Here is a 57,671-nt window from a genome sequence, read left to right on the forward strand (position 1 = left end):
CTTTTTCTAAAGGTCGATCGGTTTTAACAGTAAACGTACCATCTTCCGCTACGGTTCCTTTTCCAATCACCTTATTATCTTTATCCTTGATTGTGAGCTCATCGCCACCAACCCCTTTGCCGGATACCTTTTGATCTCCTTCTGTTGGTTGGTTGACGGTTGGTTTATGGGCGTCTTTATCGAATGGTTTTTCTGCCACCGTTGTGGTCCCTGGGGTCCCTTCTTTGCCATCGGTCGTTGGGGTCACCGTTAATTCTTCCCCTTTTTCTAAAGGTCGATCGGTTTTAACAGTAAACGTACCATCTTCCGCTACGGTTCCTTTTCCAATCACCTTATTATCTTTATCCTTGATTGTGAGCTCATCGCCACCAACCCCTTTGCCGGATACTACTTGCTCTCCTTCTGTTGGTTGGTTGACGGTTGGTTTATGGGCGTCTTTATCGAATGGTTTTTCTGCCACCGTTGTGGTCCCTGGGGTCCCTTCTTTGCCATCGGTCGTTGGAGTCACCGTTAATTCTTCCCCTTTTTCTAAAGGTCGATCGGTTTTAACAGTAAACGTACCATCTTCCGCTACGGTTCCTTTTCCAATCACCTTATTATCTTTATCCTTGATTGTGAGCTCATCGCCACCAACCCCTTTGCCGGATACTACTTGCTCTCCTTCTGTTGGTTGGTTGACGGTTGGTTTATGGGCATCTTTATCGAATGGTTTTTCTGCCACCGTTGTGGTCCCTGGGGTCCCTTCTTTGCCATCGGTCGTTGGGGTCACCGTTAATTCTTCCCCTTTTTCTAAAGGTCGATCGGTTTTAACAGTAAACGTGCCATCTTCCGCTACGGTTCCTTTTCCAATCACTTTATTGTCTTTATCCTTGATCGTGATCTTATCGCCACCAACCCCTTTGCCGGATACCTTTTGCTCTCCTTCTGTTGGTTGGTTGACCGTTGGTTTATGGGCGTCTTTATCGAATGGTTTTTCTGCCACCGTTGTAGTCCCCGGGGTCCCTTCTTTGCCATCGGTCGTTGGGATAACGGTTAATTCTTCCCCTTTTTCTAACGGTCGATCGGTTTTAACAGTAAACGTGCCATCTTCCGCTACGGTTCCTTTTCCAATCACCTTATTGTCTTTATCCTTGATTGTTAGCTCATCGCCACCAACCCCTTTGCCGGATACTACTTGCTCTCCTTCTGTTGGTTGGTTGACGGTCGGTTTATGGGCGTCTTTATCGAATGGTTTTTCTCTCTCTACTGAAACTGCTTTAATTTTAGCGACACCTTCCGTAATTTGGCTCAGAACGTCTTTTCCAGTAGCATCAAAAGTACTCTTTCTATATTGTGACAATAAACTATCAACTTCTTTTAAAGCTTTTTCTTTTGCACCTTTTTTAGCATCGGTAACTGCATTTATTTCTGCCTTTTTAGATTTGGCCTCATCTTCAAATTGTTTAAACCCTGAATCTTGATTTTTAAAATCTTCGCTAGCTTGCTCTAATTTTGCTCCTATTGTACTATTATATAAACTAGTTACATCAGACAAGCTATCAAAGTCAGTTACTTCACTTAAAGATTTCATATCGTCTATATAAGCTTTGTCTACAATAGATATAGACTTTTCAAAAGTTTTATTTTTTTCTTCTTCCGTAAAGTTACTTAACATCATTATGCCTTTTCTATTGCTCTCAACATCCTGCTTAGAAAAAAGAAAAATAATATTTCTATTTGGATTAATGACTAGGGAAGTTCCATCAATAAAATGGATAACCGTATTACCGTCTGCAAAAGCTCTTTCATTGCCAAATGCCTCATTCCCTGAGAAATCAACTCTTAACATAACAGTAGGTTGCCCTAAAATATTAGTTTCGCCTATTATTTTTGCCTTAGAATTGGTCTTAGTACTATTTTTTCCATTATTTAATTGGAACTCGATATAATCTACATCAGAAGCTTCTTTACCCTTAATTTCATAGAGTAGGTTTAAATAAGAATTACTACCATCTGTCTGTGCTGTAGATCCTGATTCAACTCTCAATATTGGTGGATAATATTGTTGTTTATAGTTTACTACAGTATCTGCATGAACAGTAATAGAAGATAATCCTGACAGAGTGTTTACATTACTAGAAATTGACTCTAAACCAATCATCGTCGTGATAATTGCTGCATAAACCCATACTTTTTTTACTTTCCTCCTTTTATATCTATGTATTTTATCTTGAGGTTTAGCATTTAAAAAGTTCACTATCTTCTTCTTTTGTTTATCATTCATAAATTAACACTCCCTATTTATATATTTTTTCACTGTGCTGATTAGTTTAATATTAATACAAAAAAGCAGCAGTTTTTTATCTATATTTGCTTTTTTATAACTTAAACAACACAATATGAAGCGCAATACATACTTTTTAACAATAAATAACCTTATAGCCATCATATTGTAGATATATATATATTTATGCCATTCGTTTTATATAAATGATACAATTTAAGTTCTAAAAAGTAAAGAATAAAGACCTAATTCCAAAAATGCACTTTTTTATTATTTTACGTCTGATAAATATACAAAATTTGATTATACATTATATGGGTTTTACGGACTTCGTTTATTATAAGAAAATAGAGTTAAGTAGCGTACCCACAAAAGTTAAGCTGTATATTTTTGACATGGATAAAAAACTCACCTACCTTTATTTTTTTACATTTCCATTTGTCAAATTAATCTAGGCAAAATATCATTGTCTACATAACTTAAAAATACTTCCAATGGTGTTTATAGTTTAATAATTTTCTAGGAATATTATTTCTTTTAGATGCGATAGATTGGATAAAAGATTCCTCAACTTCGTTGAAATCAATTTGATTAAGTAATCTATCTTTGCGTAATAACCTATTATATTGTTCATTTAAACCTCCTTGTTAGGATGTTCTTGGATCAGCAAAATAACTATCAATATCATTTCGATTGCTGATTGATTTCCAATTAGAAAATTCTTTACCACAATCGAATGTGATTGATTGAAATAGATGGCATGGTGGCTGTTTAAGCCAATTATTTAAACTATTTTCGATATCTATTTCTCGTATAATTATTGGTTTTAACGTAATAATCACTTTTGATAGTCTTTCAACGAGTGTGATAACATCAGTTTTATGGGCTTTCAAAAAAAGAGGTTGACTCAAAAGTCACTTTTTTATGAAAATTACTAAACTAAGGAAACAGAAATACCATGAAGTCATCGTTCTAACAAACTTATTTCATGGAATTTTTCTATTTTAAGACTTTTGGGTCCAGCCACTTTATTATTAGAGAGTTGATAGTCCTTATTACGTTGATAGATAGTTATTTAAAGGCTTGTTTGCCTCTTTTTTCTTTATAACCATTCGCTTTCCTTTTACCTTTCATAGGTAATGCAGTCAACTCAAACAGACCTTGCTTAAATAATCTATAAAGAGTACTGATAGAACATGAATTAGAAAACTCAGCACGACCAATAATGACATCTGGAGTCCATCCTTGAACAACCTTCTTTTGTTAGACGGTCTTAACAATAAAATTAAAGTCATTAAACGTGTGATCTATGGCTATCGAAACTTTCTACTATTCAAACGACCTATCTTTTTGATTCAAGATCAAGTTTTTCAGGTTAAATAAAAAAGCGAGAGAATTTCTTCCCTCACTTCAATTAATTCTATTTCATTTTTAAGACTTTTTTATCAACATTATTGTCCATCAACACGATTTGACATAGAGCCTATTTTCTTTGGTTGGAAATACAATTTAAGTATATCACAAACGTTTTTTTAGTTGTCTATCTTAATTTTTAAATCGACGTTTTAAAAAGTAAAGCAGTATAATTATCAAAATAGTTACTAACCCTATTATAGAGAATATATAATTATACGATTCACCAGTTTTTGGTAATATTTTACTAAGAAGGCTTTTATCTGAATGGTTTGTTGATGATCGTGTAATATTATGAGAATTAGTAATAATAATATTACCTTTGTTAGTATCATCTATGGTCATTGTATAACCATCTATTTTATCAATTTCTTTTACTGTATAAATAACATCAGTACCATTTTGCTTTAACGCTAAATCGTTCCATGTTGTTGTCCACTTGTTGGAATCATTTAATTCTACTGGTTTTCCTGACTTAATGCCATTTGCGTACAATTGAACAGAAATTTTATTCGGTCTTAATCCATCTTGGTTATTGCCATCATTCCATGCCTTTGTTACAGATACGCTAGTTTTTCCAGGAGTATAAGTATTGATAATATCCGTACCAGAAATTTCAGTTGAATAATCAGGAATAGTATTTTCTGTAATAGAATACACAATTTCTTTACCATCATTGAATTTATCTAAATCGGTAAAATTATAACTCCAATTATCTTTCTTTGATACTTCTTTGGAATCAACGATTTTGCCATCCGCTAAGAGGTTAACGGTAATAGAGTCTGGGCGTTTTCCTTCTCGATTATTGTCATCGTTCCATATCTTCCTGCCGCTAATAGCTGTTTTTTCAGGTGAATAAGTATTAGTTATATTATAACCATCAATAGATGTTGTATATCCATTAACGGGTTCTTCAATAACTGTATAAGTAATCTTTTTCCCATCTTTATATACAGGTAATCCGGTAAAACGATACTCCCAATTAGTCGTTTCATCGACTATTTTTTTAGCTTCAGGTTCTTTTTCATTTCCATTAGCAATTAAATAAACAGTAATAGATTTAGGTCGCTTTCCATCTTTATTGTTAGCATCATTCCACGTTTTGATACCTTTAATATCAGTCACTTCTGAAGTATAATGGTTAACTAAATTTGTTCCATTAATAGTAGTTTCATAATGAGGGATTGGTTCTTCTTGAATAGTATATTTTATTTCTTGTCCGTTTTTATATTTATCTAAATTATCAAATTCGTATGACCAAACACCAGACTTATCAGGTGTTACCTCTTGTTGCTTTATACGCTCACCATCTGCATAAAGATACACAATAATTGATTTAGGACGTTTCCCATCGTTATTGTTATCATCATCCCACGTTTTAGTTCCTGATATTTTTGTTTTATCTACAGCATGAGTATTTAATAAATTTATGTCATTTACTGTTAGATTGTATCCAGGTACAGGAATTTCCTTAATAGTATACTCTATTTCTTTCCCATTACTATTTTTAGGTAGATCTGTAAATGTGTATACCCAATTGGTTTCTTCTGTAACTATTTGACGATCAACTTCAACGCCATTTGCATATAAAATAGCTGTAATTTTATTTGGCCGAATGCCGTCTTGATTATCTTGGTCATGCCATAATTTTGATCCAGTAACTGTTGTTGTTTCTGGAGTATGTGTGTTTGTTATATTCACTCCATCAATCTTTGTTTCATATCCCTCTACTGGTATTTCCTGTACAGTATAGTTAATTTTTTTCCCTTGTGAATAGACAGGCAGATCATTAAATTCATATAACCAATTATCTGATGCCGTCACAATTTTTCGAGCTGTTTCAACGCCATTTGCGTATAAAATGATTGTAATTTTATCCGGTCGAATACCATCTTGATCATTGCCATCATTCCAAGTCTTTTCACCTTGAATCTTTGTTAATTCAACATCATGCTTATTTGTAATAATAATATTTCCATGATCAGCATCATCAACAGTTGTTGTATAACCTGGTATATTTTTGGAACCATTCACTTCTTCAACTGTATATTTAATTTTTTCTCCACTATCCATTAAAGGTAAATCCGGCCATGTTGTTGACCAGTTATTCTTTTCATCTAACAATACAACAGAACCTACCTCTACCTTACCTTTTTCAGTTTGTTTATAAAGTTGAACTTCAATACTACTTGGTCGAATGTTATCTTGATTATTATTGTCATCCCACATCTTAGCGACTGAAACGCTCGTTTTTCCTGGAGTATAAGAATTTGTAATCGTTGTGCCATTCACTTCAGTTGAATAGTCAGGAACGGTATCTTCTGCAATGCTATAAACTATTTTCTTTCCATTCGCATATACAGGTAAATTTGTAAATTCATAAGTCCAATGACCTTCTGAATTAGGTGTTACAATTTTTTCATCTATTTCCTCACCATCTGCTAATAAATTAACAGTCACTGAATTAGGGCGCTTATTATCCTGATTATTCTGATCATCCCAAACTTTTTCACCGGATATTTCAGTCACTTCTGGACTATAAGAATTCGTAATGGTAGTAGATAATTGATCTCTATCTGTTGTGATAGATGAACTATAAGGATCTATTTCTCCTAACTCTTTCACACTATACTCGATTTTTTTCCCATTCGTAATAGCATCTAATTCATTCCATGTATATTGCCAATTATTATTAGTATTTAATGTTATGGGATCTCCTAATTTTTGATTATTAGCATATAACTGGACAGTTATCTCTTTTGGTCTTTTACCATCTTGATTATTCTGATCATCCCATTTTTTGTAGACAGAATAATGTGTTTGATCGACGATGTCAATTGATTTTTCAGTCGATAGTACTTTACTAAATTTATACCCACCCAATACTGGTTGTTTATTATTTCTATTGTCATAATGAGTAGTAAATGCTTTATCTGAAGTAACTGTTGCACTTGCTGATACTATAAGTTTTGATTGTGATTCTTGCAAAAGATTTTTAGGTACTTGTATATATATTTTATTATTTGATTGCGGTGTTATAGTAACGTCCTTAGTCACATCACGTTTTTGACTCTTATCTTCGATTGACACTGTATACTTGATATCTTTAACATCGAACGATTCAGTTGATCCTGACTTTACAATAGTAGTTGAAAAAATATATGTATCATCATCTTCACTTTCTTTAGATAATTCTGTTGCTTCATATTGAATATTATTAATAACATTTAACGAATCGGTATACGTTGGATTATAAAAATTTTTATTTTTATTTGCTTCGTTAATTAATGCAATAACCTCAGGATTATTTTTAATTACATTACGACTCATCGGAAATTGTGTAGGATTAGTAAAATGCCAAATTGCTAATTGTGTATAGACATACTTATTGTAAAAATTAGCCTTATTAAAGCTATCTATAGGACTTTTTCCACCACTTTTATTTGGTGTGTTTTTATTCCATTTAAGGTTTTCAATATTATTATAAAAATTTGACGATAACCAATTAATTTCTGGTATTAATTGTTTACTAGGTTCTAACGTATTTAATTCTCCATCAGTTGGATTATATTTGCGTTCGTCTAAACAAAAGTACATATTATTTTCCTTATCTCCAATAATAGAAATATTAAAAACATCATTAGCACTGTTCAATTTAACAATATCTTCCTTAATTTGATATCCATAGACTAGGTAAACACGATCATCAATATGTTTATTTTGATTAGGTAATATCCCCGTGATTTCTGAATTCGATGATGCCCATACCAAATCAGTTTTAATAACTAGGCAAATAGAAAAACAAATTAGCATCATAATAAAATATAGTTTTTTCAATTTTTTCTCCTTTAACATATTTATTTAAATTTTCATTTTAGTTTAAATTATACCGTAAAAAATACTTTGTAACAATATTTTTAAGATAGTGTCAATAACTTTATTGCTAGGCAGTGATAGTGTTCTAAGTAACCCGAAAAACAAAAATCATTTATGATGTACTCAAATTGTCTTTCTAACAAAAGAAAACAAGGAGAGTAATCACAAATGATTTTTTTTAGTTATTTTGCTTAATTTTACAATCAACATAATTTGTTTACATTTAATTCAAATTTTTTTCAATAGTATTTTTTGCCTCTAACATGTTATCAATCACATAATTTCTAAATTCTTCATTTACTCTAAATTTCGGCATACTAACACTAAATGCTCCTTCAATCCGTCCTTGTTTAGTCATTATAGGCATAGCAATACAATAACAATCTTCTTCCATTTCCTCATCATCATAGGCAATATTCGTTTCTTTTATTTTCTGTAATTCTTTCTTCATCAAAAATTTATTAGTAATAGTATTTTCTGTATAAGCCTGTAGCGGAACTGTTTTAAAGTAGTGATCTAATTCTTCATCATTATATGCCGATAAAAATACTTTTCCCATTCCTGTCGAATAAAGAGGTTTTCTTGCTCCAACCTTAGATGACATATAAATCGACTTTTCCTTAGGTTCTAGTTTATCGATATAGATCAATTCATTATTATTTGACATCCCTAAATGAATTGTTTCATCTACTTCTAACTGAAGTTTTTCTAAACTGGGCTCAGCTATGTTTTTTAACATCGAATTACTTGAATATACTTGACTATATTTTACTATGCTAGGACCTAAATAATATGTTTTACTTTTTTCATTTCGTGTTACATATCCAATCAGTATTAATGTATCTAATATTTTTAACGCGGTAGATGTTGTCAGCCCTGATAATTCTGCAACCTCTTTCAGTGTAACATCGCCTGTTGTTTCTGCTAAGCAATCTAATATTTTAGCCGCTTTAATCAATACTGTTCCATATGGTTTCAATTGATTGTCTTTCACGCTTTCACCTCATTATTTCCTAATAAGAAACGGAATGTTCTTATTAGGAAATTGTACCATAGATTAGTAAAAATAGGTAGTATCCTCTTAACCTGCTCACTTTTCAAGCCAACTAGCTAGTAGGTTAATGTATTTATCTCGTTCTTCTACAAACGGCATATGTCGACTGTGTTGAAATAACTCCCAGGTTGCGTTTGGAATTTCATCATACATTGTTTTGGCAAGTACAGGGGTACACAAGTCATTCGCCCCACTAATAATTAAGGCAGGCACCTTAATCTGATGCAATTGAGCGGTATAATCAAATGTTTTTAATGTTCCCATAGGAAAGAATTCATTTGGTCCCCACGCATACAGATAAGCTTGCTCTCCTCTGGTTTTTTGACGTCTAAGAGGTTCCGGAGATGTTTTAGTTGGCATATCACCTGCATGTCGTTGCATAAATAGGTCATTTGCTTTTAAATACTCTGGTTTTGAGAAATCATTGTTTGCTTCAGCATATGCTATAGCCTCTTGCTCTTTTTCATCCATTAATTTGATTAAACGATGTTGCTCTTGTTTCCATAATTCCGCAGACGATAAGGTACTCGATAAAATAATACTGTCTACACCACTAGGTTTTTTGTCACACATATATTTAAGAAGCAACATCCCTCCCCATGACTGCCCAAGGATATGTACTCTCTCTAGACCTAAATATTCTCTTAATGTAATCAACTCATCTAGCCATGTTTTAGCTGTCCATAGCTCTGGTTTATTAGGAATAGATGACAAACCACACCCTAATTGATCATACATGATTAGTTGCCGCCCATCCTCTGCCAGTTCATCCAATAATTCAAAATAATTGTGTGTCGACCCTGGTCCTCCATGTAACAACAATAAAGGGGTTTTTTCAGATACTTCTCCGACAATGCGATAATATGTTTGATAATGTAAAAATGGCATGTATCCTTCGGTAACCTTCATTTTCTCTCCTACTTTCTCATGACTATTTATAAAGTATCATATCATTTACACACAATGAAACCTACCTCTTCATGTTAAAAGGTAGGTTCATATTTATTTTCTGATGAAAATTATTCTAGATAAGTGATTAAAAAATACAACATCTTTTTTATTAATCCAATCTCTTACAATAATAAATAAAAAACTCGCCCACACAAAATATACGATAAGTGAATACAATAGTTGGAATAGAATCATATAGATATTCTCTGAATAAAAATCATAAATACTTTGCCCCAAACGACTGACAAGTGACGGAGTAAAAATAAGAATAAAACGATAGATAAGCGACGTGATGGGTTTCTTTTCTGGCAAGCGTATTGTGAGTTTGATTATTTTCCCTCCTACAGTTGTCCCTTTCATCATAAAAGGCAGAACTACCATGAAAAGAAAACTTATCACTAATTTTATTGAATACATATCACTTTCTCGAAAAATAAACGTTGATAACAGCGAGCCAATCATTTGAGAAACAGCCAATGTTAGTAGGACTTCAACTAGTTGAGACCCATAGGATGCAATATGATCGGATGTGTAACTATCATCTTGTTTATGTAGTTGATCTCGACTCGGAACAAAGAATAATAATATTGGCGCAACAAAAAAGCCAATCATTCCTCCTAAAGTATTCATCATCAAATCATCCACATCAAATAAACGATATGGGTACTCATAGTATCCAAATAAAGCCGTTAACTGTGATACCTCAAAAAATAATGTCGTACTAAATATAATCGGTAATGCGACGCACCATTTGTTCGCTTTCTTAAAAAAGAAACGTAAATACACCCCTAAAGGCAATAGTAACATGATATTAAAAATAACTTGTAAAAACGTAAAAGACTTCACTAACTTGATATATGTCCTAGGATTGCCTGCTTCAAATCCTGGTATGGTTGTAAAATCCTTTAAAAAATTAAAAGGTTTTAACTGAGTATACACATGATGCTTAAATTCTATATCGTGTCGATTTTTAGGTAGTGGCAAGCTCACTAGAAAAAAAGCGGTCAAACAATAATAGATAAAACTAAAAAATACTAAGTTACGCCAAAAGTTAAAATAACCATATTTTCGGTATTGATAAATCGTCCACGGAGCAGTCCCAATAAATGATATTACAGCAAAACAAATAATTGCCGTTGATAAGGGGACAGCGTATGATGGCATAATATTCCCTTCTTTCTAAAATTATAAATTTTTCTTTTACCTTCCATTAATCACTTTATATAAATCAACCATTTCTTTGGCTAAATCAGTAAAGGATATACTCGTCATCAAATGGTCTTGACTATGTACAGTAAGAAGTGTTACCTCTATTGGATCTCCTTGAGCTTCTTTAGTTAGCATCTCCGTTTGAGATTGATGCGCCCTTATCAAAGATTCTTTCGCCTCATTTAAACTTACTTCTGCTGCTGAAAAATCGTTTGCCTTTGCTGCCTGAATTGCTTCCATCGCATGACTTTTAGCATCTCCACTATGCATAATGAGTCCCATAACCATTTGCATATTTTTCTCATCCATCACACATCACCCATCCTTATGTCTATAGTCATTCATCGCTCAAAAAAGGTATACATAACGCTGACCTAATTTTAGTTCACTTTCTTAGGATTTGTCAATAAAATAAAAGGTTCATAAATGGGCTGGCTTAACCTCTTAGACAGTCATTATACTGTTATTTTTTAGTTGTATCATTTGGTGTTGTAGATGAACTTGATCCGGTTGTTGTATCAAGACTTTCGTTGATTACTGCCGTGGTTTGAGTGATGACTTTACTTCCTAATTGTTTATTAAATTCATTCATGGTTTCATTTGAAACAAACGTCTGTTTAATTGGCATGCCCATTTGATATAAAATGTCTGTTGGAATATTGGATAATGCGTTTTTGGGGTTAGTCAAAGTCGTCAATTTCTCATGTAAATGGGGCCTTTATCTACCTAATCATAACGTTTAGAAGCTTGATAAATACCAAACGCAAGTAGTAATACAATCATGAGTTTCCTAATTCATGTTCTATCCGTACTCATTCTAGATTCTTTAAGTAAGGCCTGTTTGACTTGATCGCATTTCCTATGAAAGTTAAAAGGAAAGCGAATGGTTATAAAGTAAAAAGAGGCAAACAAGCCTTTAAAAGAACTATCCATCAACGTCATAAGGATTATCGACTCTTTAATAATAAACTTGGCCACCCTCAAGGTGACACAATTGTTGGAAAAGACCATAAAAGTACTGCTGTCATACTCGTTGAAAGACGATCAAAAGTGATTATTACGTTAAAATCAATAGGTAGAAGAGCAATAGATATCGAAAATAGTTTAAATAATTGGTTTAAACAGCTTCCGCGCCATCTATTTAAATCAATCACATTTGATTTTGGTAAAGAATTTTCTAATTGGAATTCAATTAGTAATTCGAATGATATTGGTATTTATTTTGCTGATCCTGAAATGTCATAGAAAAATAGATAATTTTGTGATAATTCAAAGTTTTCAATGTTGTATTGTTTTTCTATTGGTAATCGGATCACATTCACACATGAAAATATTCAGCAGAGTCCACTATGACGCTGATTCGTTACTTGGTGAGTATCCACCTCAATTGAAAAGTTAAAATTATTAACGTCAATTGATTGGATATTTTCTGCTGCTTTAAACAAGCCACTAGTTGTCGCAGCTGTTTGGGCAACTTGATTTCCTCAGTTTGAATTGAAAGCTTTCTTCATTTCATTGAGTCGTTCACTAGTAAGTGGTCTAGACATATAAAACATTCCATTCCTAAATTTATCATTTTATTGATACACTTATATATCACTCCGTTTGTATGTATATCTCTCGTTGTTTTTGGGAATCTCACACAACTTTTTATGGTGTGTTAACTAAATTTTTGTACAAAATAATAACTGCTTACCTAAAAAGATAAACAGTTATTTCGTTATTATTTATTTGTTATTTGGGTACTATCTTTTGCCATCTCTTTTTGTACATCAGTTAACCAGCTAGCTTTTTTCTTGTTATAGATGATTAAAGGGATACTAAATAGAATACCGACAAAGATTAAAACAAAGATTAAGTTTTCAATCGTATTACTCATAAAGGTTAACGTTAAAGCAAACACGATAGTTACCATCAGTAAACCAGCAAAGAAGAATCCAAGACCATTTCCTTTTTTACCTACACGGAAAGGGTGTTCTGTATCAGGTGATTTTCTTCTCATCGCAATAAATCCTAAAGCCATTAATGTATAAGCTAGACAATAGATCATTGTGCCACTATTTGTGATAATAACGAATACTTTGTTAATTCCAGGGATGACAACGTATGCTCCTGACAAAATAGTAATCGCAATCGCTTGAACAAATAGTAAGGTATTTGATGAGTTAAATTTATTTGTTTTCCAGAATTTGAATTTTTCTGGGAAGTCTCCTTCTCTTGCACTTGCAGTGATTGTTTTTTGAGCACTGATAAACCATGTGGACATATTAGTCAACACACTCACAATAGAAAGTAAGCAGAAGATTTGGACAACAAAATATGGTAATCCTAAACGATCAGCAAACAATTGTAATGGCTGAGCACCATTGTTTAATTGGATTTTACCTGCTGGGATAACATTTGCTACTAAAAATGAGTTAACCAATGAGAACAACGCTAATAAAATAAGGGATGTAATAACACCTTTAGCATATTGTTGAGATGGTTTTTTCAGACGAGTAATAAACACAGAAGACATCTCTATTCCTAAGAAAATAAAGATAATCCCACTAAAGTACATTCCAGAACCACTTGTGAACGATTTAGGAACTAATTTTGACCATGAAAAGGTTCCTAATATACTATCTGGGTTTAAACCAATTTTTACAAAGGTAAACACACCAAGTATAAATAGCATCACAACAGGAATATACAAACCTAACCAAATACCAAATTTACCATTTACTTTTGCCATGTCGAATTTTAAATTCAACAGTGTCATACACCAAACTAATCCTAAAATAACCGCCAATGTAAACATCGAATTCTCGATTAAACTTTCTTTCTTCAGTAACAACGCAACCATTGGTGCAAACCCAGTTCCTACTACAACCATAGAAGGAAACATCGCTGCCCAAATGAGCCAAGAGGTCACAAATCCCCACTTAGGTCCCAGGGTGTTTTTAACCCACAACTCTGGACCACCTTGACCAGGAAATGTTGTCCCAAACTCTCCAGACATTAAAGCAATTGGTAAAGCAAACCCAATCACGGCAATACCCATGAATAAAAACATGTTCCATCCTGTTGCCGTCAATGTTGAATAATACGGACCTGCTACAAGAGAGAATGTTAACCCAATAAATGTTGCTAATGTTATTTTTGATAAAGCACCTTTTTTACTTGCAGTGTTATTTCCTTGTGCATTAGTTGCTACCGGTTTAACACTTGAAGCAGCAGATGCCTTACTACCACTTTTGTTTTCCATAATACGTTCTCCTCACTTATTTTTATACGTCTTTGGTTATATCAAAGGTGAGTTTAGATAGGCCTAACCCTTTCTTAACCAATTCACCGATATGAGTCATGGTTAAATGATTCATTTCTTCTATATTTTGTTTGTTTTGTTTTGTTAAAAAGTCTGTTACATCTCCAGATTGCATGGCTTTGTACGCACGATCTGTTTCCAATACCATGTGATTTGCCAGTTGTCTAGCGGCACTTAGGTAATCAAAATTAACTGTTTTTAATACGTCATAATCACGCTCTACTAAAACAGCGAGTGTACGGTGCATCCAGTAAGCTTGAGTGATATCATAAGTCATACTTGTATTGTTGTATGATGGTGCTGTGTCGTTACTATTTGCGTAGAAAGGCACATACGGATTGAAGGCGGTTGGACCACTATTAATCCAAGTAATCGCTGCAATCTCTTCTGGTACATCATTTCTGATTTCTAAAATATGCGACTGTGATGTACGATTCATTGAAATCGGTCTAAATAATTTTCTAGATGCATCATCTGACGCGTTAAATGGATCATAAATTGTTTCATCATAGTGTGAACTTAATACAGCCCCTACATCTTCATAACTCAATTTACGATTTGGTTTAAACACAAATGGCATGTCACTACTTCTTGGGTCTTCTACTTTATGCCCCAAATAATTTTGTCCGTACCATACACGTGGTGTGTTGTATTCTCTATCTTCTTTTGAACTTGTACCAAAAATATGACGGAAGTTAAATCCTTCATAATCTGGGTTCAAATGATAGGTTTCGACAAATTCTCGTAATCCTTCTGAATACATAAAGTTTTCTGGGTCATTGAAATCAACTTCTTCAATGATTGATTGATTGGCAATCACCGCACAACAGTCATCTGGTACGCGTTGTGCGATCCAATGATGGCCACATGGTATTTCCATGTACCATATTTCGTCTTTATCACTAAAGATAACGCCGTTTCCTTCATGAGAACCATATTCTTCAATGAGTTTTCCTAAATAAGTCACTCCTTCTCTAGCAGAAGAAATATAAGGTAATACCACACTAACTAAAGAATCTTCACCAAGTCCATCTGTTAAAGGATCAATAGCCAAAACTTTTGTGTTGCTGAAAATACTTTCAGTTGCACTCATTGCCACATTTTTTGAGTTGATACCAGACTCACCAAAAATACCGTATTTTTTATATTGAATGTAAGGCACCATCTGGTATCTAAGTGATTTCTTAGGGTAGTTTTCTTTAAAATGTGTTAAGTATGATTTGTAAACACCTTCAGTCACATCATTTTCAGGAACCACAATAAACTTTACTGGTTCAATAACGATTTCTGCGTCACAGTTTCTAGCGATGAGCGTTGCTCCATTCATCGTTGCCTTTTTTCCTACTACGACAGTTGTACACATAAATATTCCCTCTTCCTTCATTTCCATAGTTTTAATGAGAAAAGGATAATCGCTGGGATTATCCTTTCAACGGCTTACTAAACGTCTTTAGTAATATCAAAAGTCAGTTTAGATAATCCCAAACCTCTTTGAACTAAATCACCAATATGTTTCATAGCTAAAGCATTCATTTTGTCAATATTTTTATTGTTTTGTTCTGTTAGGAATTCTTCAACGTTTGATACGTTTCCTTCTTTAAAAGCCTTGTCTGTTTCCAACACAAGATGTTTGGCTAGCGTTTTTGCAGATGTTAAGTAGTCAAAGTTCACTGAAGATAATTTATTGTAATCACGTTCTACCAACACAGCTAATGTGCGATACATCCAGTATGCTTGGTTAATATCATAGCTATCTGTTGTATCACGGTAGCTTTTTGGTGTATCTAAACTATTAGCGAAGAATGGTACATATGGGTTAAAGGCTGTCGGAGCACTATTTAACCAAATAATTGCAGCGATTTCTTCAGGTACGTTGTTTCTGATTTCTAAAATATGAGATTCAGCCGTACGGTTCATAGAGATTGGTCTAAATACATTGCGATCGACATCACTCTCAGAATTAAATGGATCATAGATTGTTTCATCAAAGTGTGAACTTAGTACAGCAGCCACATCATTAACTGTCAGTAAACGATTTGGTTTAAAGACAAACGGCATATCGCTACTTCTAGGATCTTCTACTTTATGACCTAAATAGTTTTGACCATACCACACACGGGCAGTATTATATTGTCTGTCTTCTTTTGTACTTGTTCCAAAAATATGGCGGAAATTAAATCCTTCATAATCTGGGTTTAATTGATACTCATCAACAAATTCACGAATTCCTTCAGAATACATAAAGTTTTCTGGGTCGTTAAAATTAATTTCTTCAATGATTGATTGGTTGGCAATCACAGCGCAGCAATCATCTGGCACGCGTTGAGCAACCCAATGATGACCACATGGGATTTCCATATACCACACTTCATCTTTATCACTAAAAATGACACCATTTCCTTCATGGGAACCATGTTCTTTAATCAGTTGACCTAAATAAGTCACACCATCTCTTGCTGATTCAATATATGGTAAGACCATATTAAGTAATGAATCTTCACCTAAACCAGCTGGAGTTAATGGGTCAATGGCTAAAACATCTGTATTTGAGAAAATACTTTCTGTTGAGCTCATGGCCACATTTTTTGAGTTAATTCCAGCTTCACCAAAAATACCAAGTTTACTTTCATCCAAAAATGGCACCATTGTATATTTCAATGATTTGTTTGGGTATTTCTCAGTAAATTTCGTCATATTACTTTTATAGATACCACTCACATGAGCATCTTCAGCAACGGTAATAAAACGAACGGGTTGGATAGGTTCTTCAGAGTCACAGTTTCTAGCAATCAATGTTGATCCTGTTCTAGAGGCTTTTTTTCCCACAACAACGGTTGTACACATACTATTTCCTTCTTTCTATTAATAAACGCTTAGGCAATTGGATTCATAGGATTCCAAAATGGTAATTCGACAGGTTCTGTTACTAAGGCTTGTTTTAAATTTTCTGTTAGATAGTCTTTTTTCACAACGACTTCAAAGACAAATTCATCCATCCATTTGTCATCCATCACACAGTAACCTTGGTCACCGATTTTTTCTCCCCAACTATTTTCTACTTTCCATTTAGTTGGCATATCATCCACAAGGTTTACACCACCAATTACCATAGCATGTGTTGGTAAGCTTTCTTTGTAGTTAAAACGATCGCCTTTTGTCATTGAAAAATCCATGTTGAATAATTCTTCAAATTTATATAAATCATGAGACATGATCCCTTTTTGACGATCAAAATGTTTTAACACATCACAACCAAACCAAACTGGTTCACCAGCTTTTAGTTGTTTGATTGTGGCTTGTTTTAGCTCATCCATTTCAATGTTTAAATAACGGTTTGGTGTGCCACCTACCATGTTTCCTGATAAAGCCACTTCGTAAACTTTACCAAAAGGCATGTTTTCAGCTGGAACGTTGATTAATCCAACATAGTCCGTTACATCAATATCAATGTAGTCAGTGTAAAGTTGTTGAGGTGTTAACCCATGGTAAGAAGTGTATTTTTTGTCTTTATCTCTGAATGTAAAGTCAATTGTTTTTGGTGGTGTCCCTAAAGCAATTGATAATAGTCGGTAAACTTCAGATAAACTTTTTTCAATGTAATCATTGATGGTGGATTCTGTCGCATTATCTTTGACAAGTTGTCTTAACTCAACAGCGTCACGTCGTAATTTGCGATTTAACATCGTATTTAATTCAGCTGATGTAACACTACAGCTAGAGTCGTTCATTTCATAAATTGGTACGACACCATATTTTTCTACTAATGAGATGATTAAGTTCCAATCGCCACCATCTTGTTGCGGTGAGTTGATTAAAAATTGAACGTCGCGACTAGAAATAGGTTCATTCGCTGTATTAAGAATATTTTGATAGAAGTAATTCGCTTTTTCTAATTTGTCATAGAAGAATAAGTAGTTTTGTGATAATTCAAAGTTTTCAATGTTGTATTGTTTTTCTAATTGGAAACGAATGACATTTAAACAAGCAAACATCCAACAGCGGCCACTTTGATTTTGATTAGTCACTTTATGTGAGTCAATATCAATCGAAAAGTTAAAATTCGCATCATCAATTGCACGAATATTTTCAGATGCTTTAAAAATACCGTTTGTTGTAGCTGCTGTTTGGGCGATTTCATTTGCTCTGTCACCTGTAAAAAGTTCTTGCATATGATTAATTTGATCAAAAGTTAATTCGTTTGTCATAATAAAACACTCCATTCAGTTAATTTATTTTGTTGATGCATGAGTTGGTGCACTTTGAGTAGTGGTTGCTACTTTGTCAGCCAATTTAGTTGTTGCTTGAGCGACTTTACCTTTTGGTGCTTGTGGTGCAGATGGTGAGTCTGGTTTATTTTTGATACTTGTGTAATACATGATCAACCCAACGACAAATACACCGATGATTAGTAATAAAACATCTAATCTAAAATTAGTTAATAAATACATTGAGATAACCAACGCAATAATTGGAATGGTATCTCCTCCCTTTAAAGAGAACCCATTATTTGGAAATTGTTTTGTATGTTTAAATTTAATCACGGCTAAAATTGATGGAACATATTGGATAAATGATGCTAACACAATGGCCGCTACTAAGAAAATATAACTAAATGATACTAAGAAAATACTGATAATCATCGTAATAATGACCGCAATATAAGGTGCATCATTTTTATTTCTTTTACCAAAAGCTGAAGGTAAAAGGTTATGTTCTGTTGATAAAGATGCAGCTAAAACTGGTGTGTTAAATGATACGGCAAAAGCCACGCCAAAAATGGAAATAATCATACCAATGACAATCAGTACATATGCCCAATGACCAATAGAAGCGTTTAGTGCTTGAGCAATAGGAATATCAAATTTTGCAATATTTGGTCCTAAGATACCAATCGCTATTGCTTGTACTAACACATAAATAATAGTCACACTAGACATAACGGCGATTAATGCTTTTGGAATATTTTTTTCTGGGTTGTTCATTTGTCCAGCTGCTACTGGGATAAATGAAAATCCAGTGAACATGTAAAATACGACACTAAAGGCTTGACCAAAGTGACCAAAGAAGCTACCTGTTGTTTTAACACTTTCAGGAACAATAGGGGTAAAATGTGCTGTTTTAATAAAGAACACACCGACAACAAGGAAAAATACCAAAGTAGCAATTTTAATAATTGAAGACACGCTGTTGATTTTTTTAACAATACTTGTACCAAAAAGATTGATAATACTTAATAGAACTATCATACCAATTGGAAAAGCATATTTTGCAATTGGATTATCTAACACGGGATACATGCTTTTTAATGTTCGATGTAAGGCAACAGATTCTGCTGTAAATGTCAGACATCCTAAAAACCACGAAAATAAGCCAATTTGAAACCCAGTAAATTTACCAAATGCGTTATACGAATAAAGCCATGCTGCTCCTGATCCAGAAAATCGACTTGATAAATCCGCATAACATAATGCAACCATACTCACTGTTAATGCTGCAGTAAGAAGAACCAGAATACTCATTACCCCAATATTTTTATAAATTTGTTGCGGTAATAAGAACGCTCCTGACCCGACAATTGCATTGATACCTAAAAAATAAATTGATGTAAACGTCAACTTTTTATTAGGCGTTGCTGTTTTCGCACTCATGACATATCATCTCTCCTCTTCATCCATTTCTCATGAATTCGTTTTTAATATTGCTTGTGAGTAAATCATAACTCTTTTTTTTTTTTAAAACAATCTTTGATACATTAACAACAAAATAATCATATTAAATATTATTTTTAGATAAATTCAATACCTTTATGAATTAAAAGTAAATTATTTATGGATTATCTTTTATTTATTTGTAATCAGTTAGTGAATGTTACGTTCTAAATAAGAATAGAATGCTTATTTTTTTTGCCTTACTCATTCTTTATTCATCATTTCATCATATATATTTTTTTCGTCAAAAAAATAACTAACTTATTTCAATGTTTTGTATAAAAAGGCTTTTTATATACTAATCTCAGTATCATTAGATAATTAATTCATCATAACTTTATAAACTACTCATTTTATTGCAAATAAATAGAAAAAAATGAGGCTGGCCCAAAAGTAATTTATTAAGTAAAAATCACCAAACTAATAAAACAGAAATCCCATGAAATCAATATTTTAATAAATTGATTTCACGGGATTTTTTCTATTTTAAGACTTCTGGGTCAGCCTCATACCTATAATTTTATCACTTCATTAGTTTTAGCCAATGAGGTTGTATCTATGCGATACCATCATAATTAGTCGATTATATCGTTCTTTCTTTATAGATTATAAAATAACCGAAATAGGGTGTTGATTATAATTAAAAAATATTCTCACCTTTAATGAACTGTCTTATGTCCTACTATTTCTCAGATGTCAATCTTTCAATAAACTTTACTTTCACATTTGCAGGTTTAAGTGTATGATATGTACAGAAAAAACTAAAGGAGGGGTAAAATGAGTGAACCTCATAATAATCATGAACCTCACAAACTAATGGCCCATACAAATGGACGCTCTTTAGAAGAAATAAATGGATCAGTTGAGGTGCCTGTAGGAAAAGGATTTTGGCGAACATTACTCGCCTATTCAGGACCTGGAGCGTTAGTTGCTGTTGGGTATATGGATCCAGGTAATTGGTCAACATCCATTACAGGTGGACAAAATTTTCAGTATCTATTGATGTCTGTCATTTTGATGTCTAGTTTAGTTGCTATGCTCTTGCAATACATGGCTGCTAAGTTAGGGATTGTCACCCAAATGGATTTAGCCCAAGCGATTCGTGCTAGAACAAGTAAAAGACTGGGAATTGTCTTATGGATTTTAACTGAGTTAGCTATTATGGCCACTGATATTGCTGAAGTTATTGGAGCCGCAATTGCCTTGTATTTACTGTTTGGTATTCCACTGCTCTATGCCGTACTTATTACTGTATTTGATGTTTTGCTATTATTGCTTTTAACAAAAATAGGGTTTAGAAAAATTGAAGCGTTAGTTGTCTGCCTAATTTTTGTCATTCTTTTTGTTTTTATTTATCAAATTGCCTTATCAAACCCATCATGGGGAGCTGTTTTTGAAGGCTTAATTCCTACTAAGGACACCTTTGCTGACTCACCAAGAATCGGAGGACAAACACCTTTAACTGGTGCACTAGGAATTATTGGGGCAACGGTTATGCCACATAATTTATATCTGCATTCAGCGGTATCTCAAACAAGAAAAATTGACCATTCTGATGAAAATCATGTCGCTGAAGCCGTTCGTTTTTCGACTTGGGATTCAAATATTCAATTGACTATGGCATTTTTTGTCAATGCCTTACTGTTAATTATGGGGGTTGCGGTATTCAAATCAGGAACGGTTAAAGACCCGTCATTCTTTGGTTTATATGAAGCGTTGTCAGACCCTAATACTTTAAGTAACGGACTTCTTGTCTCTGTTGCCAAATCTGGTGTCTTATCCACTCTTTTTGCTGTCGCACTTTTAGCATCAGGACAAAACTCTACAATTACAGGAACGTTGACTGGACAAGTCATCATGGAAGGATTTATTCATATGAAGCTTCCAACTTGGTTAAGACGTCTAGTGACACGTTTAATTTCAGTCATTCCCGTTATTATCTGTGTCATGATGACAAGCAAAAAAGGGACATTAGAAGAACACGAAGCACTTAATAATTTAATGAATAATTCTCAAGTCTTTTTAGCATTTGCTTTGCCTTTTTCAATGATTCCATTACTCATGATGACTAACAGTGAAGCTGAAATGGGACATCGCTTTAAAAATAATTGGCTCGTCAAATTTTTTGGTTGGATTTCAGTTATTGCATTAACCTATCTAAATTTAACTGGACTGCCAGGACAAATGGAAGCTTTCTTTGGAGATGAACCATCAGCTAATGAATTAACCTTCGCTCATGGTATTGCTTATACACTTATTATTGGTGTCTTACTGCTTCTTGCATGGACCATATGGGATTTATATAAAGGAAATAAACGAATTATCGAACAATCCCAAAAAAAGATTTAATAAATACCAATTAATTTAAAAGAGATCTCTTCCAAGTCATAAATAAAAACCCCTCAGAATGTATTTTCCACACATTCTGAGGGGTACTTTTTTAACCGTTTAATACTGCTCCACCATTAACATGTAAACATTGACCACTCATGTAACTACTATCTTGGTTTGAAGCTAAAAAGACAAAACTAGGTGCTACCTCATAAGCTTCACCACAACGTTTCATCGGTGTATCTAACCCAAATTTTTCATGAGTCATGCCCTTCATTGTAGCGGGGATAAGTGGTGTCCAAATTGGACCTGGCGCTACGCAATTTACACGGATTTTTTTCTTAATAAACTCTTCACGCACTGATAATGAACGAGTATATCCTACAACAGCACTTTTAGTTGTTGAATAAGTCAATAAATAAGGATGTCCACGATAAGCATTGACAGACGCGTTATTTATAATAGCTGCTCCTTCATTGAAATATGGGAAAAGGTATTTTGTAAAATACATAAAACTATAAATATTTGTCGCAAATTCACGTTGAACTTCGGCTTCCGTAATATCAACGATACTATCACGTTCATGCTGTTCAGCAACATTATTAACTAGTATATCAATTGATTTAAACTTATCGATAAAGTAATCAACGGCTTCTTTTACAACATGTTCATACCCAACGTCTCCCTTGTAAAGATAAACAGTTGCACCTAATTCTTCTGCACGTTGTTTTACTTGTAACGCATCAGCATCATTTTCATGATAGACAATTCCAATATCTGCCCCTTCATGTGCATACGCTATAACAACAGCTGCTCCGATTCCACTATCTCCACCTGTGACAATCGCTTTTTTTCCTTTTAACTTATTCGCTGACAAGTAATTAGGATTTTCAACCAACACTTCTGTTGACATGAATTCATTACTGTCTTTTTGATGATAATCTTCTTTAGGTGTTCTTAATTTATGTTCCAATGATATCTCTCCTTTTCTAAACTAACGTTAGTAAAAAATACACTCATTGTTTTAATATAACTACAATTTGAATACTATCATAAAAAAAGTATTTTTGTTAAATGATAAATATCAAAAAAACAAATAATATATAAATATTACACTTAAAAACTGATTAACTGGCAATAATTTCGTGTAAGACATATAATTCCCAATCAGAAATACTAATGCGATAAAAATCTTCAATAGAGGATAGTAAGTCTTTTATATTCCCATAAAAATAGTTATCATTTATTTTTAACTGCGATAAATCTGTTGGCACAGGATAATCAACTGACCCTAAAATCGTACGTTCAATCATCAATGCTAAATGCATCGTCAAATTAAATTTAATTTTGACGTTAAATTTAATGCCAAAACGTCGCTCACATTTTTCGATGATTAGCTCTACTTGTTTAATAATGATTTCCGGATTTAAGAAATTTAATTTTTCAGATAGACCTTCTTTTGAGAAGAAATAAATACATTTATTCGTCAAATCGGTCATGTATTTTTCGTGAATGGTATTACGAAACGTATATTTCATGGCTTGATGTTCAGTATCTTCATCTAAAATATCCAATAAATTAACGGAAGACACAGCTGTTTTATTATCTAGATAAGACGTTGTAATAATGAGTTCTGTTGTATCAAGATAACCTTTATCTGAGTTTTCACGATCTAAAATATCGAGTAATTCATTAAAATGCATCACAATGATTTTTATTTCTGGATTAATAAACGGTTCGAATAATTTCTTCAGTTTTTTGGCAATATCATAACCCAAAATACTTGAAATAATAACATTGCGGTCATTTGAAAATCCCTCAAAATACTGAATATCTGTGATAAATTTTTGTTTAATATTTTTTGTGATGTCATAAAAGGTATGATGATTCAGTAGTTGTTGACCAATTTCCAGTGCAAATGACGTCGTAAGATTATTAACAACCAATAATTCTCCCATAATCTCTGGTTTTAAACTCTTATAAAAATGAACCAATGAGCCCATATCTACCAACATAATGACCCCTTCAGAAGTATCTCGCTCAGAAAGCCACGACTTCACTTCTAATACAATGTCTTTAATGGAGGCATCAAGTGGCATGTTAATTGCGTCAAACACATAATTGCCACATAATTGATTGGACACCGCTTGTATACTACTTGCTGTCGTATCACCATGAGCAACAAGTAAGGCATGATAAGCAATTTCTTCTTTTATAGACCCTATTAAAAATAAACTCAACAAAAAACGTGCTTCTTTTTTATATTCAACGGGTAGTTTAGACGTAATTTTTTTAGCAAAAAGTGCCGTACGTGGATAGTCCATACTAATCATTTGTTTTATTGGTTGATGATCAAACTTGATACAATCTTTTAGTAATAGGTATGTAGTTAGTTTTTCAAGATAAGGTGTCACACTATCTACTTTACCCATTATTTGTTTAGTATTAGCAAGTATTTTTTCTCTAATTTGTTTTAAAACATAGGTTTCTCCACCAAAATCATCTTTGAATAGCGGAAAACCCAGTAGCGTTTCTCGTAACTCTAATACATCACTCGTGGAATGTAGTAGCACATTTAGTTTTTCTACCCTCTCTGTTGACACATCCACTAGTTGATTAAGTGGTTCATCATAAATCACTTTCACCACATCATCATGATTATCCCCTATGTAAAGTACGTCTTGATCCTCTTGATAATGAAGTGCATCAGCACAATATAACTTGACCTTATTGGCTAATTGTCCAATATTCCCTGACATTTTTTCATGTAAAAAGTGATCAAAAATCAAACGATCAATCACCATGTCCTTTTTCAACAATTTGGCTTCTTTTAAAAATAAAACTCTTAAAATCGTCTCTCGCTCTTGTAATGGCCGTAGATGATAGTCTGCTAACTCCAATACAGCTGAGATACGACGTAAGAAAGTTGGTAATAATACCTCTTTAGGATCTTCTGTTGTCGCAAAAATCAAGCGAACGTTAGCTGTTTCTATTTTATCTTCCTCCCCAATTAAGCGAAACTGACCTGAATCCATAAACTGAAATAATTTTTCTTGATTTTCATATGACAAACGATGGACTTCATCTAAAAATAAAATACCGTTGTCTGCTTTACTAAGTAACCCTTTTTTATCTTTGTCAGCACCTGTATAAGCCCCTTTTTTATGACCAAATAAGGTGGAAGACAACAATTCAGGATTATTCGCGTAATCCGCACAGTTAAATACCACGATATTATCTGAGCAATTCGCCTGTTGTTGATTAAGGTAATCAAAAATCAAGTGTGCTAAATAAGTTTTCCCTACCCCACTATTTCCATGAATTAAAACAGGTAGCCCTTTTGGTGGATAAGACATCGCAGCTTTACAGATTTTTATCATAGATTTGGCACTACCTTTACTGCCAATAAATTGTTCGAACACATCTTGTGACGTATGGTACTCGTGACTAGTTAGTCGCCAAACGATTGGATATGTTTCACTTTTAATAACCTCTTTATCTTTGGCCAACTCATTTAAATATAAACTCGTGACTGAGCGACTTAACCCAATTTTTTTAGCTAATTCAGTTGTCGTAATCCCACCTTGTTCTTCTCCTATACCTTGAAGCAAATGTCTTCTAGTCGACTCCTTCATTCTACCAATCCTCCTACATACTAAAAAACGCATGGCACGTATTGCCCATGCGTTTCACTCTTACATACCGATAACATAACGACACACAACTACTTTGCTTGTTAAATTTTAGCATAGTTTACCTGATTAATGTGTCATGATTTATTACCAAAACCCTATGTATTGTGTAATAAATTGATTAACAAATACCAAGTAACCCTAAAATAATTCCAAGAATCATAATGCCAAACATCACAACATTGATATTTACTTTTTTACGTAATAACCAGAACGTAATCAATGTCACAGTTAATGGCACAATCCCTACAAATAGTTGATCTAAGTAATCTTGAATTTTAATTGGATCAGAACCACTGACTGTTACTTCTAAAATCGTTTTGAATTTTACAGTTGAAGCAGTCATACTTCCCATCATCAGTAACCCAACCATACTAGATGCTTTAGTTAGTATTTTCATACCGCCACTTTCATATAGTTTTTGAATGAAGTTGGCCCCAACAGAATAACCTGTATAAAGAGCATAATAATGAATAATAAAAGCCGGAATATTGTAAAGGGCTAAGAAAACGATGGCTCCCATAACTGATCCAGTACTGGCAATTGAAATCCCAATACTTGCAGCAATGACACGTAAAATACCCCAAAAGAATGAATCTCCGATACCTGATAAAGGTCCCATCAATGATGCTTTAACAGCAGTGATTGAGCTTGCATCAAAATTCTCATCTTCACTATTTTGTTTTTCCATTGAAGTCACAAGACCCATAATAAAGTTATTAATATGCATGGTAGCATTAAACCACGTTGTATGACGGACAATCGCGTCTGCTCGTTCTTCCTCTGTTTTGTAGTAACGATTGATGACTGGAAGTAAAGTATAGATAACGCCTAACGCATGGTATTGTGTCGCTCCTGTACGACTGGCATTCATTGTCCATGAACGCCAAAAGACTGAGCGCATCATTTTTTTATCTTCAACTGACATATCTTGTTTTAGTTTCATGCGAAAAAGTCCTCCTCTTCTTCTTCTTTACTCATTTCACCACTGGCAACTTTTCCTTGTGTAGTTGGTAAATTCATCATTTGTACATCACGTTGAACCATCATCACACAAATCACAATTCCAACAGCCGCCACCGCAACAGCTGGTAATTTCAAGTAAGCTGTTAAAATAAACCCTAATAAGTAAAAGACAGATAATTTATTGTCCCAAAGCAATTTCATCAACATCGCAAACCCAACAGCTGGTAATAAGCCACCTGCCGCACTCAAACCATTCATCACATTTTGAGGAATGTTGTTTACCATAACGGCAACAGGTTCACTTCCAAGTAGGACCCCAACAAATGAAATCGCGGCAATAATAAAGTAATAGAAAATCCATGTCCCATAATGTAGTGCCACAATTTTTCGTTGATTATTTTCACGTGCAACACGATCCAGCATTGGGGCAAAAATATTCATCAAAACATTTTTCAAGAACATCACCACAAACGCTGCTAACATCCCAATTGGAATGGCTAGTGTAATTGCCGCTTTTTGTTCAACGTTTGCAATAATCGCGAATGTTGTCGCAAGGGTTGTTGCTGTCACTGGTTCGGCAGAAATCACGCCACCAATATTCACATTTCCCATAAACACGGCTTCAAGTGCTGCTCCCATCAAAACACCTGTTTTTAAATCTCCCATCAATAGCCCTGTTACCAGTCCAACAACTAACGGACGTTCCAACATACTTTGACCTGTTAAATAGTTACCAGCAAAACAGATAAACACACTAAGTCCTGCCATAAGTGCATGCATTAACATTTTTTATCCCCCTTAGACATTTTTCAATGCTTTTTTCAATTCTAATTTTGGATTAGTCGGTAAAACTTGATTGTAGCTATCCACCTGTTCTAACTCTGATAATTCTTTGGCAGCCGTTAATTCATCTGGATTAAGTAACACGCTTGGAAAAATCGTTGTTTTGTCTTTTGGATCTGATTTATCAAAACGACCCGCATTTGCTACGTTCACTGTTTCTACAGCATCGACGTGTTGTGCAATTTTATTCGCATCAGACACACAGTTCACAATCACAAACATGCGTTTATCTTTCCCGCGAGGGTCATTAAATAATTCAATCGCATCATCTACTGAACGAACTAACAACTTCATCCCATTTGGTACAGCCATTTTTAATGTCATTTGCATCACTTGATTTTTTGCCGCCTCATCATTTGCTACTACTAAAAGTGGGGCATTTAATTCTTTTGTCCATACAACTGCTACCTGTCCATGGATTAATCGGTCATCTACTCTAATTTGTGTAATCATCTTTTCTCCTCCTAAAAAATATCGTCCTCTTCTTCTATTGTGGTTGAAACCAGTTGAACCTGTGATTCTTGAATTGCAGCTAATACCTCTTCTTTTGACAACATGCCAGTATTTTCATGGAACATAATGGATAAAATAATAGCTAAATTTGAATTTGATACCAACATGATATTGTCTTTCCCTGACGTCATAATTTCTGCTGCGATTTTTTGATTCACACTTCCACCATATAAATCTGTGAATACAATTCCCTGACTATCTTCACTAACCTCTTGAATAAATTGTTGAACTTCCGGTGTGTAATCATCATCCGTGACATAAGCATCTATTACTTGGACGTTGTCTCCACTACCTGTTAAGATGTTCAACGAGTTTTGTAACCCACTAGCAAATTTGCCATGTGTGGCAATTAAATAACTTCTCTCCATTCTTTTCACCTCTTCACTTTTATATAAGCAAGTATGATGCCAACTTTCAAAACAATAGAATGCGGTTACAAAAGGCTTTTAGGTAAATTATACTGTTTAAACACTTTTCTTTTTTCCTAAACAACCTAAACACTTAAAAAAGACACTGTTTCTTAAAGTTAAGAAACACTGTCTTTTAATGATTATTTAATTATCTTTTTGAAAAAAGGTATCCAATAAGGCACGTACTTCATCTGTTGATTTGGTATTCATCAAACTAACACGTAAATCACTGGCTCCTGGAAAGCCTTTAACATAAATTTTAAAGAATCGATGCAAACCAACAATGGAACGTGGCACTTGTTTAGCATACTCATCTTGTAAGTCTAATTGAAGTCTCAATAGCCCTAATAAGTCTTCTGTTGAATGATTTTTAGGTTCTTTCTCAAAGGCATAGGGATTTTTGAATATCCCTCTTCCTATCATGACACCATCCACACCATATTTTTCGACTAACTCAAGCCCCATCTGTCGATCAAGCACATCACCATTAATGGTAATGAGTGTATCAGGAGCAATCTCATCTCTTAATGCTAATATTTCTGGAATTAATTCCCACTTAGCAGGTACTTTACTCATTTCATCCCGTGTTCTTAAATGAATCGACAAGTTAGCGATGTCTTGTTTTAAAATATGTGCCAACCAATCAATCATCTCATCTTGCGAATGATACCCTATACGTGTTTTCACACTAACTGGTAGTCCACCTTCTTTTGCTGCGGCGATTAATTCAGCTGCTACATCTGGACGTAAAATTAATCCACTGCCTTTCCCTCGTGTGGCCACATTAGGAACCGGACATCCCATATTAATATCAATGCCTTTAAATCCCATCTCTTTTAATTCTTTACTCATCTGTCTAAAATATTCTGGATTATCTCCCCAGATATGTGCCACAATAGGTTGCTCGTCTTCTTCAAAGACTAATCTCCCTTGAACACTTTCTTTACCATCCGGATGACAAAAACTATCCGAGTTAGTAAATTCGGTAAAAAATACATCTGGTGCTCCTGCCTTTTTCACCACATGACGAAATACCACATCCGTCACATCTTCCATCGGAGCTAAAATAAAAAATGGCTTTGGTAAATCTTGCCAAAAATTGGTTGTCATATCAGTTTCTCCGTTCTAAATCCTTTTACTAAGTCACTTGGTATTATACTAATAATGATAGAAAGACGCAAAGCAGAAAACTCCCTTCCGAATTTACACTAGATAAATACACCATAAGTCTGATATATATATTTCAACCTATCATCTATCATAAAATTAATAAAACAACAACATTAATTTAGTTAACGTATATTCCTGATTTAAAAAAATGAAAGTAATAGCTCTTATCATTATACTGAAACACACCTACCTAAATAAAATTTTAATAATAAAAAACCATCTACCTAATATAACTTAGTTAGATGGTTTAAAGTGCGTATACTATTTTTTCATATCATATAATCGTGCATGTTTGACATCTTCAATTGTTTGTGTTCCTGCTAATTGCATCACACGTTTTAAGTCTGTTTCAAAGTATTCTAAAACAGATTTAACACCTTTCCATCCACCTAAAGCCAAACCAAATAATACTGGACGACCTAGAGCAATGATATCTGCTCCACTTGCTAGTGCTTTAAAGATATGCTCTCCACGACGAACACCACTATCAAATACGATTGGCACACGTCCTGCTACAGCTTCTGAAATGTCAGCTAACACTTCAAACGAGCCTGGCGCATTATCTAATTGACGTCCACCGTGATTTGATACCCAAATACCTGCTGCTCCAGCACCAATTGCTAATACAGCATCTTCTGGTGTTTGCACTCCTTTAACAAATACTGGTAAACCAGAGTACTCCGCAATAAACTTCACATCGGCTGGTTCAATTTTTTGTTTTGATTGAGCGTAAATGTTATTTAGTGACATGTTTTCTCCAGAACCTGTTAAGTAACGAGAAACAATTGGCATACCAAATGGGTAAACAAATTTATTTTCTAAGTCACGTTCACGGTTACCACTCAATGTTGCATCTGCTGTTAAAATAATGGCTGTTGCACCATCTGCTTTTGCTTCATCTAGGATGTTTTTATTCATCTCTTCGTCTTTACTCATATAGATTTGGAACCAACGTGTATTACCATTTAAACCAGCATCAATTTCTTCAAACGTCGCACCAGAATAAGCGCTAATTGACATAATGGTTCCACCGAATTCTGAAATTCCTTTAGCTGTTCCTGCTTCTTTTGTTGCATGAGCTAATCCGTGAGCTGCAATCGGAGCCATAATAAATGGTACTTTCAAGTCATGTTCGAAAATTTTTGTTGAGGTATCTGGGTGTTCGACGCCAGCTAATACACGAGGTAAAATCCCTTTACTTAACCATGCTTCGTCATTACGTTGTAGCGTAAATTCTTTTCCTGAACCACCTGAAATATAGTCAAATCCACCTTTAGGAACGACTTTACTTGCTGCTTCTTCTAATCTATATGTACTAATTACGTCGATTTCTTGCTCAATTGTTGGTGCGTTATATGTTTGTTGTTCTGTCATGTTTTTTCATCCTTTTTAAACGTTTTTTTAAGTGTTGTTTTCTAATTAAAATAAAATATTGGTGACTGGTACAGTAAATGGTGCTAATGCTACGACCGTTAACCCTGTTACCACGATTGAAAGGCCAGACATTGCGCCTTGAACCTCTCCCAGTTCAATTGCTTTTGCTGTTCCCATAGCATGAGATGAGCTACCTAGTGCGACGCCTTGAGCCACTGGATCTGTGATGTTAAACCATTTAAAAATCGTTGGTCCCATCATGGCTCCAATAACCCCTGTAAATACTACTACCGCAACCGTTAATGAGACAATACCTCCTAATGAATCCGATACACCCACAGCAATCGCTGTCGTAATAGATTTTGGTATCAATGTTGCGCCCATCTCTCGTTCAAATCCAAATAACAAACTAAACGCATAAATCATCATAGTGTGAAAAATAACACCGCTAAAAATCCCGGTTAAAATCGCTGGATAATATTTTTTCAAATACACGAAATTTTGTTCTAACTTAATGGCTAACGCCACTGTTGCTGGTGTGACAAAGAGGCTTAAAAACTGTCCACCTTTTTTATAAGTATCTAGTGGAATATCCATAAAAACGAGTATTAAAATAAGCGTGACAATCGCAAATACTAATGGTGTAAATAAGGGATTCTTTGGCCATTTCTCTTTTAATTGTCCTGCTAATAAATACAAGCCTACTGTCAAGCTAATCCATAAAAACGGACTTTCTAACACATTAGATAACATCAACTTCCACCTCAATTTCTTCAAGAGAATCTGTTGTATTTGTTTGCGCTTTCAATTCTTTGGACTTAATAGCTTGGACAATGCGTCCAACAACCCCCATCATTAACATGGTGGTAATCGCCATAATAACAAGTAATTGCCACCATGTATTGGCTAGCACGCCAAAGTTTGACATCAACCCAACACCGGCAGGGACAAAAAAGATTCCCATATTATTTGTTAACCATGTTCCCACTTCATTGACTTGATCCATCTTAATCCATTTGAAATGAAGAGCACAGAATAATAGCACCATACCAATCACACTTCCGGGAATTGCGATTAATTGGGATAGTAAAGCAGATATCACTTCACCTATTAATGAAAATAAAAAAATCCAAAAAAGTTGTTTAATTTGCTTCATAAAAATCAACTCTCTTTCGTTTTGTAAACGTTTTATTAAGACTAATATAGCATGAGAACCATTCTTTGGATAATATTTTTTGCTTATGGTATTATAACTATTACTTATGTAAATAGCGTTTATATACATTTTACTTATGAGTGTTTTTTCACAATGTTTGAAAGGGGTTTCTCATGAATTTAAAAGATTTATTATACTTTAATCACTTAGCTCATACACTTAGCTTCACAGCAACAGCCGAACACTTTTACGTTTCTCAGCCATCTATTTCAATGGCTATAAAACGATTAGAAAACGAACTAGATACCGTTCTAATTGATAGAAAAAGAATTCACAAGAAGCTTAGTTTGACTGAAACCGGTGACATTTTATATCGTTATTCTCATCAAATTTTAAAGTCAGTTGAACAAGCTGAAGAAGAGATTCATGATTTTAAACATCAAATCGTCTATTTTGGTTTCTTACCAACAATCGGTGGATATTTTATGTCCCACCTTTTACCTCATTTAGAGAAATTTTCTTCCTCAATGAAATTTATTGAAGAAGAAAGTTCCGACACGATGTTAGAACTAGTTAAAACTGGTAAGGTTCCTATTGCGATTATTGGGAGTGACGAACCAACATTCAACGATAACTCACTCATCCAAATTCCTTTAAAACAAGAAGACATGGCTTTATGGGTTTCAAAAAGTAACCCTCTTTCTACCAAAAAAAAAATCTCCCCTACAAGTTGTAAGGAAGATGTGTTTATTTCACTTGAGAAAGGCTACATGCATCACCGTATTTTTGATGACTGGGTTCGCTCTCACCATTTAAATTCTATTCAGACGATTTACACAAAAGAAATTCAAACAGCACTTTCTATAACTAGCTCTACAAACATGATAGCCTTTTTAAGTGATATTTTAGTACGAGATCACTCAGGATTAGTTAAAGTTGAAATTGATCAACCCCCACAAATCTACATAAGTCTTATAGTAAATAAACACATTCATCAATCTAATACATTTCAGACAACATTCAATCAAAAAATTATTGATTTAACACAAGAATTTGGAAAGCCTTTTAAAGTGGAGTAACTACTATTCTTAAATAAACCGTATTCTTACAAGTATAATAACACTCACAATAGGGCTCATACCATCAATGACAACCCAATTCATAAAAATCGTATGGTGGATCAAACCCATGCGATTTTTATTATTTATCAATGACTAAATATTCGCCCTAATATATCCAAACTATACAATTCATCATCCATATTGGCTATACTAGGTAAATGTGCCCAACGTTCAAACCCATTTTTAAAAAATAATTTTTGACTGGCTTCATTATGATGAAATACATATGCCATGACAGTTGTGACTTCACAGTTCTCTAATTGTGAAAATACCCAATCTAATGCTTGCTGTCCTAATCCTTGTCCTTGATAGTTTTCATCTATATACAAGCTAATTTCAGCCGTCGATTTAAATGCCGGCCTTCCATAAAAATCTTCCAAGGCTACCCAACCTACGATATTATTTTCTATTTTCATCACCCATATTGGACGTGTCGTCTGATTATATGACTCAAACCAAATGATTTTCGATTCCACAGTTACAGGAGATGTATCAGCTGTTGAAATACGTGTTGATACAGCTTGATTGTATATATCTATAATTTTTGGTAACTCTTCGTGTACGGCATATGAAAATGTTACACCCATAAATAACCTCCTTCTATTACTTGTTTATTATGTCTTTAACAACTTCCGCAAAAGCCATATCAGCATTAAACGGTGGTAGATAAATAAACTCCTTACCACCATTTTCTAAAAAGTATCCTTTATTTTCTTCTTCTAATTCTTCTATCGTTTCCAAACAATCTACCACAAACCCTGGTGCGACAACTAGTACATTTTCTATCCCTTGATTTGGTAAATCTTTTAACGTCACATCTGTTGCTGGTGTTAGCCATTCATTTGGTCCAAATTTTGATTGATAAGTCTGAATAAACGACACATCACCCCCAACTTTTTCTTTGATTTTTTGCGTCGTTATCTCACACTCTTTGGGATAAGTATCCCCATCTGATACATATGAAACTGGAATACCATGATAAGATAACACGACTGCATCAACCTTATGATGCAACAAGCTTTCTTTGATTTTTTCAGCATAATAGGAAATATATAACTCATTATCAAAATAAGAGCGAATAAATCGCATCGTGATAATCTTGTCCGTCCCAATAAAATATCGCATTACATTATCAAAAACGGATCCCACTGTTGTACCAGAATATTGTGGATACATTGGTATAATCGTTAAATCTTCTACTCCTTTTTGAAGCAAACTATCTAATGCTTGCTCGATTGTTGGCTCACTATAAGACATCCCTATCTCTACTTCCCAATCAGGAAATAACTTAGACACATTATCCCGTTGAGCCAATGTATAATTTAATAACGGAAATCCTTCGTTCGTCCAGATGGATTGATATAACTCAGCCGATTTTTTAGGTCGCGTATTTAAAATAATTCCTTGTAAAACAGGTTGCCATATTAGTGGATGCGTCTTAATAACTCGTTTATCCGATAAAAATACCCGTAAGTATTTTTTTACTTCCTGTGGTGTTGCTTCTTTTGGTGTCCCCAAATTAATTAACAAAATCCCTCTCTTTTTCATTCTCATTCCTCCTAATTAATGGTTAATAGTCTAACATACCTTCGTTTTATTCACACAATTTTTATCATTATTCATACACATCGAAACCAAAATGTCTTATGTGTTGTTTTAACAACTCAATATATGTTTGCGCCACTTGACTTAACTCAATTTTTTTATGGCGTAAATACCCTAACGTCATCGTTTCATCCACATCAAGTGGAATCGCTACTATCTTTTCATCATTTAGCTCACTACTGATGATTCCGGAACTAATCGTATATCCATTCAACCCAATCATTAGATTAAAAATCGTTGCCCGGTCACTAATTTGAATATGCTTTTTATGTGGGAGTGTACTAAGTATCTCTTCAGAAAAATAAAATGAGTTTGTTTCTCCTTGTTCATAGGATAAATAGGGATATTCTTCCAAATCTTCTAAAGATAATCGCGATTTTTTAGTTAATGGATTATCACGTCCAACAAACACATGGGGTTTGGCATCAAAAAGTGGCACAAACATCAAATCTTTTTCTGAAATCAATCGCTTTAACACTGTCTTATTAAAGTCATTCAAATAAATCACACCTAGCTCACTACGAAATGTCTGAACATCATTTAGTGCATTTTCCGTAATGGTCTCTCGTAAAGTAAAGTGATATTCATCTTTACCGACTTCTTTTACCAATTCGACAAACGCGTGTACAACAAACGCATAGTGTTGTGCAGATACACTAAATGTTCTCTTACGGGCTGTATCTTGTTTAAACCGTCCATTCAACAAATTCACTTGGTCAAGCACCATACGAGAATAATTCATAAACTCTCGCCCTTCACTCGTTAAGGTAATCCCCAGCTTACTACGGTAAAACAATTGAATATTATACTCTTTTTCTAGTTCTTTCATCGCTTGTGATAAGCTTGGTTGACTGATAAACAACTGCTTAGCAGCTTCATTAATAGAACCTGTTTCCGCTATTTTTTCTAAGTATTCTAACTGTTGGATGCGCATAGCGACCTCCTTATGTTATAGTTTTTACCTATTATATCACTAAATTATTCTATATTATCTATTTTTCTTTAATCTTGCTACAATACTTTCAACACTTAAAAAACGGAGGGATTATTTATGACACGATCAAAATTTCAATTAGTTGGATCATTACTAAGACCAAAAGAATTATTAGCATACAAAGAACAAATCGAGGCGCGTGACGATATTACCTATCCTTTTTATGAAGACTTTGCTGGTTATCAAGAAGTTGAAACAAAAGCCATTAAAGAAGTCGTAAAAGAGCAGATTGAACATGGGATTGATATTGTGACTGATGGAGAGTTTTCAAAAGCATTATGGCATCTTGATTTCTTATGGGGATTAGGTGGTGTCGAACGTTTTATCACTGATCACGGTTATGCGTTTAAAGACCATGACGGCGCTCATTTTGAAACACGTAAAGATATCGGAATTCGTATCACTGCTCCTTTAAGCGGTAAAAACCACAACTTCCTTAAAATTTTTAAAGAAGTAAAAGAAGACGCTAGTAATACTCAAGCAAAATTAACTGTATGGGGAGCGGCTCATGCCTTTACAGAATTAACAGTATTTAATGGATTATATGGTGATGGACAAGTTTATAAAACACAAGACGATTTGAAAACAGGTTTGATTAATGCTTACAAAGAATTTCTAACAGAGTTTAAAGAAATTGGTGGTGAAATTGTCCAATTTGATGATTGTTTATGGACACTATTCTCGTCAGATAACCAAGATAGTTTCTTCGCTGAAGGAAATGAAAGTTTAGAAGATTTAGCTGATACGTTTATTGCCATTAACAATGAAGTGGCTGATTTTGGTCATTCATTAGGACTGAAAGTTTGGACACATAACTGTCGTGGAAATTATCAAAGTCGTCATGCTGCAGGTGGTAGTTACCAAACGATTGCGAAAAAATTCTTAGGTGAACAACATTATGACCGTTTCTTCTTAGAGTGGGATGATGAACGTGCAGGAGATATTTCAGCATTGGAAGTATTAAAAGACAAACAAGATGTAGAGGTTGTACTAGGTTTGCTATCAAGTAAAACAGCTACGTTAGATGATGAAACAAGAACCTATCAATTACTCGAAAAAGCGAGTCAAATTTTACCAAAAGAAAGATTACTATTATCACATCAATGTGGATTTGCGTCATGTGATTGCGGAAATGAATTAACCCAAGACCAACAATGGGCAAAAATCGACCAAGGACAAAAAATCGCGAAATACTTTTGGTCAGATAGCTATGTGAATCAGTATAATTAATCAGAAAAACTCCATGAAACAGTAATATAGGTTTCATGGAGTTATTTTTTTATAAATCTTTCTTATGCTCAACTTTTGTTTTTTCGGTACTCTTAATGATTAACTCTTGATTTAACTGTTTGTATCGATTTAGAGTATAATCAGAAAAACCTTTTGTTTGTTCGTTTAAGTAGTCTGGTAACTTTTCAGGATTTTCTTTGATGATTTTTTCAGCTTCTTTATCTGTCTTTTTCATCTCTTGTGTCAAATGGTTTCTAACTTCTTTTCTCACAGGTAACACTTGATCATTTTTAAATTCTGCATAATAAGGAACTGTCAAAACATTCGTCATACGATAATTCCAGTAAGCTGATTCTGTATCTGGCTTATCGGTTCCCATTTGATATTCTTTAGGTGTTTGCGTGATTCCTGAATAAAACGGTACATAAGAACTCGTATCAGGCACACCCATTGCTAACCAGTGAATCCCGCTAATTTCCTCTGGCACATCGTTTCTAACTTGTAAGATATGCGACTCCATTGTTCTCGGTACGTTGATTGGTCGAAACTCTTCTGGTTTGCTTCCTGTATAGGTATCATTCTTAGTATTATTAAAATGATTTCTTAAAACAAATCCTACTTTTGCCACAGAAACTTTGTCATCTGGCTTTTTGAATAAATCAAAACTATCATTTTTCAAATCTAATTTTTTTGATTCAGATGGCGTTAAAATTTGCTGTCCTATTAATGTACGTGGAATATTGTATTGAGCATCAGACTCTTTGTCTGCAAACACATCACGAATCGACACATCTTCTACTTTATCCGCTAGTTTATTCTTTTTAATAAAGTCTTTCAACCCTTCTGAATACATCACATTATCTTTGTCATCCCAATCAATTTTTTGAATGGACAATGTATTGGCTATCACTGCATATTGATCATCTGGAACACGTACTGCCACCCACTCATGACCAGTCAATAATTCCATATACCAAATATCGTTTTTATCTGAGAAAATAATTCCATTTGTCTCGGCAGAACCTTTCTCTTTTACAATATTCCCCAAGTATTCAACACCATGCTTAGCCGATGTTATATAAGGTAATACAACAGTCACAAGAGAATCTTCCGCTATACCGTCTTTTACATGAGGATCAATTTTTAAAACTTTTTCTTTTGTTGTTGCTGATTCAGTAGCACTCATTGTAATATTTTTACTATTGATACCTGCTGACTCATACAATCCTTCAGAATCATCCCACTCCGGCGTTGCTGTGTACTTCATTTGCTCTTTAGGTAATGTCATTTTAAAGCCATTGCCTTTAGAAACGTACTCTCTTTCATTTGAATTTTCAGGACGAACGTAAAAATGTTTAGCCCAAGCAGTCCCCATGTCTTCATTTCTTGCTATCAATGTCGATCCATCAACTGATGCATCTTTACCAACTAACACCGTTGTACACGCTTGCACAGAGGTTGGTATACTTAACGCTAGTGCCACAAAACCTATAACTCCTGTTGCCTTTTTTATCATTTTCATTCTCCTCTCAGTTGCCATCATAGTAGCACCTAAAGAAAGCGTATACAACGAAATAAAGATGAGTTTAATTATACTTTCACAATATTAACTATAAATTTCATGTTCTTTTAATAGTAAAAAGAATTACCGAATAAACGCTGGTAAAGTCGCATTTATAATGACTATAAGCATTGGATTTTATAGTAAAAAAGACATCGTTTCAAATGGCGATGTCTTTTGGCTATTTACCTTTGAGTATTAAGTTTATACTTATAATTTATATTATTAAATTAATAGTAAAAAAATTTTCTAAATTCATACTTTAATTCTAAAACACTTCATAATCATAATATATTCATCTCTAGTCAGATGAACGCTAACTGTCTTAATCAAACCCAAGATAAATTTTCTTAGCTACATTCTTTTCTTTTTTAAACTCGTTAACAAGTTCTAAACAAAAAATATTTTCAAAATCATCTGTAAAAATGACTACTTTATTTAAAAATAACTTTTTCAAATTTACCAAATGGAATCTATAGAAAATAGACAGATACTTTTTTTAATCTTGCATATATCCCATTATGCTTGAATCTCATTACCACCACCAAATGGATTCCATTTATTGATAATAAGCTAGTCCGAATCTATAACTTTGTATTATACTATTCAAAGCAAACAAAACCATGTTCAACAAAAAAACACCCTCCAAAAACGGAGAGTGTTTTGATATTCTGTATAAAAACGAATTAACGTTTTGAAAAATATAGTTTTACTTTTCATCCATTTCAAACATCAATAAATCCCTTTGTATCAATATTCTTAAAATATTAAAAATGATAGAAATGGACCAAAAAGGACTGAAATGGATATCACTTGAACCGATTTGAACCAAAAAATGATAGATGTTAGTTGAATACAAAATTATTTACATCCCACTCATTTCAAACAAATCCAGTCTCTATCAATTGGCTCTTTTGATATTTGCCATGGATTGTCTATCTTTATAAAGGCAATTTGATGGTACTTACCTTTAGAGTCATAGTATGATAGCTTCACTTCATCAAAGTTTCCTTCAACATCTTCTTTTTTTATCATGAAATGTAAGTCATACTTACTAATCGAAGTAGGTTCTAATATAAATGAGTATGCACCATTATTGCCGTATTTAACCTCTTTTCCATCATCTTGATTATATCCTGACATTTGGATCATATTTGTAATCTTTTTACCTTTCAAGAACAATTGTAAGTTCAAATTTCTTATTATTTCTCGTTTTTCTTTTGTATTATGAAATTCAATCCATAACGGAACTGAGAATACTCCTTCTTTTCTAAACCCCCAAGAATGACTGTCAAATTTACTATATACCTTTTTATAATAAATTTTTACCTTTCCTTTATTCTTTAGTAGCGCTTGTAAAACAGTTTGAGAAAATAGACCTATTATAGTTGAAACTAAAGAGATTATCGCTCCTACAATTAAAGTTTTTATTTCTTGACTCATATTATTTCATCCGTATTATCATAATAAATTCTATTAACAGTCTTTTTTATTTTTTGAGACTGTTCATCTGTTATTATACCTAAATCTATATCCATATTATCTAAATTACCAAATTCTTTTTCTAAATCTATCAGAAACAACAACAACTTATTTTTCACATTACTAACTACTTCTTCAATAGAAATTCTACTATACTCTTTAAAAATTTTATAACAGCCAATCCCTGTATTTTTGTATATATCTCCTGCTAGATCCATTAAATCCATTCCTAGTTTACCGTCTAGTTCCAACATCTTTTCAATTCCTCTTATACTTGTCCTTAAAGGCGTCTGTTTTACAATTTCTCTAATATCTTCTGATAAAAAATTCAGTGGAAGTGCAACATTTGTCACTTTATAAGGCCCATTTATACCCGAATAAACAAGATGACTCGCAATATTTTTACGATAAGAAGGCAATTCTGTTTCAATAGAATAACCATTCAATTCCCCTAATATCCATTTGTTTAATTCTTCATTATTTAACTCACTGGTTATTACTAATAATCTTTGAAGAGCTTCCTCTAAACTAATTTTATTTGTTGCTAAATCTTTTATTAATTGACTTTTCGCCATAAATAAATACTCCTTTTTGATTATATAAAGCTATCATTATTCACCAGTATTATATCTCTTTAATTCTCATTTCAATAAACGCTACTTCATCATCATCTAAATGATATTTTTTATATAGTTGTAAATCTATTTCATGAGAAGATTTAGACCAGTCTATATCTTCATTTGAATCAAAATCTTGTAAAGGAATAAATCGATAAGTATTTTTGGTTGCATCATGACTTGCTTTGGCTAAGCTATGTAAATACCTTGAGAATTTTGTTTGTAAGTATTTAGAAAGGTTAGTTGCTGAATTTTCATTTAATTCTAAATCTGCTCCAATTACTAAATAGGTTTCCGTACATACAGTATTAGGTTCACCTATAATTGTGTTAAAATTATCATCATTTAATTCCGTACCAACATTGTTTGACCGTGCAGTAAACACCTTCCACTTATCAATCCATTCGCTCTTAGAAACCACATCTTCTCTTTCTAAATACCCCACTACCCCTTTCCCATAACATTTAATTGAATTCTTTAAATTATTAATTTTCAAGTGAAACTTCTTATCTTTAACAAAAGTTCCTCCTAATCCAAATGGTTTACGAGAAGAAACTACCGACATTAACGAATTAAAATCCGTTAACTGTTCATCCAGAGATACTTTCTTTAAAATATTTACAGATTTTTCTTCACGTATCAAAATATCCAAATCTCCTGTTTTAATAGGTCTAACTGATGCATTCAACTTCTTGTTATTCTCATAAGTCACTACTCTAACATTATTTGTCTTATTATCATAGTTAGCATCCCACAAGAAATAGCATACACCTCCCCTAATATTTGTATTAGGAAATACCTCTGATGGATTTAGCCAATCATGTAATTCTCTTATATGGGTATCTGAAAGCATTTCATCCCTAAATGAATCAAGCCCCTTCCCTCCAACATACCATCTAGTTGGAATAATGAACGACATATATTTAGGTTTAAGTTTTTTTGAAGTTTCTACGAAATAATTATATAGTGGCGTTGAACTTGAACCTGCACCACCATCTTTTTCACTATAAGGAGGATTTCCTATTATCACATCAAATTTCATATTATCAAATTCTCCTTTAATAATTTTAGTCGTATCTTCCATATTTTTTTTAAGCAATGACGTTAAGTTTTCTATAAAATGAATATTTGTTTTCCAATTATTATACCCAGCTAGAGTTCTTTGAGTAATGGTTTTGGCCATTTTAGTTTTGGCTAATACAAAAACATTATTTAATAAAATGTCTTGAACTATTTCATCTTCATCAAACTTATCAAAAGAACCTGCCCGTTCATTATTAAGATCATTTCTTTTTTTATAAAACAACGATGTGGCAACAAACAATGGGTATAAACCAGTTTTAGAATTAATTTCTAAAATTTTAGTATCGTCGCTATAAACTTCTTCAGTCACATCTCTATCTACCCATCTTATGATATTTTGACCATCCACAGTAGTATGTCTATATTCTTCATCAAAGTAACATAAGCCTCCAATCGTGTCAGACAACTGCATATTGACAACTCGCCATGGCGTTAAAACAGTTTCTTTATCAGGGTTTTTAAACGTACTAAATAATTGTCCTAATTTTTCTGTTCTTTCTGTATATTCTAATGTGTCGTACGATTTCGCTTTACTTCTAATAATTCTTCCAGCTTCAATAAACACTTCATTATCATAGTATCGTGCATAACGCTTAAATATTTCCTTGGTTACTTTATTCGGCATAAATTCTTTCCAAGACACTTCATCAACTTCATCAACAAATTTATCTATATCCACTTCGTCTTGAATATCAACTTCCATACCATAAATCATTAAAGGTATTCTGATAGATATTCCTCTTAGAATTGAAATCATGGTCTTCCTTTGTTTCTTGGCTTCCTTTAACTTTTTAATAGCTTCTTGTTCTTCAATAGAGAGTTCCTTTATTTTTTTCTTTTTTGCCTTTTCAGCTTTATCATACTCTTCATCAGTTAATCCTTGTTTATTCACATCTATTTTCTTCGGCATTTTACTATTATTAGTAGATCCAATAATTGCCTGTAAATCTTTGAAGTCTTTCAAATCGATATCTGATAAAGTTAATAATTCATCATTATACAGTGACTCATCTTCAAATCCTGTCCGAACAGCTTTTTCAGCGTAAACAATTTTTAATTTTGTTAACAATGAATCAACATTATAAACAGCCATTCCATTTCCTTTTTCTCCTAAAATTGGTAAAAAGTTCAAAAACTTCTGCATTTGTTCTTTCTGTATTTTTGTAGTTTTCTTTCCTACTCCCGAGTTTAGTTTAGCTGCACTTGTCATTACTGTTAATGCTCTATCAGGAGCAAAATCAAAAATATAAGCATTCGTTTTCATTCCCATCTCTTTATCAAAAAACGGTGTTTGTGCTCTAAACGCCGCCTGAAGATATGATGATGGTGAATTAGTGTTATTAAGGAAGACAATACCAGTCCACTCTGGTATATTAACACCTGTTGTTAATTTTCTAACAGTTAACGTAATCGTCTTCGTTTTATGTGGTTCATCCGTAATAAATGTACGAACTCTTTCCAAATCACTATCAATAGCACCACCGTCCCTATCATCCTCAATACCATCATCAACAATGTTAATAATTGAATATTCTTTAAATATAGGATGCCTATCCATCAATTCTTTTAAAGCTTTACAACTTGCTACACTTGGAAGTAGCCATAATGTATGTCTCAAATTATTCCTGAAGTCTTCCTTTGAATAAGGGTAATTATTTTTCTTACTATCTCTTGTGATTTCAGATAGGAACACAGTTACTTTATTTTCATAAACAAATTTTCCACTATCATTTACTTTAAAAAATTCCATAAAGTTAAATGCTTTATCTTCTATATTGACAAAGGTCTTGTCTTTAAATTTATCTTGTAACTCAAAAGTATACATATTCATCTTAGGTAACATCTCATATGGGTTAGGTTCTTCAGGATGTTCTATCATCCAATTATACTTAGCCTCTTGTTCCATCACATAATCCCAAGTAAAAACTTGCTTTTCTTCATAATCATCTAATATATTGAATGGGGTACCTGATAGTTCAAGTACTTTTGCTTTTTTCCCAATTATATCCAAAACATTTTTGGCTATCTCTGTTCTTGTTCCTTCATGTGCTTCATCAATGATAATAAAATCCCACTCAATATCTGCTACCGTTTGATTCTCTGTAGTATGTTTACCACCAAAAGCAGATAGACCTCTTAAATCTTGTAAGCTAGCAAAATATATAAATGGCGTATCTATTTGTTTTAAATAATCAATTCTTTCTCCTTGCCCTTTCGAACCGATGATATAGTTATCTTCTGTATTAAAAATTTTATTAAAATCTTCAAACCATCCATCAGAAACAACTGGTCTGTGGGTAATAATTAATGTCTTTGTAAACTTTTCTTCTTTAATAACTTGTAACGCTGAAAGAGTTTTACCAAATCTCATTTTAGCATTCCAAAGCATCCTTTTTTTACTTTTAAATACTTCTTTTGTCTGTTGGATAGCTTCTAATTGTTCTGGACGAAAGACTATTTTTTTTTCTTCTTTTATTTTTTCATTTGTATCAATAGTATTTCTGCCATCTTCAACAGCTTCTATCGCTTTGACAACTGTCTCTACATCTGTCTTATACCATTCATTACCTTCACCTAACGCTTCTTTTTTAATACCTGATCTTTGTAATACTCTATGTACATCATAATCTCTAAAAAAAGTATTATCCTTCTTAATAGCTAGTCTAGAAACATCAATTTTATAAGGTAATCCTGAGGTTCCAGCATATTGTTTGATTCTTTTTCTTGCAACCTCCTTTAAATCATCACTATTATCCCTTAAATCCGCTTTAATACTCTCTATAGACGTATCTCCAATTTTTTCCAGTCCATTATAATAATCGAGTTTCCCATTTTCATTTAGTATACTAAAAGCATAAATTACTTTTCTTTCAAATGTAGAATATGTCACCCTATCCATCTTGCTCTGTCTCCTCTTTGTAAATATTCGTTATTGGCGAAGCTACATAATAAACATTAGTATTGTTCTCTGAAAATTCCGTTTCTTCTTCACACAAATCAAATAAACTTATTTGTCCTAACTGTTCTGGTTTTTTATAAACACTACCAGGCTCATTTTCTTTACCTATCATAATATCTTCTAAAGTATATTCTGTCCGAAGTATTTTTATAGTATTAATATCTTTTCTTAGTTCATTTACTATTTTCCACTCAGAGAATACTATTTGTTCTCCATCAGGTTTTAATTTAGTCAAAAAATTACCTTGTGTAATATTAGCCGAAATAATTGTTTTTGCACTTGAATTAACTTCTTCTTTACAAAACTCCCCAAATTTTTGAGCAACCTTTAAATAATGCTCCTTATAAACTTCATACAGGTTCATCACACACATTTGAGCATTATCTTCTAATAGCTCAACACCATATATTGTTGATAAGGCATATAAAGAGTAATTTTCATATCGTATCAAACTTTCTGAATATTTTTCTTCAACCATTTCTAACTTTCGGCTTAGAATAGAAGATAAAAAAATCCCTTCACCTGCAGATGGTTCCAAAAAAGTGGCTTTCAAATCTTCACTTGCATCTTTTATTCTAGGAGAATCCAACATCTGTTCGACCATCCATCCAGGTGTAAAAACCTCTCCATGTTTTTGTACTCTATATTTACTTTTAATTAATGTTTTTGACAACCTTATCACAACCTCATCTTATTCATTTAATATCTAGGATACAAATTAGTTTTACTAAATTACCGAAATACTTTAATATGTTCTATTTTATAATAGCATATAATTTTCACGCATATGCACTTAAAATAATAAACGCATTAGTCTCGACTGCTAATAAAAAAAACACCCTCCAAAAACGGAGAGTGCTTTGGTATTCTGTATAAAAACGAATTAACGTTTTGAGAATTGAGATGCTTTACGAGCTTTTTTAAGACCTGGTTTTTTACGTTCAACCATACGAGCGTCACGTGTTAATAATCCTTCACGTTTAAGAGCTCCACGGAAGTCAGGATCTACTTGTAATAATGCACGAGCAATACCATGACGAGTCGCGCCAGATTGTCCTGCATATCCACCACCATTAACGTTTACGAAAACGTCATATGCGCCTTTTGTTTCAGTTAAAACAAGAGGTTGCATAATTACTTCACGTAAATCAGCATGTGGAATATATTCTTCGATGTCTTTGTTGTTCATAACTACTTTACCTGTTCCAGGTACTAAGCGTACGCGAGCAACAGATTTTTTACGACGGCCTGTGCCGATATATTGTACTTTAGCCAATCTATTTTCCTCCTTAAATTAGGTTTGTAATGTCTAATACTTCTGGTTTTTGAGCTTGTTGTTGATGTTCGCTTCCACCATAAACGAATAATTTAGACCATTGTTTACGTCCTAAAGTATTCTTTGGTAACATACCTTTGATAGAATTCTCAACTAAACGACGAGAGTTTTTATCACGTAGTTCACCAGCAGTGATAGATTTCAAACCACCTGGATGTTGGCTGTGACGGTAATATACTTTGTCAGTTGCTTTTTTACCAGTTAATTTTACTTTATCAGCATTAATTACAATTACATAATCACCAGTATCCACATGTGGTGTGAATGTTGGTTTATTTTTTCCACGTAAGATAGATGCTACAACTGTTGATAGACGTCCTAAAGGAACATCTGTTGCATCCACTACATACCATTTACGATCTACTTCGCCATTTTTGGCCATATATGTTGTACGCATGGGTGTTTTTCCTCCAATTTTCTTCTGTTGTTTGACATAACACAATAAGTTTCCGGGGCTCATCGTGGGGCAAACAATACCACTAACCATATTATCCTTATTTTGTTGATATGTCAACAAAATTCATATTATTTATGACACTTTTTCTCGCCGTTATAATCGACTTTCATTAAAAATAACCCCTCTGGTTGAGCAGTTGGTCCTGTCATTTTCTTGTCTTGGTTCGCTAGGGCACGTTGTATAGCGTCTTCTGGCAGTTGTCCATTCCCTATTTTTAATAACGTCCCGACAAGCATGCGAACCATTTTATATAGAAATCCATTTCCCTTAAAAATAAATAATAATTCATCTTCGCCAACTTCTTCTATTGTCACACTGTAAACAGTTCGCGTCTTATCTTCCACAGAACTTCCTGTCGCGCAAAACACGCTAAAGTCATGTTCTCCTTCAATAAAACGTGCGGCACGCCTCATAGACTCTAAATCAAGCTCATAACGATAGTGTGCTGCGTACAATCGTTTAAATGGATTGGGAGATTTACCTGTATCAACATGATAGTGGTATTCTTTACCTGTCGCCAAGTATCTCGCATGAAAATCTTCTGTCACTTCTTCAATCGATAAAATACTAATATCCTCTGGTGTTTGAGTATCCAGTGCAAAACGTAATTTTTCAACCTCTCGTTTTTGTGGCAAATCAAAATGGATCACCTGACCGACTGCATGAACCCCTGAGTCCGTTCTACCAGACGGATGGATTGTCACAGGCTTTCCACTGTTTAATCGCTTTAGAGTGGCTTCTATGACCTCTTGGATGGTCACAGCATTAGGTTGAATCTGAAATCCCGCATAGTTTGTTCCATCATAACTAATAATGGCTTTATATCTTGTCATTCACTTTATCTCCTTTATTTTTTCCAATGAAAAAACGAGGCACAAGTCCTCGCTTTTAATGTCTTAATTTCTAACTAGTACCAGTACAATCGTCAATACGACAAATGACAACATAGCTAGTGTATCGGTTTTATTCCAGTTTAGAACACGATATTTCGTACGGCCTTCGCCACCACGATAACCACGTGCTTCCATCGCAATCGCTAATTCTTCAGCTCGGTTAAAACTACTTACAAATAACGGAATCAGAAGTGGCACAATAGCTTTCATCTTATCCATTAAGTTTCCTTCGCCAAAATCAACCCCACGAGCGCGTTGCGCATTCATGATTTTTTCTGTTTCATCCATCAACGTTGGCACAAAACGCAACGCAATAGATAACATCAATGAAATTTCATGCGCTGGAAATTTTACTTTTTCCAACGGTCTAAGCAAATACTCAATCGCATCTGAAAGTGATAATGGGGGTGTGGTTAGCGTTAAAAGTGTCGACATAAAAATAATCAACACAAAACGTGTAAAGATAAAGAACCCATTGACCAAACCGAATTGGCTAATGCTTATCCAACCCCAATCAAAGTACACATGTCCCCCACGCGTAAAGAGTACCTGGAGTCCCACTGTAAATAAAATCAACCAAATTAATGGTTTCACTCCTTTAAGGAAGAAACTTAGTTTAATCTTTGATAACCAAATACAAAATAGCGTGAAAGCAAACATCACACCAAATGATAAAAAGTTATTACAAATAAAGATAATCCCAATAAAGTAAAAACTAGCGATTAATTTGGCACGAGGATCCATACGATGAACCACTGAGTTACCTGGTATGTATCGACCCAAAATTAATTTATTCATCATCTGAGAGTACCTGCCTTTTTTCAAGAATCGGTAAAAGCTCGTCAGATAATTCTTCTGCGGTTAGTGGCAAGCGACTAAATTCCATGCCCTTTGCCATTAAATCAAAAGCAAATTCTGTCGCTGTTGGAACACCTAATTGTTTTTCACGTAACCATTTTACATCATTGAAAATATCACGTGGATGTCCTTGTTTTTGGATTTTTCCTTTTTCAAGAACCACCATAAAATCAGCATACTCAGCCACATCATCCATTAAATGCGTCACTAAGATAATGCCAATCCCTCTTTCCTTATGTAGACGATAAAACATATCCATCATGTCTTTTCTACCCTTAGGATCAAGTCCAGCTGTTGGCTCATCTAAAATCAACACTTCAGGTTCCATTGCCAAAACTCCCGCAATGGCCACACGTCGCATTTGTCCTCCTGAAAGATCAAACGGGGAGCGCTCAAGATAGCTATCATCTAGACCAACAAGCTCTAACATCTCACTAGCTAAACGTGCACTTTCTTCTTCAGACACACCAAAATTTTTCGGACCAAAGGCTATATCCAAAGCAACTGTTTCATCAAATAATTGTGATTCAGGAAATTGGAACACAATTCCTACTTTTTTACGAATTGGCTTCAAATTTTTATTGCTAGTCTCAGGAGTAATCACTCGGTCTCCAATATATACTTTCCCACTTGTTGGTTTTAGTAATGCATTCAAATGTTGCAACAAGGTTGATTTCCCACTACCAGTATGACCAACAATCGCACTGTAGCTATTACTTGGAATGTCTAAGTTAATATCAAACAAAACACGTTGCTCAAATGGGCTATTAGGTTGATATGTAAAATCTACTTTCTCAAACCGTATGTCCATAGCCATTCCACCAATCCTTCCCTTGTCAAATACTCATTTGGCACATTAATTCCTTTTTTACGCAATGACGCTTTTAATTTTTCTGGAAATGGTATATCTAACCCCATCCCAATTAATGCCTCACCATGAGAAAATATTTCTTCCGGTGTTCCTTCATGGATAATCTCACCTTGCTTCATCACAAGAACACGATTAGCATAAGCAGCTTCATCAATATCATGTGTAATCGAAATAACTGTTAAATTTGTTTCTTCTTTCAATGCACGAATCGTTTCAATCACATCTTGTCTACCTTGTGGATCAAGCATGGAGGTTGCCTCATCTAAAATAATCACGTCAGGTGCTAAAGCAATCACCCCTGCAATAGCAACACGTTGCTTTTGTCCACCTGATAGTCTAGCTGGCTCTTTTATCTTGAAATCAGACATACGAACTCTCTCAAGCGCGTTGTTGACCCTTACAATCATTTCATCACGAGGAATTCCTTGATTTTCTAAACCAAAGGCTACATCATCTTCAACTGTTGAGCCAACAAATTGATTATCTGGATTTTGAAACACCATACCAACCATTTTACGAATGTCCCAAATATTTTCTTCCGTTAACAACTCTCCATTAACTTTTATTTCGCCAGATTCCGGTGAGATTAAACCATTAATGGTTTTTGCTAAAGTAGACTTACCTGACCCATTATGACCAATTAACGCTACCCATTCACCTTTATTAATGGTAAGTGATACATCATTTAACGCTTTATGTTCCTGTCCATAATATTGGAAGGATATATTATTTAATTCAATTAAGGGATTTTTCATTTTACTGCCTTCCTTAAATAACGTCATTTTAATTTTTAAAAAATGCTTCTTTCTAAACTCAAACTTTTTGAGGATACAAAGAAACATTTTTATGTATAATAACCATTTATCATAAATGATGATATAAAAAAAGCACTTTATATGATGAGCGCAAGTCCTCTATCACAAGAGACAGAGGACTGCACCGAGCTAGACTCGGAGAAAACTCTCCAACATCATAACACTCTAAAAAGATCATCTATAAAGTGATGCAATTATCAAAATTAAACAAGTTCAATGATAACCATTGGTGCTGCGTCTCCACGGCGTTGTCCTTTTTTAAGGATACGTGTGTAACCACCTTGACGGTCAGCATAACGAGGTCCTAAGTCATTGAATAATTTTTGTAAAGCACTTTCTTCAATGATAGTTTCTTCTTTTTCGTCTAAACGAGCATCTAAGTATTCGTTTCTTACGAATGCTGCTGCTTGACGACGAGCATGAAGATCCCCACGTTTACCTAAAGTAATCATTTTTTCAGTTGTTGAACGGATTTCTTTTGCACGAGCTTCAGTTGTCTCAATGCGTTCATTGATAATTAAATCAGTTGTTAAATCACGTAACATTGCTTTTCGTTGGCTGCTTGTGCGACCTAATTTACGATAACTCACGTCGTGTTCCCTCCTTTAATCGGTTTAGATTAGTCCTCTTGGCGTAATCCTAAAGAAAGATCGGCTAGTTTAGCTTTAACTTCTTCAAGTGATTTACGTCCTAAATTACGAACTTTAATCATTTCTGCTTCTGATTTATTGGTTAATTCTTGTAAAGTGTTGATGCCTGCGCGTTTCAAACAGTTATAAGAACGAACGGATAAATCAAGCTCTTCGATTGTTGTTTCTAACATTTTTTCTTTTTGTGTTTCTTCTTTTTCAATCATGATTTCGGCATTTTTTGCTTCATCAGTCAAGTTAACAAAAATATCTAAATGCTCAGTCAAGATTTTAGCAGATAAACTGATAGCTTCTTGTGGAGCGATAGATCCATCTGTCCAGACATCTAAAGTTAGTTTGTCGTAATCATCACGACGCCCAACACGTGTATTTTCTACTTGGTAGTTTACACGATTAACTGGCGTGTAGATAGAGTCCACTGGTAATACACCAATAGGCATATCTTCACTTTTATTTTCTTCTGCTTGTACATAACCACGTCCTGGCTTAACAGTTAAGCTTGCACGGAAAGTCGCACCTTCAGCAACGCTACAAATGAATAAATCTTTATTCATAATTTCAACATCACTGTCAGTAAGAATATCTCCAGCAGTCACGTCAGCTGGGCCAGTTATATCAATTTCAAGTGTCTTTTCTTCATCAGCATAAAGCTTTAAAGCAAGTCCCTTGATATTTAGAATAATTTGAGTGACATCCTCACGTACACCTTTGACAGTTGAAAATTCATGCAACACACCATCGATTTGTAAATTAGTGATGGCAGCCCCTGGTAGAGACGATAATAAAATACGGCGCAAAGAGTTACCTAAAGTCGTACCATATCCTCTTTCAAGTGGTTCGATGACGAACTTGCCATAATCTCTATCTTCATCGATTTTTGTGATTCTTGGTTTCTCAAATTCAATCATTCTTGTCTATACCCCTTTCAAAACGAAAGTGTCTTGTTCAATGTCGCTATAATTCCTATCCAATGAATAAACTCTCACTAAACACGACGGCGTTTTGGAGGGCGACATCCATTATGTGGAACTGGAGTAACGTCACGAATTGCTGTCACTTCTAATCCTGTTGCTTGTAATGAACGAATAGCTGCTTCACGACCAGAACCAGGTCCTTTTACAGTTACGTCAACAGTTTTCAAGCCATGTTCCATAGCTGCTTTTGCTGCAGTTTCAGCTGCCATTTGAGCTGCGAATGGAGTTGCTTTTTTACTACCTTTAAATCCTAATGAACCTGCAGATGACCATGCAATGGCATTTCCATGTACGTCAGTTAACATTACGATTGTATTATTGAAAGTAGAGTGGATATGTGCCACACCTGCTTCAATATTTTTTTTCACTCGGCGTTTTCTTGAAACTTTTTTTGCTACCATGAAGCTTTAAACCTCCTTCACTCTAATCTTATTTTTTCTTACCAGCGATTGAACGAGCTGGTCCTTTTCTAGTACGAGCATTGTTTTTTGTGTTTTGACCACGAGTTGGCAAACCACGACGATGACGCATACCTCTGTATGAACCAATTTCCATCAAACGTTTGATGTTTAAGTTCACTTCACGACGTAAGTCACCTTCAACTTTTAATTTATCTACTGCAGCACGGATGCTATCAGTTTGTTCGTTAGTTAAATCGCGCACACGAATATCTTCAGAAACTCCTGCTTCTTTTAAGATTTCTTGAGAAGTTTTCTTTCCAATACCGTAAATGTAAGTAAGCGAAATAACAACACGTTTATCACGAGGAATATCTACACCTGCAATACGAGCCATTATTCGTTACACCTCCTTTATCCTTGACGTTGTTTATGTTTTGGGTTTTCACAGATAACCATAACTCGACCTTTACGACGAATTATTTTGCATTTTTCACAAATTGGTTTTACTGATGGTCTTACTTTCATGATTATACCTCCTTGAATTTTACGGAGTACAATTATTTAAAGCGGTAAGTAATACGACCACGAGTTAAATCATATGGAGATAACTCAACAGTTACTTTGTCACCAGGTAAAATACGAATGTAATGCATTCTGATCTTTCCTGACACGTGAGCCAAAATAACATGGCCATTTTCTAATTCAACTTTAAACATTGCATTCGGCAAAGTTTCGACGACTGTACCTTCGATTTCAATCATATCTTCTTTCGCCACAACTAGTACCTCCTTATACAGTGTTTACATCTGACAATTGACAAAAATAGTACTCACACCTATTTCATTTCAACTTTTGTATTATAGCATAAAAGCTACACAAAGAAAAGATACCTGCATCAATTCAATGAAAAAAATGCGGGTAAGAAATAGTAAGTGACATAGAATAGATAACTAGATGAGCTTTCTAATTGGCTTTATCTATGATTGATTTCACATCTTCAAAAACAGCATCAATATCACGATCTCCATCAATAGTGTGTAATACACCTTTATCTTGGTAATACGCTAAAATTGGTTCGCTATTTTTAATGTTAACTTCTAGACGATTCTTAACTGTCTCAGGCTTATCATCTTCTCTTTGATAAAAATCATGACTACCACAACGATCACAAGTACCTTCCACTTTGGGTGGATTGTTTGTTTTGTGATAAGTTGCGCCACAACTTCTACAAATGATACGACCAGCAAGACGGTCAACTAATACATCTTCTGCTACATGGATGTTTAGAACATCATCTACTTTTTTACCTAACTCCTCTAAAATTGTATCTAATTCTTCTGCTTGAGCTAGTGTACGAGGAAATCCATCTAATAAAAATCCTTTTTCTGTATCAGCTTGTGATAAACGATCTTTTACAATCCCGTTTGTCACAGAATCCGGAACTAATTCGCCTTTATCGATATAAGATTTTGCTTCTTTACCAAGAGGTGTTTCATTCTTCATTGCTTCACGGAACATATCTCCAGTAGAAATATGTGGGATTTCATAAACATCGACGATTCTTTCCGCTTGAGTACCTTTACCTGCTCCTGGCAACCCCATTAGGATGAGATTCATTTGTTTTCCTCCTTAAGTTCGAGAAAAGTGCTGAGGTAAAACCTCAACACACACTCTTACTCTCTGATAAAACCAGTGTACTGACGCTTCAACAATAACCCTTCAAGCTGTTTATTTGTTTCAAGAGCCACACTAATGACAATCAGTAAACTTGTTCCTCCCAATCCAATTGATTGAGGTAAGCCCCAAATATTTTGTGCAATAATTGGTAGAATTGCCACTAATCCTAAGAAGACAGATCCAACAACACTTAATCTCATTAATAAAGACGAAATGAATTTTTCTGTTTCTTGGCCAGGTCGTACACTTGGAATATAACTTCCTTGCTTCTGCAAATTCTCAGCTACTTTCTCAGGATTAACCTGAACAAAGGCATAGAAGAATGTAAAAGCAACAATCATAATTGTATAAAGTATTCCACCTGGGATAGTTGAATAATTAAACAATGTAGTCAACACGTCAAACCAACCTTTTCCGCCTTGTGTTGTTTTAAAGGCAGTCAAAATAGCTTGCGGTGTTGCTATAATTGAGCTGGCAAAGATGACAGGAATAACTCCTGCTGCATTTACTTTTAATGGTAAATAACTACTTTGTGGTGCACCAGCTACACGTTTTGTATATTGAATTGGTATCTTTCTTTCTGCTTGTTGCACATAAGTTACCATAACTACTACTAAAAGAACAGCAATAACTAAGGCAAGTATGAATAATACAGATTTCCACATATCAGATTTATCAATATTGACAAAATAGTCTACGTAGATTTCTTTGATGCTTGATGGGAATCTGGCGATAATTCCAGCAAAGATAATCATTGAGACACCATTTCCAATTCCTTTTTCAGATATTTGCTCGCCCATCCAAGTAACTAACATGGTACCAGCTGTTAAGATGATTCCGATACTTACATACGTAAATACACTTGGACTTTTCACTAGTCCGGCATTTGCATACAGGTTAAAACCAGCTGTGATAGCAATCGATTGAACAAAGCCTAACACCAACGTAATATAACGTGTTGCTTGGTTTAATTTTCTACGTCCTACCTCACCTTGTTTTGACCATTCAACAAATTTCGGTACGATATCCATTTGAAGTAATTGAACAATAATAGATGCAGTAATGTATGGCGATACTCCCATTGCGAACAATGAGAATCTCTCCATGGCATTACCACTGACTGTGTTGAACATCGCCATTAAAGCTAAATCATTAAGATTTGTTAATGCTTTTGCGTCAACACCAGGTACTGTAATATGTGCTCCAACTCTAAACGCGAAGAGAATGAAAAGTGTAAAAAATATCTTATTACGGATATTTTCTATCTTAAACGAATCCTTCAACAGCTTAAACATTAGATCACCTCAACTGACCCACCAGCTGCTTCAATTGCAGTTTTTGCAGATTCAGAGAATTTAGCTGCTTTCACAGTTAATTTTTTAGTTAATTCACCATTACCTAAAACTTTGATTCCTGATTTTTCGTTTTTAACGATTCCTGCTTCAATTAAAGTAGTTGGTGTTACCTCAGTACCATCTTCAAAACGATTTAACACGTCTAAGTTGATTACTGCATAATCTTTACGGTTAATGTTAGTAAATCCACGTTTTGGTAAACGACGGAATAAAGGAGTTTGTCCCCCTTCAAAACCTAAACGTACACCACCACCTGAACGTGATTTTTGACCTTTTTGTCCACGACCTGATGTTTTACCGTTACCAGATGATGATCCACGACCTACACGATTACGTACATGTCTTGATCCTTCTGCCGGATGTAACTCATGAAGTTTCATATATTCGGCACCTCCTTAAAAATAGTCTACCTACAAATTACACTTAAATTTCTTCAACGTCCACTAAATGAGATATAGTGTTAACCATTCCTTTAATTGCTTCGTTGTTTGGTTTAACAACTGTAGAATTAGTTTTTTTCAAGCCTAAAGCTTTCACTGTATCGCGTTGGTTTTGAGGACGTCCAATGATACTACGTTTTAAAGTAATTTTTAATTCGCTCATTTTTGGTCCCCCTTATCCGATTAGTTCGTCAACAGAAATGCCTCTAAGTTCAGCCACTTCTTCTGCACGTTTTAGTCTACTTAATCCTTCAACAGTTGCACGAACAACGTTGACAGGTGTGTTTGATCCTAAAGATTTACTTGTAATATCAGAAATACCCGCTAACTCAAGGACGGCACGCACTGGTCCACCAGCAGCAACCCCAGAACCGGCTACAGCAGGTTTCATAAGGATACGTCCACCACAGAATGATCCAATCACTTCGTGAGGAATTGTTGAGCCTACCATTGGTACTTCGATTAAGTTTTTCTTAGCATCTTCTACTGCTTTACGAATTGCTTCAGGTACTTCTTGAGCTTTACCAGTACCAAATCCAACGTGACCATTTCTATCTCCAACTACTACTAAAGCAGCAAAGCGTAGACGACGTCCACCTTTAACAACTTTAGATACGCGGTTAATAGCTACTACGCGGTCTTCTAAGTCGAATTGTCTAGCATCTAAATTAGCCATGAATGGTGTTCCTCCTTTTCCTAAAATTCTAGTCCATTTTCACGTGCTGCTTCAGCTAATGCAGCTACACGTCCATGGTAAAGGTATCCACCACGGTCAAAGACTACTTCTTTAATACCTTTTTCTGTTGCTTTTTTAGCGATTGAAGCTCCTACAGCTGTAGCTGCTTCTGTTTTGTTTTCTCCTGCGATATCTTTATCAACAGTAGAGGCACTTGCAAGTGTCACACCCGCTACGTCATCAATTAATTGAGCGTAGATGTTTTTGTTAGAACGGAATACGTTCAAGCGTGGGCACTCGGCAGTACCAGAGATTTTACTACGTACGCGTTGATGTCTTTTTTGGCGCACTTTATTTTTATCTGGTTTTGAAATCACACTTGTCACCTCATTAGTTTATTTGTTATTTACCAGTTTTACCTTCTTTACGTCTTACGTGTTCGCCAACATAGCGAATACCTTTGCCTTTGTAAGGTTCAGGAGGACGTACTCCACGAATGTTTGCTGAAAGTTCACCAACAACTTCTTTGTTAGACCCTTTAACAACAATTTGTGTATTTGAAGGAACTTCAATTGTGATGCCTTCTGGTGTTTCAAACTCAACTGGATGTGAATATCCAACGTTTAAAACAAGTTTTTTACCTTGTAATTGAGCACGGTAACCAACACCAATTAGTTCAAGAGCTTTTTCAAACCCTTCACTAACACCAACAACCATGTTGTTTAAGTTAGCACGCATTGTACCATGTAAGGTTTTGTTTTCTTTAGTATCATCAGGACGAGTTAAGACAACTTCACCTTCTGAAATGTTTAACGTAATATTTGGTGAAAACTCACGAGTTAATTCACCTTTTGGACCTTTAACCGTAACAGTGTTTCCTGATTGCGTTACTGTAACACCTGCAGGAACTACGACTGGTTTATTTCCGATACGACTCACTCTAGGCCACCTCCTTGATTAATAATTTTTTACCAAACGTATGCTAGTACTTCTCCACCAGTATTACGCTCTCTTGCTTCTTTATCAGTTAAGATACCTTCTGAAGTTGAGATAATAGCTATACCTAAACCATTTAATACTTTAGGCACTTCATCAGCTTTTACATAAACACGTAAACCTGGTTTTGAGATACGTTTTAAGTTAGTAATAACGCGTTCGTCGTTTTTACCATATTTTAAGAAAACACGGATGATTCCTTGTTTGTCATCTTCGATGAATTCTACTTCACGCACAAAACCTTCACGTTGTAAGATTTTTGCGATTTCAAGTTTGATTGTTGATGCAGGCACTTCTAATGATTCGTGTTTTACGATATTCGCATTACGAATACGAGTTAAGAAGTCTGCAATTGGATCTGTCATCACCATTGAGTCCTTTACC

General features: G+C 34.2%; 54 protein-coding genes and 3 pseudogenes. 5 read left to right on the forward strand and 52 right to left on the reverse strand.

Annotated elements, in window-relative coordinates; genetic code table 11:
* Positions 1–2,263 (reverse strand): Ig-like domain-containing protein (locus AC37UB_RS09375; RefSeq protein ID WP_490685640.1); only part of this gene is annotated, 2,263 nt, incomplete at its 3' end.
* 441 nt (positions 2,264–2,704) lie between these two features.
* Positions 2,705–3,526 (reverse strand): annotated as a pseudogene (locus AC37UB_RS09380) (IS30 family transposase); the annotation flags it as partial.
* On the opposite strand from AC37UB_RS09380, the gene AC37UB_RS09385 reads away from it, so the two are divergent.
* Positions 3,524–3,646, forward strand: a complete 123-nt coding sequence (locus AC37UB_RS09385) for a transposase (RefSeq protein WP_490685660.1) — start codon at positions 3,524–3,526, stop codon at positions 3,644–3,646. The pseudogene AC37UB_RS09380 and the gene AC37UB_RS09385 sit on opposite strands and share 3 nt — an antisense overlap.
* 162 nt (positions 3,647–3,808) lie before the next feature.
* On the opposite strand, the gene AC37UB_RS09390 is transcribed toward AC37UB_RS09385, so the two are convergent.
* From AC37UB_RS09390 to AC37UB_RS09415, 6 genes are all read right to left on the reverse strand, one after another.
* On the reverse strand, positions 3,809–7,513 hold the full coding sequence (locus AC37UB_RS09390) for a Cna B-type domain-containing protein (RefSeq protein WP_490685641.1): 3,705 nt from the start codon (positions 7,511–7,513) through the stop codon (positions 3,809–3,811).
* A gap of 262 nt (positions 7,514–7,775) precedes the next feature.
* Positions 7,776–8,546, reverse strand: coding sequence for an IclR family transcriptional regulator (locus AC37UB_RS09395; RefSeq protein ID WP_242093906.1), 771 nt, complete (start codon positions 8,544–8,546; stop codon positions 7,776–7,778).
* A 96-nt stretch (positions 8,547–8,642) separates the two neighbouring features.
* Complete coding sequence (gene pepI / locus AC37UB_RS09400) at positions 8,643–9,515, reverse strand: proline iminopeptidase (RefSeq protein WP_490685642.1); 873 nt, start codon at positions 9,513–9,515, stop codon at positions 8,643–8,645.
* A gap of 93 nt (positions 9,516–9,608) precedes the next feature.
* Positions 9,609–10,721 (reverse strand): VanZ family protein, encoded by a 1,113-nt coding sequence (locus AC37UB_RS09405; RefSeq protein ID WP_117973869.1) that lies wholly within the window; start codon positions 10,719–10,721, stop codon positions 9,609–9,611.
* Positions 10,722–10,757: 36 nt separating this feature from the next.
* Positions 10,758–11,078, reverse strand: a complete 321-nt coding sequence (locus tag AC37UB_RS09410) for a PTS sugar transporter subunit IIA (protein ID WP_199500931.1) — start codon at positions 11,076–11,078, stop codon at positions 10,758–10,760.
* A gap of 151 nt (positions 11,079–11,229) precedes the next feature.
* Positions 11,230–11,454, reverse strand: a complete 225-nt coding sequence (locus AC37UB_RS09415; protein WP_117973871.1) for a hypothetical protein — start codon at positions 11,452–11,454, stop codon at positions 11,230–11,232.
* Positions 11,455–11,549: 95 nt separating this feature from the next.
* On the opposite strand from AC37UB_RS09415, the pseudogene AC37UB_RS09420 reads away from it, so the two are divergent.
* Positions 11,550–11,999, forward strand: a pseudogene (locus tag AC37UB_RS09420) (IS30 family transposase); the annotation flags it as partial.
* Here AC37UB_RS09420 and AC37UB_RS09425 read toward each other — a convergent pair.
* The 6 genes and pseudogenes from AC37UB_RS09425 to AC37UB_RS09450 all read right to left on the reverse strand — a co-directional run bounded on the left by AC37UB_RS09425 (position 11,984) and on the right by AC37UB_RS09450 (position 19,721).
* Positions 11,984–12,211 (reverse strand): annotated as a pseudogene (locus AC37UB_RS09425) (C1 family peptidase). The pseudogenes AC37UB_RS09420 and AC37UB_RS09425 overlap by 16 nt on opposite strands.
* A gap of 278 nt (positions 12,212–12,489) precedes the next feature.
* Positions 12,490–14,013 (reverse strand): amino acid permease, encoded by a 1,524-nt coding sequence (locus AC37UB_RS09430; protein ID WP_490685643.1) that lies wholly within the window; start codon positions 14,011–14,013, stop codon positions 12,490–12,492.
* 22 nt (positions 14,014–14,035) lie between these two features.
* Entirely contained in the window at positions 14,036–15,436 is a 1,401-nt protein-coding gene (locus AC37UB_RS09435) for a C69 family dipeptidase (protein ID WP_117973878.1), read from the reverse strand.
* A gap of 77 nt (positions 15,437–15,513) precedes the next feature.
* Positions 15,514–16,917 carry a C69 family dipeptidase gene (locus tag AC37UB_RS09440; protein WP_490685644.1) on the reverse strand — a complete coding sequence of 468 codons (1,404 nt, stop codon included), beginning with the start codon at positions 16,915–16,917 and terminating at the stop codon, positions 15,514–15,516.
* A 29-nt stretch (positions 16,918–16,946) separates the two neighbouring features.
* The gene (locus tag AC37UB_RS09445) at positions 16,947–18,278 is read right to left on the reverse strand and encodes a C1 family peptidase (RefSeq protein WP_490685645.1); all 1,332 of its coding nucleotides are present in this window, start codon (positions 18,276–18,278) and stop codon (positions 16,947–16,949) included.
* Positions 18,279–18,302: 24 nt separating this feature from the next.
* On the reverse strand, positions 18,303–19,721 hold the full coding sequence (locus AC37UB_RS09450) for an APC family permease (protein WP_117973885.1): 1,419 nt from the start codon (positions 19,719–19,721) through the stop codon (positions 18,303–18,305).
* Positions 19,722–20,558: 837 nt separating this feature from the next.
* Between AC37UB_RS09450 and AC37UB_RS09455 the strand changes: the two genes are divergently transcribed.
* Positions 20,559–22,130: an Nramp family divalent metal transporter gene (locus AC37UB_RS09455; protein ID WP_490685646.1), complete on the forward strand. Its 1,572-nt coding sequence runs from the start codon at positions 20,559–20,561 to the stop codon at positions 22,128–22,130.
* A 91-nt stretch (positions 22,131–22,221) separates the two neighbouring features.
* Here the strand turns inward: AC37UB_RS09455 and AC37UB_RS09460 are convergent, their stop codons facing one another.
* The 10 genes from AC37UB_RS09460 to AC37UB_RS09505 form a co-directional block, all read right to left on the reverse strand.
* The gene (locus tag AC37UB_RS09460) at positions 22,222–23,085 is read right to left on the reverse strand and encodes an SDR family oxidoreductase (RefSeq protein ID WP_233519208.1); all 864 of its coding nucleotides are present in this window, start codon (positions 23,083–23,085) and stop codon (positions 22,222–22,224) included.
* Between the two features lie 154 nt (positions 23,086–23,239).
* The gene (locus AC37UB_RS09465) at positions 23,240–25,747 is read right to left on the reverse strand and encodes a sigma 54-interacting transcriptional regulator (RefSeq protein WP_117973889.1); all 2,508 of its coding nucleotides are present in this window, start codon (positions 25,745–25,747) and stop codon (positions 23,240–23,242) included.
* 178 nt (positions 25,748–25,925) lie between these two features.
* A complete protein-coding gene (locus AC37UB_RS09470; RefSeq protein WP_079346344.1) occupies positions 25,926–26,750 on the reverse strand; it encodes a PTS system mannose/fructose/sorbose family transporter subunit IID in 825 nt (274 codons plus the stop codon).
* On the reverse strand, positions 26,747–27,556 hold the full coding sequence (locus tag AC37UB_RS09475) for a PTS mannose/fructose/sorbose/N-acetylgalactosamine transporter subunit IIC (RefSeq protein ID WP_241699602.1): 810 nt from the start codon (positions 27,554–27,556) through the stop codon (positions 26,747–26,749). The genes AC37UB_RS09470 and AC37UB_RS09475 overlap by 4 nt, the downstream gene beginning before the upstream one ends.
* A 12-nt stretch (positions 27,557–27,568) precedes the next feature.
* A complete protein-coding gene (locus tag AC37UB_RS09480; protein WP_241699601.1) occupies positions 27,569–28,066 on the reverse strand; it encodes a PTS sugar transporter subunit IIB in 498 nt (165 codons plus the stop codon).
* 11 nt (positions 28,067–28,077) lie between these two features.
* Positions 28,078–28,494, reverse strand: a complete 417-nt coding sequence (locus AC37UB_RS09485) for a PTS sugar transporter subunit IIA (protein WP_117973893.1) — start codon at positions 28,492–28,494, stop codon at positions 28,078–28,080.
* 186 nt (positions 28,495–28,680) lie between these two features.
* Positions 28,681–29,646 carry a tRNA dihydrouridine synthase gene (locus AC37UB_RS09490; protein WP_241699600.1) on the reverse strand — a complete coding sequence of 322 codons (966 nt, stop codon included), beginning with the start codon at positions 29,644–29,646 and terminating at the stop codon, positions 28,681–28,683.
* 321 nt (positions 29,647–29,967) lie between these two features.
* On the reverse strand, positions 29,968–31,080 hold the full coding sequence (locus AC37UB_RS09495; protein ID WP_241699599.1) for a lactate oxidase: 1,113 nt from the start codon (positions 31,078–31,080) through the stop codon (positions 29,968–29,970).
* 45 nt (positions 31,081–31,125) lie between these two features.
* Positions 31,126–31,833: an LrgB family protein gene (locus tag AC37UB_RS09500; RefSeq protein WP_241699598.1), complete on the reverse strand. Its 708-nt coding sequence runs from the start codon at positions 31,831–31,833 to the stop codon at positions 31,126–31,128.
* Positions 31,823–32,236, reverse strand: coding sequence for a CidA/LrgA family protein (locus tag AC37UB_RS09505; protein WP_490685647.1), 414 nt, complete (start codon positions 32,234–32,236; stop codon positions 31,823–31,825). The genes AC37UB_RS09500 and AC37UB_RS09505 overlap by 11 nt, the downstream gene beginning before the upstream one ends.
* 173 nt (positions 32,237–32,409) lie before the next feature.
* Between AC37UB_RS09505 and AC37UB_RS09510 the strand changes: the two genes are divergently transcribed.
* Complete coding sequence (locus AC37UB_RS09510) at positions 32,410–33,315, forward strand: LysR family transcriptional regulator (protein WP_490685648.1); 906 nt, start codon at positions 32,410–32,412, stop codon at positions 33,313–33,315.
* Between the two features lie 128 nt (positions 33,316–33,443).
* Here the strand turns inward: AC37UB_RS09510 and AC37UB_RS09515 are convergent, their stop codons facing one another.
* From AC37UB_RS09515 to AC37UB_RS09525, 3 genes are all read right to left on the reverse strand, one after another.
* Complete coding sequence (locus AC37UB_RS09515) at positions 33,444–33,944, reverse strand: GNAT family N-acetyltransferase (protein ID WP_490685649.1); 501 nt, start codon at positions 33,942–33,944, stop codon at positions 33,444–33,446.
* 16 nt (positions 33,945–33,960) lie between these two features.
* A complete protein-coding gene (gene hemH, locus AC37UB_RS09520) occupies positions 33,961–34,905 on the reverse strand; it encodes a ferrochelatase (RefSeq protein ID WP_490685650.1) in 945 nt (314 codons plus the stop codon).
* Between the two features lie 67 nt (positions 34,906–34,972).
* Positions 34,973–35,896: a LysR family transcriptional regulator gene (locus AC37UB_RS09525; protein ID WP_490685651.1), complete on the reverse strand. Its 924-nt coding sequence runs from the start codon at positions 35,894–35,896 to the stop codon at positions 34,973–34,975.
* A gap of 117 nt (positions 35,897–36,013) precedes the next feature.
* Here AC37UB_RS09525 and AC37UB_RS09530 point away from each other — a divergent pair, with 117 nt between their 5' ends.
* On the forward strand, positions 36,014–37,186 hold the full coding sequence (locus AC37UB_RS09530; protein ID WP_490685652.1) for a cobalamin-independent methionine synthase II family protein: 1,173 nt from the start codon (positions 36,014–36,016) through the stop codon (positions 37,184–37,186).
* Between the two features lie 49 nt (positions 37,187–37,235).
* On the opposite strand, the gene AC37UB_RS09535 is transcribed toward AC37UB_RS09530, so the two are convergent.
* The 25 genes from AC37UB_RS09535 to rpsH all read right to left on the reverse strand — a co-directional run bounded on the left by AC37UB_RS09535 (position 37,236) and on the right by rpsH (position 57,658).
* Complete coding sequence (locus tag AC37UB_RS09535; protein WP_490685653.1) at positions 37,236–38,702, reverse strand: C69 family dipeptidase; 1,467 nt, start codon at positions 38,700–38,702, stop codon at positions 37,236–37,238.
* A gap of 921 nt (positions 38,703–39,623) precedes the next feature.
* Positions 39,624–40,190, reverse strand: a complete 567-nt coding sequence (locus tag AC37UB_RS09540; protein ID WP_490685654.1) for a hypothetical protein — start codon at positions 40,188–40,190, stop codon at positions 39,624–39,626.
* Positions 40,187–40,804, reverse strand: coding sequence for an AbiTii domain-containing protein (locus AC37UB_RS09545; RefSeq protein ID WP_490685655.1), 618 nt, complete (start codon positions 40,802–40,804; stop codon positions 40,187–40,189). The genes AC37UB_RS09540 and AC37UB_RS09545 overlap by 4 nt, the downstream gene beginning before the upstream one ends.
* Positions 40,805–40,853: 49 nt before the next feature.
* Entirely contained in the window at positions 40,854–44,828 is a 3,975-nt protein-coding gene (locus tag AC37UB_RS09550; RefSeq protein ID WP_490685656.1) for an Eco57I restriction-modification methylase domain-containing protein, read from the reverse strand.
* Entirely contained in the window at positions 44,821–45,561 is a 741-nt protein-coding gene (locus AC37UB_RS09555) for a methylase (RefSeq protein WP_490685657.1), read from the reverse strand. The genes AC37UB_RS09550 and AC37UB_RS09555 overlap by 8 nt, the downstream gene beginning before the upstream one ends.
* 210 nt (positions 45,562–45,771) lie before the next feature.
* Positions 45,772–46,164, reverse strand: a complete 393-nt coding sequence (gene rpsI / locus AC37UB_RS09560) for a 30S ribosomal protein S9 (RefSeq protein ID WP_071457734.1) — start codon at positions 46,162–46,164, stop codon at positions 45,772–45,774.
* 13 nt (positions 46,165–46,177) lie between these two features.
* Positions 46,178–46,621 (reverse strand): 50S ribosomal protein L13, encoded by a 444-nt coding sequence (gene rplM, locus AC37UB_RS09565; protein WP_071457735.1) that lies wholly within the window; start codon positions 46,619–46,621, stop codon positions 46,178–46,180.
* Positions 46,622–46,749: 128 nt separating this feature from the next.
* Positions 46,750–47,514: a tRNA pseudouridine(38-40) synthase TruA gene (gene truA / locus AC37UB_RS09570; protein WP_490685658.1), complete on the reverse strand. Its 765-nt coding sequence runs from the start codon at positions 47,512–47,514 to the stop codon at positions 46,750–46,752.
* 63 nt (positions 47,515–47,577) lie between these two features.
* A complete protein-coding gene (locus AC37UB_RS09575) occupies positions 47,578–48,375 on the reverse strand; it encodes an energy-coupling factor transporter transmembrane component T family protein (RefSeq protein WP_490685659.1) in 798 nt (265 codons plus the stop codon).
* Entirely contained in the window at positions 48,365–49,243 is an 879-nt protein-coding gene (locus AC37UB_RS09580) for an energy-coupling factor ABC transporter ATP-binding protein (protein ID WP_490685661.1), read from the reverse strand. The genes AC37UB_RS09575 and AC37UB_RS09580 overlap by 11 nt, the downstream gene beginning before the upstream one ends.
* Entirely contained in the window at positions 49,219–50,058 is an 840-nt protein-coding gene (locus AC37UB_RS09585) for an energy-coupling factor ABC transporter ATP-binding protein (protein WP_117973928.1), read from the reverse strand. The genes AC37UB_RS09580 and AC37UB_RS09585 overlap by 25 nt, the downstream gene beginning before the upstream one ends.
* A 263-nt stretch (positions 50,059–50,321) precedes the next feature.
* Positions 50,322–50,708: a 50S ribosomal protein L17 gene (rplQ, locus tag AC37UB_RS09590; protein ID WP_117973930.1), complete on the reverse strand. Its 387-nt coding sequence runs from the start codon at positions 50,706–50,708 to the stop codon at positions 50,322–50,324.
* Positions 50,709–50,737: 29 nt separating this feature from the next.
* Complete coding sequence (locus tag AC37UB_RS09595) at positions 50,738–51,676, reverse strand: DNA-directed RNA polymerase subunit alpha (protein WP_071457741.1); 939 nt, start codon at positions 51,674–51,676, stop codon at positions 50,738–50,740.
* A 77-nt stretch (positions 51,677–51,753) separates the two neighbouring features.
* On the reverse strand, positions 51,754–52,143 hold the full coding sequence (gene rpsK / locus AC37UB_RS09600) for a 30S ribosomal protein S11 (protein WP_071457742.1): 390 nt from the start codon (positions 52,141–52,143) through the stop codon (positions 51,754–51,756).
* 28 nt (positions 52,144–52,171) lie between these two features.
* Positions 52,172–52,537: a 30S ribosomal protein S13 gene (gene rpsM, locus AC37UB_RS09605; RefSeq protein WP_071457743.1), complete on the reverse strand. Its 366-nt coding sequence runs from the start codon at positions 52,535–52,537 to the stop codon at positions 52,172–52,174.
* A 17-nt stretch (positions 52,538–52,554) separates the two neighbouring features.
* Positions 52,555–52,668 (reverse strand): 50S ribosomal protein L36, encoded by a 114-nt coding sequence (rpmJ, locus tag AC37UB_RS09610; protein WP_071457744.1) that lies wholly within the window; start codon positions 52,666–52,668, stop codon positions 52,555–52,557.
* A gap of 32 nt (positions 52,669–52,700) precedes the next feature.
* Complete coding sequence (gene infA / locus AC37UB_RS09615; protein ID WP_071457745.1) at positions 52,701–52,919, reverse strand: translation initiation factor IF-1; 219 nt, start codon at positions 52,917–52,919, stop codon at positions 52,701–52,703.
* A gap of 187 nt (positions 52,920–53,106) precedes the next feature.
* The gene (locus tag AC37UB_RS09620; protein WP_117973932.1) at positions 53,107–53,760 is read right to left on the reverse strand and encodes an adenylate kinase; all 654 of its coding nucleotides are present in this window, start codon (positions 53,758–53,760) and stop codon (positions 53,107–53,109) included.
* A gap of 56 nt (positions 53,761–53,816) precedes the next feature.
* Entirely contained in the window at positions 53,817–55,115 is a 1,299-nt protein-coding gene (secY, locus tag AC37UB_RS09625; protein ID WP_117973934.1) for a preprotein translocase subunit SecY, read from the reverse strand.
* Positions 55,115–55,555 carry a 50S ribosomal protein L15 gene (gene rplO, locus AC37UB_RS09630; RefSeq protein ID WP_117973936.1) on the reverse strand — a complete coding sequence of 147 codons (441 nt, stop codon included), beginning with the start codon at positions 55,553–55,555 and terminating at the stop codon, positions 55,115–55,117. Before rplO ends, secY begins: the two co-directional genes overlap by 1 nt.
* Positions 55,556–55,598: 43 nt before the next feature.
* Positions 55,599–55,778 carry a 50S ribosomal protein L30 gene (rpmD, locus tag AC37UB_RS09635; RefSeq protein WP_117973938.1) on the reverse strand — a complete coding sequence of 60 codons (180 nt, stop codon included), beginning with the start codon at positions 55,776–55,778 and terminating at the stop codon, positions 55,599–55,601.
* A gap of 12 nt (positions 55,779–55,790) precedes the next feature.
* Positions 55,791–56,291: a 30S ribosomal protein S5 gene (rpsE, locus tag AC37UB_RS09640; RefSeq protein WP_071457750.1), complete on the reverse strand. Its 501-nt coding sequence runs from the start codon at positions 56,289–56,291 to the stop codon at positions 55,791–55,793.
* Between the two features lie 20 nt (positions 56,292–56,311).
* Positions 56,312–56,668, reverse strand: coding sequence for a 50S ribosomal protein L18 (gene rplR / locus AC37UB_RS09645; protein WP_117973940.1), 357 nt, complete (start codon positions 56,666–56,668; stop codon positions 56,312–56,314).
* A gap of 25 nt (positions 56,669–56,693) precedes the next feature.
* Positions 56,694–57,230, reverse strand: coding sequence for a 50S ribosomal protein L6 (rplF, locus tag AC37UB_RS09650; protein WP_079346405.1), 537 nt, complete (start codon positions 57,228–57,230; stop codon positions 56,694–56,696).
* Positions 57,231–57,259: 29 nt separating this feature from the next.
* The gene (rpsH, locus tag AC37UB_RS09655) at positions 57,260–57,658 is read right to left on the reverse strand and encodes a 30S ribosomal protein S8 (protein WP_071457753.1); all 399 of its coding nucleotides are present in this window, start codon (positions 57,656–57,658) and stop codon (positions 57,260–57,262) included.
* Positions 57,659–57,671 lie beyond the last annotated feature (13 nt).

The organism is Vagococcus changpingensis (assembly GCF_058211775.1).

Coding starts and splice junctions, on each gene's coding strand:
- pepI (WP_490685642.1), bottom strand. CDS start 9,515: ATGAAGGTTACCGAAGGATACATGCCATTTTTACATTATCAAACATAT.
- AC37UB_RS09405 (WP_117973869.1), bottom strand. CDS start 10,721: ATGCCATCATACGCTGTCCCCTTATCAACGGCAATTATTTGTTTTGCT.
- AC37UB_RS09430 (WP_490685643.1), bottom strand. CDS start 14,013: ATGGAAAACAAAAGTGGTAGTAAGGCATCTGCTGCTTCAAGTGTTAAA.
- AC37UB_RS09435 (WP_117973878.1), bottom strand. CDS start 15,436: ATGTGTACAACTGTCGTAGTAGGAAAAAAGGCAACGATGAATGGAGCA.
- AC37UB_RS09440 (WP_490685644.1), bottom strand. CDS start 16,917: ATGTGTACAACCGTTGTTGTGGGAAAAAAAGCCTCTAGAACAGGATCA.
- AC37UB_RS09445 (WP_490685645.1), bottom strand. CDS start 18,278: ATGACAAACGAATTAACTTTTGATCAAATTAATCATATGCAAGAACTT.
- AC37UB_RS09450 (WP_117973885.1), bottom strand. CDS start 19,721: ATGAGTGCGAAAACAGCAACGCCTAATAAAAAGTTGACGTTTACATCA.
- AC37UB_RS09455 (WP_490685646.1), top strand. CDS start 20,559: ATGAGTGAACCTCATAATAATCATGAACCTCACAAACTAATGGCCCAT.
- AC37UB_RS09465 (WP_117973889.1), bottom strand. CDS start 25,747: ATGAAGGAGTCGACTAGAAGACATTTGCTTCAAGGTATAGGAGAAGAA.
- AC37UB_RS09470 (WP_079346344.1), bottom strand. CDS start 26,750: ATGAAACTAAAACAAGATATGTCAGTTGAAGATAAAAAAATGATGCGC.
- AC37UB_RS09475 (WP_241699602.1), bottom strand. CDS start 27,556: ATGTTAATGCATGCACTTATGGCAGGACTTAGTGTGTTTATCTGTTTT.
- AC37UB_RS09480 (WP_241699601.1), bottom strand. CDS start 28,066: ATGATTACACAAATTAGAGTAGATGACCGATTAATCCATGGACAGGTA.
- AC37UB_RS09485 (WP_117973893.1), bottom strand. CDS start 28,494: ATGGAGAGAAGTTATTTAATTGCCACACATGGCAAATTTGCTAGTGGG.
- AC37UB_RS09490 (WP_241699600.1), bottom strand. CDS start 29,646: ATGACAACCAATTTTTGGCAAGATTTACCAAAGCCATTTTTTATTTTA.
- AC37UB_RS09495 (WP_241699599.1), bottom strand. CDS start 31,080: ATGACAGAACAACAAACATATAACGCACCAACAATTGAGCAAGAAATC.
- AC37UB_RS09500 (WP_241699598.1), bottom strand. CDS start 31,833: ATGTTATCTAATGTGTTAGAAAGTCCGTTTTTATGGATTAGCTTGACA.
- AC37UB_RS09505 (WP_490685647.1), bottom strand. CDS start 32,236: ATGAAGCAAATTAAACAACTTTTTTGGATTTTTTTATTTTCATTAATA.
- AC37UB_RS09510 (WP_490685648.1), top strand. CDS start 32,410: ATGAATTTAAAAGATTTATTATACTTTAATCACTTAGCTCATACACTT.
- AC37UB_RS09515 (WP_490685649.1), bottom strand. CDS start 33,944: ATGGGTGTAACATTTTCATATGCCGTACACGAAGAGTTACCAAAAATT.
- hemH (WP_490685650.1), bottom strand. CDS start 34,905: ATGAAAAAGAGAGGGATTTTGTTAATTAATTTGGGGACACCAAAAGAA.
- AC37UB_RS09525 (WP_490685651.1), bottom strand. CDS start 35,896: ATGCGCATCCAACAGTTAGAATACTTAGAAAAAATAGCGGAAACAGGT.
- AC37UB_RS09530 (WP_490685652.1), top strand. CDS start 36,014: ATGACACGATCAAAATTTCAATTAGTTGGATCATTACTAAGACCAAAA.
- AC37UB_RS09535 (WP_490685653.1), bottom strand. CDS start 38,702: ATGATAAAAAAGGCAACAGGAGTTATAGGTTTTGTGGCACTAGCGTTA.
- AC37UB_RS09540 (WP_490685654.1), bottom strand. CDS start 40,190: ATGAGTCAAGAAATAAAAACTTTAATTGTAGGAGCGATAATCTCTTTA.
- AC37UB_RS09545 (WP_490685655.1), bottom strand. CDS start 40,804: ATGGCGAAAAGTCAATTAATAAAAGATTTAGCAACAAATAAAATTAGT.
- AC37UB_RS09550 (WP_490685656.1), bottom strand. CDS start 44,828: ATGGATAGGGTGACATATTCTACATTTGAAAGAAAAGTAATTTATGCT.
- rplM (WP_071457735.1), bottom strand. CDS start 46,621: ATGCGTACAACATATATGGCCAAAAATGGCGAAGTAGATCGTAAATGG.
- truA (WP_490685658.1), bottom strand. CDS start 47,514: ATGACAAGATATAAAGCCATTATTAGTTATGATGGAACAAACTATGCG.
- AC37UB_RS09575 (WP_490685659.1), bottom strand. CDS start 48,375: ATGATGAATAAATTAATTTTGGGTCGATACATACCAGGTAACTCAGTG.
- AC37UB_RS09580 (WP_490685661.1), bottom strand. CDS start 49,243: ATGGACATACGGTTTGAGAAAGTAGATTTTACATATCAACCTAATAGC.
- AC37UB_RS09585 (WP_117973928.1), bottom strand. CDS start 50,058: ATGAAAAATCCCTTAATTGAATTAAATAATATATCCTTCCAATATTAT.
- AC37UB_RS09595 (WP_071457741.1), bottom strand. CDS start 51,676: ATGATTGAATTTGAGAAACCAAGAATCACAAAAATCGATGAAGATAGA.
- rpsK (WP_071457742.1), bottom strand. CDS start 52,143: ATGGTAGCAAAAAAAGTTTCAAGAAAACGCCGAGTGAAAAAAAATATT.
- rpsM (WP_071457743.1), bottom strand. CDS start 52,537: ATGGCTCGTATTGCAGGTGTAGATATTCCTCGTGATAAACGTGTTGTT.
- rpmJ (WP_071457744.1), bottom strand. CDS start 52,668: ATGAAAGTAAGACCATCAGTAAAACCAATTTGTGAAAAATGCAAAATA.
- AC37UB_RS09620 (WP_117973932.1), bottom strand. CDS start 53,760: ATGAATCTCATCCTAATGGGGTTGCCAGGAGCAGGTAAAGGTACTCAA.
- secY (WP_117973934.1), bottom strand. CDS start 55,115: ATGTTTAAGCTGTTGAAGGATTCGTTTAAGATAGAAAATATCCGTAAT.
- rplO (WP_117973936.1), bottom strand. CDS start 55,555: ATGAAACTTCATGAGTTACATCCGGCAGAAGGATCAAGACATGTACGT.
- rpmD (WP_117973938.1), bottom strand. CDS start 55,778: ATGAGCGAATTAAAAATTACTTTAAAACGTAGTATCATTGGACGTCCT.
- rpsE (WP_071457750.1), bottom strand. CDS start 56,291: ATGGCTAATTTAGATGCTAGACAATTCGACTTAGAAGACCGCGTAGTA.
- rpsH (WP_071457753.1), bottom strand. CDS start 57,658: ATGGTGATGACAGATCCAATTGCAGACTTCTTAACTCGTATTCGTAAT.